Source organism: Pannonibacter sp., assembly GCF_051860505.1.
Classification (GTDB): Bacteria; Pseudomonadota; Alphaproteobacteria; order Rhizobiales; family Stappiaceae; genus Pannonibacter.
Map to the genome: position 1 here is coordinate 1 of NZ_JBHYDX010000014.1, position 56,813 is coordinate 56,813.

Genomic DNA, 56,813 nt, shown 5'->3' on the forward strand with positions numbered 1-56,813 from the left:
AAGGGGCAAAAAACCCCGTTCCAAACTCCCGCGCCCAGCAAAGCCGTTGTTGCGCAACAGGCCCTCGTGGGGAGGGGTGAGGGGTGGGGGGCCATGGCTCCATGCCTCACTCACACAGCAGGCAGCGCAGGGCGGCAGGCGATGGCGTCGGCGATGATCTTCTCGACCTTCGCACGGCGCTCGCCCGACAGCGGCATGCGCGGCATGCGGCAGCGGTCGTTGGAGCCCAGCGCATGGACTTCGGCCAGCTTGATGTTCTGGACGAGATAGGTCGAGACATCCAGGTCGAGCAGCGGGCGGAACCAGCGGTAAATTGCCAGCGCCTCAGCCATACGGCCGGCCTGCATCAGCTTGTAGATCGCCACCGTCTCCTTCGGGAAGGCCACGACGAGGCCAGCAACCCAGCCGGTGCAGCCGACGGCAAGCGCCTCAAAGGCAAGATTGTCGACGCCGGTGAAGACATCGAACCGGTCGCCGAAATGGGTCAGGATCTCGGTGGCCCGGCGGATGTCGTCGGAGGATTCCTTCACCGCCACGAAACGGGCATCCTTGGCCAGTTCTTCCATGATCGGAACCGTGACATCGACCCGATAGGCGACGCGGTTGGAATAGATCATCACGGGCAGGTCGCCTGCTTCCGCCACGGCCTTGAGGGTGGCAACCGTCTCGGCCGGATCGGTGTGATAAATCGTGCTCGGCACCACCATGAAGCCATCGGCGCCGGCCTTGGCGGCCTTGCGCGCCAAATTAGCGGACTCGCGCGTTGCCGCTTCCGCAATGGTCATCAGCACCGGTTTGCCGCCTGCCACGCCCTGCGCGGTCTTGAGCACGGCCAGCCGCTCGTCCTGCGACAACATCGAGCCTTCGCCAAGCGAGCCGCAAACGATGAGACCATCGCAGCCGGCCTCCATCTGCAGCGCAAAGCAGCGCTCCATTTCTGCATGATCAAGCGTGTCGTCAGCGTTGAACTTGGTCGTGACGGCAGGGAAAACACCAGTCCACATGGATCTCTCGTCCTTGTCTTTCATTAAATTTTCAGAGGCGGGGCACTGCAGCGATGGGGCTCACAGCACGGATTTGAGGAAGTCGATGGTCTCGGGCTTCTTCGGGGCGCCGATCACCTCCTCCGGGGCACCGATCTCGTGGATCAGGCCCTTGTGGAAGAAGGCGACGCGGTTCGACACTTCGCGGGCGAAGCGGATTTCATGGGTGACCACGATCATGGTCATGCCCTCGGCGGAGAGCATGCGCATCGTGTCCAGCACTTCGCCGACCAGCTGCGGGTCGAGCGCGGAGGTGACCTCGTCGAACAGCATGTAGTCCGGCGACATGGCGAGCGCCCGGGCAATCGCCATGCGCTGCTGCTGGCCACCGGATAGGCGCGAGGGCATCACCTTGAGCTTGTCGCCGAGCCCGACGTGAACGAGATGCTTCTCTGCGATCTCGCCCGCCTCGCGGGCCGACAGGCCGAGCACCTTGCGCGGTGCGAGGGTCACATTCTCCAGCACGGTGAGATGCGGGAAGGCGTTCCACTGCTGGAACACGATGCCGATCTTGCGCCGCAACTTGTTGAGGTCGGTACCTCGAGCGTGGACATCCACCCCGTCAACGCGGATATGGCCCTTCTGGATCGGCTCCAATCCGTTGATGCACTGAAGCAAGGTCGACTTGCCGGACCCCGACCCGCCGATGATGGAGACGACCTCGCCCTTCTCCACCTGCATGGTGACGCCCTTGATGACCTCGAGCGAACCATAGGACTTGTATACGTTTTCGATCTCGATCATTGGTCTGCCTTCAGGCTGTCATCGGCCCAGCGCCGCTCCAGGAGCGCGCCGAGACGGGAGACGGGGAAGCTGATCACGAAGTAGATCAGGCCGGCAATCGCGAGCACCAAGAGCGGCTCCTGGATGCGGGTGATGACGATCTGGGACGAGCGCAGCAGTTCCGCGATGCCGATCCACATCACCAGCGCGGTGTCCTTCATCACGCCGAGCGTCAGCCCGATCCACGCCGGCAGCGACACGCGCAGGGCAATGGGCGCGACGATGCTGGTCAGGTCCTGCCAGTAGGTCATGCCCAGCGAGCGGGCGGCACGGCGAGTGGTTGCGGGCACCGCCAGGATGCCGCCACGCACGATCTCGGTGCAATAGGCCGCCGTGTAGAGGCCAAGCACCACCGCGCCGACCACAAAGGGCGACCAGGTGAGCCCAAGGATGCTCTTGCCGGAGTTGACCAGCACCAGCTGGATCAACAGGGGCACCGAGCGCAGCACATCGAGCACGGCGCCGATGGGGACATTCATCCACCCGGGCAGCGACGCCCGTGCCCAGCCGAAGACGACACCCAGCACCGTGCCGATGGCAACCGCCACCACCGTCAGCTGAATGGTGAGCCAAGCCCCTTTCAAGAGGAACATCAGGTCGTTGGACGAGAAAGCAGTGTCAAACATGGTCCGCCTCCTCAGGTCCGAAACAGGCGCCAGCCAATGAGCCGGGCCGCGAGGATGGTGAGCTTGGCCATGGCGTAGTAGAGCACGGCGGCCAGGGCGAAGAATTCAAAGGTGCGGAACGTGCGGGCATTGAGTTCCTGCGTCACGCCGGTCAGGTCAGAGGTCATCCCGACGATCACGCCGAGCGACGACATCAGGATCGACCAGACCATCTGGTTCGTCATCGGATAGAAGACGATCCGGAACATCTGCGGCAGCACGACATGCACTGATGTCTGGACCGCGCTGAGGCCGAGCGAGCGGGCCGCCCGGGTCTGGCTCGGCGGGATCGCCTGCAGGCCACCGCGGAACGTCTCGGCGAGATAGCCCGCGTTGTTGAAGGCGATACCGGCCAGAAGCGCCATGAAGGGGTCGAGCCTCAGGCCGAAGGACCCGAGCCCGAAGTAGAAGAAGTAGATCTGGAACAGGGCCGGCGTGTTGCGGGCGGTCTCGACCCAGGCAGCAGCGGCCGTGCGCAAGGTACGGCTGGAGGACAGTCGGCCATAGGCAAGCAGCACTCCGATGGCAACGCCGATCCCCATGGCAAGGCTTGCGACCTGAAGCGTGACCAGCGCTCCGTCCAGCATCTCAGGCAACCGCCGCAGCGCCTGGTTCCAGTGAAATGTGTAATTCATGGCATCCCCCTGAGGGTCCGACTGTCGCCGGACCGATCGACCCCATCAGTCAGGCCATGGCCGGACCGCCGGGTGCGGGCGATGCGGCCTGCCGGTGGGAGGCAGGCCGCAGGGATCAGATGTCTCGCCTCAGCGATAGACGCCCGGAACAGTCAGGTCCGGCACCGGACCACCAACCCACTTGCCCCACAGCTCGGCATAACGGCCGGAGCGGACCTGGCGATTGACGAAGAGATTGAGGTAGTTGATGAGGCCATAGTCCTCGCGCAGGGTGATCAGCGCCGTGAAATCCGTCTCGTATGGTGCTTCATCAACGATCTTGAAGCCGGCATAGTTGCCCGACTTGACCGCATCCGAGGCAACCGTGGAGGTCACGACCGTGGCCTCGATGTGTCCCTGGTCGAGTGCGAGAAACACGTCCGCCTGGTTCTGGTAGGACTGGAACTTGCCGGCCGGATCAGCCCATTTCTTCATGTCCGCTTCCAGAGCCAGCGCCTCGAAGGTGGACGAGGTCGAGCCGACACGGCGGTTCTTCAGGTCAGCGTATGCGTTGATGCCCGATCCCTCTTTCGTCAGCACCACCATGTTGTAGGCGACGTAAGGAATGGAGAAGCCAACGGTCTTGGCGCGCTCCAGCGTGTCGGACGTGGACGCCACGCCGATGTCGGCACGGCCGGAGATCAGCGCCGGAATGCGATCCGGGAACGGCGTTTCGACGATTTCCGCGTCCACCCCAAGCGCCGCAGCAAGATCGCGGCAGTAGTCGACATCGAAGCCGACAGGCTCATTGTTGGCATCCCGCATGCCGATCGGCGGGAAATCCAGCGTAACGGCGCAGCGCAACTTGCCCGAAGCAATGATGTCGTCCAGCCGGTCGGCCTGCGCCGGAACGGCAAGCATGAACAGAGCGGCCCCAGCCGCAAGAGCTTTCAGAATCTGCATCACAAACCCTCTCAGAAGTCTTGTTGAACCGGTCTTTTCGCCGGCATGACGCGACTATGCAGATATTGGATCCAATTTACAATATTAAATTATCAGATAGCGCAAAGGGGAGCGAATATGTTAGGTGAGCGGAGAGGGAGACTGATGCCGTGAAGCTGCAACCCGTTGATATCTCGAAGACCGCTTCGGTCGCCGACATCGTGTTCGAAGCCCTGCGCAAGGCCATCATTGAGGGCGACCTCAAGGATGGCGAACCCTTGCGCCAGGACGAGATCGCGCGCCTGTTCAACACAAGCCGCATCCCGGTGCGCGAGGCGATCACCATGCTGGAGCAGCAGGGACTGGTGACGACACAGCGCTACAAGGGCGCGGTCGTCGCTTCGATTGCCCCGGATGAAGTGGCTGAGATCTTCGATTTCCGGGCGCTGGTCGAGGGCACGGTCATCAAGGCCGCAGTTGAGCGGATGAGTGATGAGTCGCGGCGCCTTGCCCGCCAGTGCCACGAGGCCTTCTCGTCTTCAGCAGATCCAATGGCCTGGGGTGATCTCAACCGCCGGTTCCATTACACGCTGTATCAGGACAGCGCCCTTCCCTACCACCTCGGCATCGTCAACAACGCGCTCGACCGCATCGACCGCTACCTGCGGGCCCAGTTGATGCTGTCAAACGGCCGGGCCCGGGCTCATGACGAGCATCTGGGAATTCTGGAGGCCTGCGAGGCTGGCAAGGCAGACCTCGCCGCCGATCTGACGCGTCGCCACATCCTCGGTGCCAAGACATCGTTGCTGGATCACCTGAAGCGGAAATAGGCCGGGAGTTGCGCTGACACAAAGTGCTGTTGCGTAACAATTGCCATTGATCCTGCACTTCGGTGTTGCTTGGCACCGCAAGGCAGATTAATCGGAACGCCATGGTCAGGATTCGCCGCCCCCATTTGCAGTTCGTCGTGATGGTGCTCGCCGCACTGTCATTCGTGCTGCTGGGCGCTGCGCATCGCATGCCCTCTGGCTTGGCTCAGGCGTCCGCGTATCAGGATGTCGATCTTTCGGCCTATGTATTGCCGGATGGCACACTGCCGGATCTCTGCAATCCGTCGGCAATGGATGAAGACGGCAAGAGCGGCCCGGGCTGCCCGGCCTGCATGCTGGCCAAGACGCTCGGCCTTGCAACTCCGCCTGCCCTGCCAGACCTGACCCCCGGCTTTGCCATCATCGATGCTCCGGTCCACTCGGACCCGAACAGTGATGGCCATTCTCCGCGTGCGCCTCCGGCCCGCGGCCCTCCGCAGCTCCGTATCGCCTGACATCGCACCGCGCCTGACGCCGGAGCGATGACGCCTGTCCTCTGGTGACAGCGCAGATACGGATGCGGACCGCTGATGATCCGTTTCCAAAAAGCCCCTGCAAGGACCGGGATCGCTGATCCCGCGCCGGGAGCCCTGCGCGCACCTCAGGTCAGTCAGCCCTTTCCGCGGCCGTTTTCCAGCCGCGCGGAATGGGCGCCCGGATGCCGGGCTGACTCCGGAGCGCCGTCTTATCTCAGCCCTTGTCCGGCACCGCCAACGCGCGGTGCGCCAGATCAGGAATCCGATCCATGAAGAAGTTCATTGCCGCAGCAGCACTGCTCGCCGTCTCCGCCACCGGCGCCCTTGCCCATGCAACCTTCGAGAACAAGGAAGTCGCCCAGGGCACCACGGCCAAGATGGTGCTGCGCGTGCCGCACGGCTGCGAAGGCGAAGCAACCAATGTCGTCCGCGTCCAGATCCCGGAAGGCATCATCGCCGCCAAGCCGATGCCGAAGGCCGGCTGGAAGCTCGAGACCGTCAAGGGCGCCTATGCCAACACCTATGAAAACCACGGCGCCAAGGTCACCGAAGGCGTGAAGGAAATCATCTGGTCGGGCGGCGAACTGCTGGACGAGCATTACGATGAGTTCATCTTCCGCGGCATGTTCACCAACAAGCTGGAAGCTGACAAGGTGCTCTACATCCCGGCAGTGCAGGAATGCGCCACCAAGGCCGAGCGCTGGATCGAAATCCCGGCTGAGGGCCAGGACGCCCACAAGCTCGACATGCCGGCTCCTGGCGTGAAGGTCATCAAGGGCAAGCCGGCTCACTGAGCCTGCTCCTGAAGGATCGAACAGAGGCTCCCCGGAGAGACCGGGGAGCCTGAGCTTGATGACAAACCTCAACCTCACCGAAGTCATCCCGGCCCAGCGTAGCGCCGAGCCGGGACCGGAGAGTCGAGGCCTCTATATTTCAATGAGTTAACCCCGATGGACCTTGGCTCTCCGGTCCCGGATCTCCGCTTCGCTGCGTCCGGGATGACGATAGAGGGTTTGTCAGCAGTCTGAGGCTCCCCGGAGAGACCGGGGAGCTTCAACCGAATTCCCGTCGCGCAATCCGGACCGTCCTATGCTTGCTCGCCTGTTCCTGCTTATCACCTTTGTCTTCATGCCAGCTGCAGCTCTTGCGCACGCCCAATTGCAGACCGCGAGCCCGCAAGAGGCGAGCCTGGTGTTCGAAATGCCGGCGGAGTTGATGCTGGTCTTCAACGAGCCTGTTTCGCCGCTTCGCATTCTCTGGGTCAGTCCGGATGGACAACAGGCCGATGTCTCAGCGTCAGGCGCCGACACGCGCCTGACGATCCCGGTTCCCATGGCCGCAAGCACGCTTCAGGGCACACATCTCATCAGCTGGCGTGTCGTATCGGCGGATGGACATCCCGTTTCGGGAACCTTGAGTTTTTCCTATGGCCGTGAGAGCGCGCTAGAGCAGTCCACCGCCTCTGGCACCAGTGCCAGCTCCATCGCCGTGGTTGCCGCCCGCGCTGCTCTCAGTCTCACCCTGGCCTTCGGCACCGCAGGCCTGTTTGGCGCGGCCTTGCTGCGGCAGAACAGCCGCGTCGCCTTGATGTTGACCTGGCTGACGCTGCCAGCCGCAGTCGGCCTTGTCGCTGCTTATGGTCTGGATCTGACCGGCGCTCCTGCACGCTCCCTGCTTGACCCGTCCCTGTGGCGATCCGCGCTCTCGACCCCGCTGGCACTGACCACATTCTTTGCAGCAGCCTCGGCTGTGCTGGCAATCGCAAGCGGGCCTTCGTTGCCGGGAACCACGCTGGCGCTGGTCCTGGCCGGGCTGAGCTTTGCCTTGTCCGGTCATGCTGCTGGTGCCGAACCACGTACCCTCATGGCTCCCGCCATGGCCCTTCATGCGACGATTGCCCTGTTCTGGGCCGGAACACTTCCCGTGCTGTTCGTCCGCGCCGTGAACGGCACGCTGTCAGCCGATGAACTTGCCCGCTACTCCCGCTTCGCGCTGCCGCTGGTCATCATGCTGCTTGTGACCGGCGTGGTTCTGGCTGCGGTCCAGCTCGGGAGGCCAGAGGGGCTCTTGGGCTCGAATTACGGAACGCTGTTGATGGTGAAGCTTGGCCTGGTTGCAGGGCTTCTTCTCCTTGCGCTCATCAACCGTATCCTTCTGACGCCCCGCCTCGCCGCGCCATCGACCGCCCATCAAATGGCTGCAAGGCGTCAGCTCCGCCTGACCCTTGCCGCAGAGCTCCTGCTGGTGGCCGTCATTCTCACACTGGTCGCCGGGTTCCGCCTGACGCCACCGCCCCGCGCCTTGCCCCCCGCTGCGCCGACCGAGGTGGCCATGCACCTGCATGGGCCAGCCGCAATGGCAGATGTTCGCCTCGTCCGGCAGGATGACGGGTTGCTTGGGCTGTTTGTCGTGCTGATGGACGCTGACGGCGCGCCGTTGCTTCCAAAGGACTTGACCGGATCCCTCTCCAATCCCGAGGCCGGAATCGTTGGTCTGAAACTGTCGCTCGCCCGGCAGCCTGAAGGAACCTATGTAGCGCAGCCGGTGGCGCTGCCATTGCCTGAGGGCTGGGTGTTGCAACTTGACGTGCTCATCAACGATTTCAAGGTGCAGAAGCTGGTTGAGACTTTGCCAGCCTTGCCGTGACCACAACCAGGCGGATCAACTGTCGCATCAGGCCGATGGAGGCCCATCCGGCTCGGCGAGCGACTTCTTGCGCGCGTTTCGGCCAATTGTGTAGGACGCCGCCCCAAGGACCAGCACGGCTCCGATCACCGTCGTCAGGCTTGGAACCTCTGCATAGATCCACCAGCCGAGGCCAGCCATGATGATCAGCCGCAAATAGTGCAGCGGCGCAATGGCAGCCGTATCGCCAAGGCGAAGGGCAGAGGTAAAGAGCCAGTTGCCGGCCGCAAAGATCAGCGCCATGCCGATCAGAAGCACCGCATCTTCCTGCGTCGGCGTCACCCAGACCATTGCGGCAACCGGACTGACCAGCACGATCACCACCACTGCCTGCCAGAACAGGACCGTTGTGGTCCGGTCATAGGCAGAACCAAGCCGAACAGCAATCATTCCCGCCCCGCCGGCAACCGCACCCACAAGAGCCACCAGGGCATAGGGTTCAAAGCCGCCACCGAAGGGCTTGGTCATGATCACAACCCCGACGAAACCAACCGCCGATGCTGTCCAGCGGCGCCAGCCAACATGCTCCTTCAGCACCAACGCCGCCAATGCAGTGGCAATCAGCACCTCGCTCATCTGGATCGCAGTCGCGTCTGCGAAGGAGATGTAGAGGATCGAGGTCAGGCCGCAGGCCATCGCGATGACGGCCAGGATCCCGCGCATCAAATGCAAACGGAATCCGCGCGGCCGCAAGATGAAAACCCGGTCGCGCCAGAACCACGGCGTCATCAGCAGCATCGCCACCGCCTGCCGGATCAGGATCACTTGCAGCACATGGATCGTATCCCCGACCTCGCGCATCAACACAGCCATCATCGAAAAGACGAGGAAGGCCAGGATCATCAGACCCGAAGCAACGAGGTTTGGGCTCAGACCAGCGAGCCAGCGGCGATCCCCGTTCTCGGACGGGTTCGGAACAACGGTCATTGTATCGCCTCTCGGGGGCTTTGGCAGGGGCAATCGAGCGTCTCGGGCTGTCATCTCCTCGTCACGGGACTGACGAGCCGCTGTCGCAGGGTGGGGATAGAAACCAGCCAGCGAAGACATCCGGATGAGTATCATGCCCCATGTGACATTTACCCTGACAGAGCCCACGATTTCCGCAAGTCACTTGCTGTTTGGCATTCCGTTTGACACGCCGGAACAGACCGTACAGGCCATCCGAGTGAACCGGGGAACGAATCTCGGGCTCATCCGCGCCTGCAACAGCGGCCAAATGGCACTGCTGATTGCACCGGATGAGGGTGCTGCCGAGGTCGAGGTTCAGTTTACCGACGCTGCTTCAGCGTTTCCGCACTGGCTGTTTACATCAACCGGAGGCGCTCATGAAACGCCTTCACCGGAACTGGTTGCCCTGACCCGCGACCTCCTCTCCCCGGCCGCAGCGCAAGGCAGTACGCCGGACACCACACAGGAAGCCGCACAGGAAACCGCACCGGGCGACCGTGTTGCTGCCATCGTCCGCCATGTCGACGAGAGATTCGAATATGGCGTTCGCGACATCGGCCTCGCGGATGATAGCGACACCATGCCCGCCCTTGCCTGCGACACCCATCTGGGCACCTGCGTCGACACCCACAGCTACGCCGTTGCGGCCATGCGCGCTGGCGGAATCGAAGCGGCCTATGTCAGCGGCATCTTCTTTCCCGAGGGCATGGATGTCACCGCGCCGGGGCACTGCTGGTTCGTCGTCAATGCCGCCGATGCGCCGCACCACTGGGACATCTCGCATCACATCAAATATGGCCTCGGACCGACCACGCCCGCCTATAACCCCAAGCCAGGTATCCGCTTCGCCCTCACGGCCGGCCGGGATCTGGTGTTTTCCCTGCCGCAGCAGGATGTAACTGTCAGCATTCTCAAGGGCTTTGTCGAAACCAGCCACCCCGAGGGCCGCTCCCTGCGGACCAGCGCCCGGCTCACCTGAGCACGCCGGGCAGCCACAGGGTGATCTGCGGGAAGAAGACCACCAGCAGCAGCGCCGCAACCTGGATGATGACAAAGGGGATAACGCCACGATAGATCATGCCGATGGTCACACCCTTCGGCGCGATCCCGCGCAGATAGAACAAGGCGTAGCCAAATGGCGGCGTCAGGAACGACGTCTGCAGGTTCACCGCCAGGGCAATGGCGAACCAGATCATCATCTGCTCTTTCGGCAGACCGAAATCGAGACCCATGACGACCGGCGCGACGATCGGCACCACGACCAGCGTGATTTCCACCCAGTCGAGGAAGAACCCAAGCAGGAACACCAGCGCCATGATCACGAACAGCACCACATAGGGGCTGGTGCCGAGGCTGGAGAACATGTCGAGGATCAGCGTGTCGCCGCCCAGCTTGCGGAACACCACGCTGAACACCGTCGCGCCCATCATCACGAAGATGATCATGGCCGTGGTCTTGGTCGTATCGAGCAGAGCTGAACGCAGAACCCCGAGACTGAGACCTCCGGAGGTGATCGCCAGGATCGTGGCACCAACTGCACCGATGGCCGCTGATTCCGTCGGCGTCGCGATGCCTGCGACGATGGTGCCGAGAACCGCAATGATGAGCAGCGCCGGGGCAAGCAGATCCTTGGCCAGCGTGCCAAACGCCTGCCAGAAGGGCCGTGCCTCCCCCACCTCAGCTGCTGGCATACGGTGCGGCTGGAAGATCGCAACCGCCACCAGATAGAGCACATAGAGCAGGCCGAGCAGCAGCCCCGGACCGACCGCGCCCATGAACAGTTCGCCTACAGAAACGCGCAACTGGTCGCCCAGCACGATCAGCATGATGCTCGGCGGGATCAGGATCCCGAGCGTGCCACTGGCCGCAATGAGACCGCAGGAAATCTTCGGGTCGTAGCGGTTGGCGAGCATGGTCGGCAGCGCCATCATCCCCATCAGCACCACCGACGCGCCGATGATGCCGGTGGAGGCCGCCATGACGATGCCGATGATCGCAACGGCAAAGGCATAGCCGCCCGGCACGCCACGAAACACGCCGGCGAGCGATTTCAGGAGCCGCTCGGCAACCCCGGAACGCTCCAGCATCAGCCCCATGAACACAAACAGCGGGATGGCGATCAGCAGCCAATTTGTCAGGATGCCGGAGTAGATCCGCGAGACCGAGGTCGACAGGAACAGCAAGGGGACATTCGCTGCCACCGCAAACAGGATCCCGATCCCGGCAAGGACGAAGGCAACCGGATAGCCGACAAAAATGCCGGCGACGAGACCGACCAGCATGAGCAGCGGCCAGATGACTTCGGAGCTCATTTTGTCTCTCCTGATTGCGCCCGCTGACGCCAGAGCGCCCCGAGTGTGGCAACGATACGCGCCAGGGCCGCTACCCCAAGCAGGAGGAAAGCCAGCGGTATGCAGGCCTTCACGATCCAGTAGTCGCGCAGGCCGCCGTAGGTCGAGGCTTCACCGGCGTTGAACGAAGTCATCGCGAACCGCGTGCCGAACCACACCACCACAGCGCAGAACGGCAACAGAAACAGGATGTCTCCGACAAGATCGACCCACGCCCGTGTCCGGCTGGAAAAGCGCGCGGACAGGAAGTCGACATTCACATGTACCCGGTCCTTGTAAGCCAGAACGCCGCCAAAGAGCACGATCAGGGCAAAGGCGGACCATTGCAGGTCCAGAAGGGTGTTGGACGTGATGCCTGTGCCGAGGAGCGGAAGGTTGGCCTGCCAGCCTGCAAGCCGGTTGAGCCCGAGCTGGGCAGCAAGCACACCAAGGCAGACGAACAGGATAAGCGGCAGCAACAGCCAGCCGATGACGCGTCCCGGCCAGACGGCAACGGCGGTCATGGCCTGCAACAGGCGTGACATGGCAAAGGTCCCGGCGGGAGAGGAAAAGGGCGGCACCATCAGTGCCGCCCGGTTTATCGACCGGCCAATCTTAGCGCGGAAGAGCCTGCAGGTCATTCCACTCGCCGACGCGAGCGATATAGGCGGTCAGGGAATCGTGGGCTTCCTTGAAGATCGGATCCTTCGCCGCTTCTTCGGTCAGCACCTCGTTTGCCGCCGCCTTCAGATCGATGAGAACCTGGTCGGGGAAGCGTTTCACCGTTACCCCTGCCTCACGGATCGTGGCGATGGCGTCGGCCTGGGCATGGATCTGGTTGCCGAGGTTATAGGCGATGTTCGCCTTGCAGGCCTCGATCATGATCTTCTGCTGATCGCCGGTGAACCCGTTCCAGACATCCTTGTTGATGATGATGGAATCCCAGCTCGACGGCTGGTGCCAGCCCGGGAAGTAGTAAGTCTTGGTCACCTTCTGGAAGCCGAGCCCGACATCCAGCTGCGGTGCGGAGAATTCGGTCGCGTCGATACGACCGGTTTCCAGCGACACATAGATCTCGCCGACAGGCACCAGCTGCGTGTTGGCACCGAGCTTCGCCAGCGTCTTGCCGCCGAGGCCGGCGATGCGCATATTGAGGCCCTTGAAATCCTCGACCGAGTTGATTTCCTTGTTGAACCAACCGCCGGCCTCGCCCACCACCAGGTGGCAGGGGATGATCTGGACACCATGCGGATCATAGGCCTTCTGGATAATCTCAAGGCCGCCGCCCTCGAACATCCAGCCGAGCGAGACTTCCGGGCTCGGACCAAACGGCATAGACCCGACAAGGTTTGCGACCGGGATGGTGCTGGCCCAGTAGCCGATCCAGTCGAAACCCATCGGGATGGCGCCCGAGCTGACCGCGCCGAAAACCTCGAAGGGCGGCACGAAGTCGCCCGCGCCATGCACCTTGATGTCGATCTCGCCATTGGTCATCAGCTTGACGCGCTCAGCCCACAACTGCGGGCTCGGCCCGATCGACGGCACGTTGAGGCCGAACACGCTCTGCAGATCGAAACTCGCAGCCTGGGCTGCACCGGTTGTCAAGGCAACGCCAGCCATCAGGGCTGCTGCAAATACTGACTTCATTTCTGTCCTCCTCCCAAACTGGAACCGTCGTTGCGGCTCCATCTCTGTCCCGGACACGCCAACAACGCGCGTCCGGTCATTAGATATTTTCTAATAGATTTGTCATAGATGAATCACGACCAGCTTTCAATGTCCCTTTCCGAGCTTTGTCCCCCAGCCGTTCTTCAAGAGATCAAGCGACACAACCAGACCTATACTTGCCAGAGCGATGCCACTCCACTGTGTGACAGACGGCCAGCTTCCGGTCAGCGGGATAGCCAGAAGCACAGCCAGCGGCGGCACGAGTGCGGGAAAGATGGCCGATCTCCCTGCCCCGAGCAGAGCAACGGAGCGCGTGTAGGCGAGGATCGCCAGACAGCCCCCAAGAACCCCCTGGAACACGCCCTGCCAAAGCCAGGCGGATACAGGCGGGGTCTCCTCCGCCAGCAACAGCCAGAAAGGCAGCAGCACGATCAGGGCGGAAAGGATCGTCACCACGCCTGTGGCGCGCACCGGATCAAGCTGCCAGCGAGCCGACAGATAGGTGAAGATCCCCCACAACATCCCCGAGCCGATGAAACACAGGTCCCCAAGCCACACCTCGACGCCAGGGGTCTTGGAGGCCGGCTGTTCCAGTGCCATGGCAACCAGACCTCCTGACACCAGCAGCAAGCCAAGCAACCGCGCCATCGGCATCGGGCGCCTGTCAAGGATCACCGACAGGGCATTGGCCGTCAGCATTGTCATGCCGGGACCAATGACCACCGCGTGGGCCAGCGGCGCAATGCCGTAGCCGGTGTTGATCAGGAGCGTGAAGGGCGGGCCGATGCAGATCGTCAGCGCGACCAGCCTGACCAGCGGCAAACGCCCCGTTGCTCCCGCCGCCCCACCGGTAAGCCGCCCGCGTCCAAGCATCAGCAAGGGCAAAAACAGAACCGAAGCCACGACAAAGCGAAGCGTCATCAGATCCAGGCTGGAGAACCCCCAACTGCGGCCAAGGTCCGTCCCTGTGTTGTAGAACGCCCAGAAAACGGAAGCCGCCAGGCCGAACCCTGCACCCGCGAGAACGGCACCGGGTTCAGGGCCAGAGGCCCTGCCAATGCCGCTCGCCACCCTCACGAGTTGGCCCCCGACATATGCCGTGCCGCGATGTAGCCGAAGGTGATGGCCGGTCCCAGTGTGATGCCGCCGCCAGGATAGTTTCCGCCCATGATGCTCGCCGCATCATTGCCGGCCGCATAGAGCCCAGGGATCGGCCGCCGCTCTTCGTCGAGGACGCGGGCATTCTCGTCCGTCCGAAGTCCGGCGAAGGTGCCAAGGTCACCGATCACCAGTTTGACGGCATAGAACGGCCCCTTGGCAACAGGCGCGACACAGGGGTTCGGGCCGTGCTCGGGATCCCCAAGGGACCGGTTGTAGGCGGTCGAGCCCTTGTTGAAGGCAGGGTCGCAGCCATGCACCGCGTGCTTGTTGAACTCGCGAACCGTTTCTTCCAGCTGCGCCGGATTGGCGCCGATCTGCTCTGCCAGTTCGGGCAGCGTCTTGCCACAAAACAGGTAGCCAGACTTGATGTGTTGCTTGAACGGCACCGGCGACGGCTTGGCGTAGCCAAGGCCGTATTTTCGGAACGTGCGGTGGTCAGCGATGAAATAGGCACAGATCTCGCCGCCCTCCTCCCGGCAGCGGTCATACATCGCCTGGCAGAAGTCGTGGTAGCTGTCGGCCTCGTTGACAAAACGCCGCCCCGAGCGCGTCACGGCAATGATGCCGGGCTTCGAGCGGTCGACGAAATGTGGGAACACGCCCAGCGTGCCATCCGGCTTCGGCGGGCGCGACACAGGCACCCAGGCTGCCGGATGCGGCAAGCTGTCGTCGACGCTCGCGCCGACCGCCTCCCCCAGTCGCAGGCCATCCCCAGTGTTGCCCGGGGGGGCCGGTGAGACATGCTCGTTTCCGGTCGGCGCGTGGCGGAACAGGGCCTTGCGCCGGGTCACGTCCTGCGGGAACCCGCCGCAGGCGAGCACTACCCCGCGGCTTGCCTGCACGGTCACTTCGCCGGTCTCGGTCTCGACCACGGCCCCGGTCACACGGCCGCTGTCATCATGCGTGAGGCGCTTGACGGCCGCGCGCGTCCAGATCGGCACACCCTTGTCGAAGCAGGACTTCGCCAACCGCCCCACCAATGCGTTGCCATTCATCAACCGCATCGCCCGACCATGGAACAATTTGTCCCGCAGGAACTTGGCAAAGAGCTTGCCGACAAAAAAGGCGGAAACGGGAGAGCGCGTCACATTGAAGAAATGCAGCAGCTCTTTGCCCGAACCGATCATCATGCCGAGGAAGGTGATCTCGGCCAGCGGCGGCCGCAACCTTTTGATCTCTTTGCCAAGCTCTCGTCCATCAAAGGGCCGCGCCACGATGGAACGCCCGCCAGCCATGCCGCCAGGCGCATCGGGGTGATAATCGGCGAAGGTCGGCCCGAGGTCGAACTGCAACTCGGTGTTCTGCTCGAAGAAGTCGACCGCCTTCGGCCCGAAGTCCAGAAATGCGTCGATCCGCGCGGCATCAAAATGCTTACCCGTCTCATGCTGCAGGTAGGTCCGCGCGCGGGCGGCGCTATCTTCGACGCCGACGCGCCGGGCCGGGCCATTGCCGGGAATCCACATCCAGCCGCCAGAGCGCGCGGTCGTGCCGCCGAACACCGGCTCTTTCTCGACAACGAGAACCTTGAGATTGCGATGCGCTGCCGCAACTGCGGCCGAAAGGCCGCCTGCTCCTGACCCCACCACAAGCACATCACAGACGTAGGTCTTGTCCTGCATGATAACTTTCTTCCTGTCTGACATTCAGGCGCAGAGGTAACCGCCGTCCACCGGCAGGACGGCGCCGGTCACGTAGCTGGCGAGATCGGAGGCGAGGAACAGCACCGGACCGGACAGTTCCTCCGGCAGTCCAACACGGCCCATCGGCGTATGCGCCATGAAACGATCAATGGACGCGGGATTGGCCCGGGTTGCTTCTGTCATCGGCGTCGCGATGACACCCGGCGCGATCGCATTGACGCGCACGCCATGCGGCGCAAGATCATGCGCCAGGGCCTTGGTGAACTGGGCGACTGCCCCCTTGCTGGCCGCATAGGCCCCAAGGCCGGGCCCCGCCGAAAAGGCCATGATTGAAGCGAGATTGACGACCGATCCGCGTGTCTGCGTCAGGTCAGACAGGAACGCGCGCACCATGTTGCGTGTTCCTTCGACATTGACGCGGAAGACCTGCTCCCAACCCGCTTCGAAACCGTCCTCAAACACGCTCTGGCGGCGAATGACGCCCGCGTTGTTGACCAGCACCGCGACCGGTCCGAGCCGACTGCGAACATCGGCTGCAAACGCTGTGACCGTTGCGATGTCACCCACATCCACTGCGGCCGCGTGAACGACCGCGCCGCGCTTCGCCAGGTCCGCAGCTACGTTCAAAACGGCCATCTCATTGATATCGCAAAGGGCCAGAACAGCCCCGACATTCGCAAGGCCTTCGGCGATGGCCTTGCCATTGCCCTGCCCGGCGCCCGTGACCACACAGACACGTCCTTCGATCCCGCGCATATCGCCTCCCTAAAATTTATTATTGGCAAATAACTTTGCATATAACAAATTATCGCGCAAGGCCATCAGCGCTTGTCGGCGGCTCAATCACATTCGGCGACAAACGCGCCCGCTGCCATCGACGAGGCGAGGGCAGCGGGCAAAGCTGTCTGGAGCCAAAAATGAACTGAGGCGTGACGTCAGGCGCGCAGTGGCGCCAGTGTTTGGCCGGCAAAGCCAAGCCCCCGGGAAACGCGCAAGGCCGTTTCCTGCAGCAAACGCAGATGCGGACTGTCGGACGAGGTATCGAGAGACTGGGCGGCGCCGATCAAGGTGATTGCCATCTGGATCTGCCCGGCATGGTCAAGCACCGGTGACGACAGCGCATTGATGCCTGGCACGGGTGTCGGAAAAACGGTTGCGAAACCCGCCTGGCGGATCCCAGCCAGTTCCGCCTGCGACAGGTCCATCAGCCGCCCGACCCGGCCGCTGCCAGGCTTTTCCTCGCGCTCCCGCCGGATCGCCTGCGTGACCAGGCTTTGCGGCAAGTAGGCCGCAAAGATCCGCCCGCTGGCTGTTCCTGTCAGCGAATAGACCGTGCCCGCACGGGTGTTGATATGGACCTGATCCGGGCCTTCCAGCACCTGGATGACGGTTGCTCCAAACCCGCCCCAGACAACAATCGCCACAGCCAGCTGGGTTTCCTCGGAGAGTTCCAGCGCGGCCGCCTGCCCCAGCCGGATCGGATCAACGCTGCGCATCCGCGTGATGCCGAAGTCCAGTGCCGCCGGTCCCAGCCGATAGCGCGCCGACCCCGGTTCCTGCTCGACAAGGCCGATCGCGCCAAGGCTGATGAGATAGGCATGCGCCTGCGCCGGAGAGAGACTGGCAAGCCTTGCAAGGTCACGCAGCATCAAGGGCTCGTCATGACCGGCCAGGATTTCCAGCAGCCCGGCTCCGACCTCGACCGAATTGACGCCCCGCCCCTTGTCCGTCACGACCGCCGCCTCCGCAGTGTCCCAGGCGAGTCGTCCTTTGCCCCTGCAAGTTCATCGGCGGCCAGTGCTGCTTCTGCTTCCACGCAAATAACCAGAAGCCGCCCCCGTGCGGCCTTGCCGGCATCCTCTTCACGCGCCAGCCTGGCGCTTGAGGCCACCAGCGTCAGGGCAGCGAACAACTCTCCGGATGCAGCGCGCACCGGCGCCGCTATAGCGCTGACACCGGGAACAGGTTCATCGTTGACGGCCGCATAGCCGCAGCGTTGAACACCCTCATCCGCCGAGCCGGCCTCGGAAAAAGCCGCGAAGACCCGCCCCGTTGCGGTATCGCCCGGGGCATAGACGGTGCCCATGCGGATGTTGACGTTGAGGGTTTCACCACCGTCAAAGCGATGAATGACCGTAGCCCCCTGCGGCCCTGCAACTGTCACTGTCACCATCAGGCCGAGTTCCGTTCCAAGCCGCGTGGCCGCTGCGATCACCTCGCGATAGGCCGGAACCGTGCGCAGCCGCGCCATAGCGAGACGAACCGCGAACGGCCCCATCAGGTACCGGCCGGTCTCGGGGCTCTGTTCGACAAACCCGGCCCGCTTCAGGCTGGCCAGATAGGCGTGCGCCTGGGCAGGTGCCAGGTCAGCCTCGGCTGCCAGATCCTTCAGCATCATCGGTCTTGCATGCCGCATCAAGGCACTGAGGAGCCGTCCGCCGATTTCCACCGACTGGATGCCCCGCCGTTTTTCACTCACCCGGTCTCCCCCCGTTCCCGCAAATACCTAAGCCGCCCCATCCGCAAAGGCAATGAGTGCCCAACAGGTTGCAATGCCACCCCGCGATTTCTTTTGCATCGCACCATAGAGCTTCCCTGCGAATGACTTGACAAAATAGCTGGATCATAATTAGTTCGATCATAGAACGAATAAATAATCCAACGGCGGAACAGGCTGAACCCTTGAGCGAAAACCCGAGCATTTCCCGGCAGTTTTCATTGTGCATGGTCATGGAGACCATCGTGCACTGCGGGCCGATCTCGCGCGCCAGCATCGCCAAGCAGACGGGCCTGTCCAAGCAGACAATCTCCGAAATCGCCCGTCAGCTTGAGGAAGACGGCTGGATCCGCGAAACCGGCCGCACCAGCGGCCATGTCGGGCGCACCGCCATCACCTACGAGATCGTGCCCGATGCCGCCTGCATCGCCACCATCGATCTCGGTGGCCGCAAGCTGCGTGCCGCGATCGCAGACCTTGCCTGCAATGTGCTGGCCGAAGTCACGGAACCGACCGACACGCGGGGCGGCCGTTTTGTCGTCGAGCAGATCGCCCGGCTTGCCCGCAGGGCGGCCGAGCACAACGACATTGCCTTTGACAAGGTTCGCCTTGCCATCATTGGCGTTCCCGGCGCCCCGGACCGCACCACGGGCCGGGTGCTGATGGCCCCGAACATTCCCGGCCTTGATGCATTCGATGTCCGCGCCGCACTTGCCGAGTTGCTTGGCACCGAAGTCATTCTCGAAAACGACGTCAACCTCGCAGTCATCGGCGAACACTGGGCCGGAAGTGCAACGGGAACGGACGACCTCGCCTATGTCGCCATCGGCACCGGTATCGGTGCTGGCGTCATGGTTGGCGGCGAACTCGTTCGCGGTGCAGCCAATGCAGCCGGTGAACTGGGTTTCCTGCCACTGGGCGCCGATCCGTTTGAACCAGCCTCGCTGAAGGTCGGTGCATTGGAACGGGCAACGGCAACCGCCGGCATCCGGGCGCGCTATAGCACTCTCACGGGGAAGGACGCCGATGTGCCTGCGATCTTCGCGGCAGCTGCGGTCGGAGAGGCGGAGGCCAGTCAGGTGCTGGATGAAACCGCCCGCCATCTTGCCCTGACCATCGCTGTCCTGAGCGCGGTAACCAACCCGGGACGTATCATCCTTGGCGGCTCCATCGGCAGCCGCATGGAACTGGTCGAGCGGATCCGCGCGCTGCTGCCGCTCTGCAGTCCGACGCAGGTCGAGATTGGCGTTTCTGCGCTTGGCTCGCGTGTCACGCTGATCGGCGGGGCAGCCATTGGCCTCGCCCACCTTCATGCCGCACTGTTTTCCGGCGGCGTTCCGGGAGCACAGATCAACCTGCCGCCCGCGAAGGTCGCCACAACCGGGCTTGTGCCTGCACCAGCAGCCGGCTTTGGGAGCTGAAAAGATGACAGACACATCCGCCCTCGCTGATCGCCTGCGCGCCTTGCTTGATACAGACCATGCCATTGCCCTTCTGCGTGGCGCGGTCGCACGCAACTCGATCACCGGCAATGAGGCCAACATGGTCGCGTTCCTCGAGCCCGAAATGCAGCGGCTGGGACTGGCACCACAAACCGCAGACTTCCAGCCCGGCCGCCCGAACATCTGGGGTGAGCGGAAGGGCACGGGCAATGGGCCGCGCCTCCTGTTCATGGGACACACCGACACTGTGCATGTGAAGGGCTGGGCCGAGAAATGGGCCGGCACGGAGCGGGAGAACCCCTTCGGCGGCGCGCTGGTGGACGGCGAGATCTGGGGCCGGGGCACCGGCGACCTCAAGGCCGGCATCTGCACCAGCCTGGCGGCGCTCGATCTGCTTGATCGAGCCGGGATCCGCCTTGCCGGCGACGTTGCCTACGCCTTTGTCGGCGATGAGGAAAGCGGTGAGGAAGGTACCGGCGTCAGCGCCGGCGTCGAGGCCTACACACATCTGGTCGAGACGGACAAGATCGCCCGCCCGGATTTCGCGGTCTATGTCGAACCAACGCAGCTCAAAGTCTTTACGGCGCAGATGGGTTTTTTCATCGCCGACCTGACGCTCACCGGGAAGTCGGCCTATTTCGGCGTGCCGGAACAGGGCATCGACGCCCTGAAGGCCGCGCACAAGCTACAGGCGGCGCTGTTTGCCCATTCGGACACGATTGCCGCAAGGGCTGACCATCCCCTCGTCGGCCGCGCCTTCCTGCTCGTCACGCATCTGGAAGCCGGCGGCTACATCGCCGTGCCCGGCGAATGTCGCCTGTCGCTGATCCGCAAGCTGCTGCCGGGTGAAAGCCTTGATGCGGCGGTGACAGAATTTGAGACCGTCGCCCGCGACAGCCTCGCGGGAACAGGCGTCAGCCTCGACATCCGCTATCCGGCAGGACGCGACCATCGCTTCGGCGGTTCTCCGGCCGAAATCGATCCGGCACATCCGGCGGCCAGCCTGATGTCTGCGGCTGTGAAAGCGGCCGACGCGGACAAAGGTGCCGTGGCCGGAGCGCCCTACTGGTCGGAATCGCCCTTCCTGATCAACCGTCTTGCCTGCCCGGCGATCTATTGCGCCCCGGGCGACATCAGCAACTGCCACACCCTCGAGGAACGGGTGAACGTGGCGGACTACCTCAGCGGCATCGTCGCCTTTGCCAGCTTCATTGCCGCCTATTGCGGTGTTCAGGGCACCTGACACCACACCAGGCCGTATAGGCCCAGTCGTACAGTAACGGGAGGAACTGACATGACATTGACCAAGCTTCTCGGCGCGCTCTCCATCGCCGCCGTTCTTGCATCCACACCGGCCCTTGCCCAGACCACGGGGCCGAAAGGCGAAACAGCCGTCGCCACCAGCACGGTCACCGTCAGCGACGCCCAGGCGGCGAAGCTGAAGACAGGCGGCCACAAGGCAGCCCTGCTGTGGCACGACCAGTCCGATTTCGTGAACGCCGTCACCGCCGGTGCCTCGGACGAATTCGCCCGCCTCGGCATCGAGGTCGTCGCCACCACCAGCGCCGGATTTGACGCGGCCAAACAGCGCTCAGACATCGAGACCGCGCTCGCCAAGAAGCCGAACATCGTGCTCGCCCTGCCGCTGGATCCGGTCACCTCGGCCGCCGCTTTCAAGGAAGCCAAGGAAACCGGCGTGAAGCTCGTCTTCCTGTCGAACCTGCCGAAGGACTATGTCCATCCGACGGATTATGCGGCCATCGTCACCGATGACCTGTTCCAGATGGGCAAGCAGGCCGCCGACGCGCTGGCCAAGTCCATGGGCGGCAAAGGCACCGTCGGCTGGATCTATCATGATGCCGACTATTACGTGACCAACCAGCGCGACAACGCCTTCAAGTCGACCATCGAGAAGGACTATCCGGACATCAAGATCGTCGCCGAGGAAGGCATCTCCGATCCGGCCCGCGCCGAGGAGATCGCTAATGCGATGCTGCTGAAGAACCCGGATCTCGGTGGCATCTATGTCACCTGGGCCGGCCCGGCCGAAGGCGTGCTCGCCGCACTGCGTGGCAATGGCAACAAGTCAACCAAGATCGTCACCCTTGACCTGTCCGAGCCAATTGCCCTCGACATGGTGAAGGGCGGCAATGTCGCAGCCATCGTCGCCGACGAGGCCTATGAGCTCGGCCGCGCCATGGCTGCCACCGGCGCGCTGGCGCTCCTTGGCGAGCCGACCCCGGCTTTCATCGTCGCTCCGGCCGTCACGGCGACAGCTGATACGGTCGCTGAGGCCTGGCAGCAGTCGCTGCGCAAGGATGCGCCCAAGAGCGTGCTGACTGCCAAGTAAACGAAAGACGACGCCCGGCCACGTTCGCGCGGCCGGGCCCCTCCCCGTCCCTGACAGCAGGTCTTCAACGGGCCCGGCGACGCCGGTCCGGAAACGGAACAACCATGTCCCCCAATACGTCCCTGAAGCCGGTCGCCCGGGTGCCGCTCCTGTCGCGACTGGAGCCGCAGCAATACGTGCTCTACCTCGGCTTTGCCGCCATCTTCCTGTTCTTCGCTGTCACCCTTGCCGATGACGGCTTCCTGACGACGCGCAATCTCTCCAACATCGTGCTGCAGACGGCGCCGGCCACGGTCATGGCCATTGGCCTCGTCTTCGTGCTTTCCGCTGGCGAGATCGACCTGTCCTTCGGCTCAATCGTCGCCGTCGCCGCCCTCTCAGCTGCCGTCGTCATGCAGGAACACTCGCTGTTCCTCGGCGTTCTTGCAGGGCTCGGTGCAGGACTTGCCATCGGATGGCTCAATGGCATGCTGGTCGCCTATCTCGGCCTGCCGTCATTTCTGGTGACGCTCGCCACGATGGGCCTCTTTGCCGGGATCGCACGCTCCATGACGAACCTGCGGTCGATCCCCGTGGTCAATGACGTCTTCACCGGCATCTTCGGCTCGGGCAGCCTGTTCGGAATTCCGTCCCTGATCCTGTGGACGCTTGGCGCCGTCATCGTTGGTCACGTCGTATACCGCCAGACCCGCTTCGGCGCGCATGTGGTCGCCACCGGCGACAACGCCCGCGCAGCTCAGGTCTCCGGCATCAAGGTGCCGCGCCTGCGCCTCACCGTGCTGATGCTGAGCGGCCTGTGCGCTGGTCTCGCCGGCCTGCTCTACGCCGGCCGTCTCCAGGCCGCCAAATACACGCTCGGCGAAAGCGACCTGATGACCGTGATTGCCGCAGTCATCGTCGGCGGCACGGCGCTGAACGGCGGCAAGGGCACGGTTGTCGGCGCACTCGTCGGCTCATTGCTGATGGGCATGCTCAACAACGGCCTCATCCTCATGGGCCTGTCCGTGTCCGACCAGATGATCGTGCGCGGTCTCATCATCCTCGTTGCCGTCGCCATCTCGCTGCGCGACACCACCCGATAGGGGAACCCGGATCATGTTTCTCGACCTCTTGCGCCGCCGCAACCCGGCCTTCGTCGAAGCGGCCATGGCCCTGCACCGGGCCGGACAGATCCCTGCCAATGCCTATGTGCTCGACCTCGACACGGTGGAAGACAACGCCCGCCTGTTCAAGGCAGAAGCTGACCGCCATGGCCTGAAGGTCTTCGCCATGACCAAGCAGGTTGGTCGCAACACGGGCTTCTCGCGCGCCGTCCTGCGCGGCGGCATCGACCGGGCGGTCGCTGTCGACATGGCCTGTGCGATTGCCTGCCACAAGGCCGGCCTGAAGACCGGTCACCTCGGTCATCTCGTCCAGGTGCCACGCTTCGAGGCCGCCATGGCCGCCCGCGACCTGCAGCCGGACTACTGGACCGTGTTTTCCGATGACAAGGCGGCGGAAGCAGCCGCAGCCGCCAAGGCTGCCGGACGCATCCAGAACCTGATGGCGCGCGTCCATACCGCCGGTGACACCTTCTACAAAGGGCATGAAGGCGGCTTCCCGGCCGAGGATATTGCCGCTGTGGCCGACCGGCTCGACGCACTGGACGGCGCCCGCTTCGCCGGCCTCACCTCCTTCCCGGCGCTGCTCTATGACAACGCCACGCGCACGGTGAACCCGACCCACAATCTCACGACCCTCGCCCGCGCCGCCGACGCCCTGCGCAAGGGCGGCCGCGCCGAAGTGGAGATCAACGCGCCCGGCACCACCTCTTCCGCCGTGCTGCACCACCTTGCCAGTGCCGGCGCAACCCAGTGCGAACCCGGCAACGGATTGCACGGCACCACGCCGCTGCACGCCATGCAAGACCTGCCGGAACGGCCGGCCGTGCTCTACCTCACCGAGGTCTCGCACCTGCACCAGGGCCGCGCCTACTGCTTCGGCGGCGGTCTCTACATCGACCCGGTGTTCCCGGATTATGGGCTCAAGGCCCTCGTCTCCGCCGAACCGACTGTGGCCGACGCTGCACTGCGCCCTGTCGAAATCCCGCCGCCGTCGGCCATCGACTATTACGGCATGATCGACTGTGCCGGGCATCCGGCCGCCAAGACCGGCGACACCGTCGTCTTCGGCTTCCGCGGCCAGGCCTTCGTCAAGCGCGGCTACATCGTCGGCGTTCGCGGCATTGCCTCAGGCACGCCTCAGGTCGAGACCATCGACAACATCTTCGGTCAGGCCGAGCCCTGGCCCAACCTGAGCTGAGCGCCATGACAAGCAAGACCGAGACTTCCCTCACCCATGGCCGGCCGATGCTGGAGCTGACCAACATCCACAAGGCCTTTGGCGGCGTCGTCGCCATCGAAGACTTTTCCCTGACCGTCCGCGCCGGCGAGATCGTGGCTCTTGTCGGCGACAATGGTGCCGGCAAGTCGACGCTGATCAAGATCATCTCCGGCGTCCATGCCCCTACCTCCGGCTCCATGGCCCTGGACGGTGCTCCGGTGCAGTTTTCCGACGCAAGTTCAGCACGGGCGAGCGGCATCGAGGTGGTCTATCAGGATCTGGCGCTGGCCGATCATCAGCCGGTCTACATGAACCTGTTCCTCGGCCGCGAGAAGACCAAGCCCCCCTTCGGCCTCCTCGACCGCAAGGCGATGATGCAGGAAACCCAGGCTCTGGTGGACGAGCTTGATGTGCGCATCCCCTCCGCACGCGCCACCATCAAGGATCTCTCCGGCGGCCAGCGCCAGGGCATCGCCATCGCAAGGGCCACCCACTGGGCGAAGAAGCTGGTGCTGCTCGACGAGCCGACGGCAGCGCTTGGCGTTGCCGAAACCGCAAAGGTGGAGAAGATCGTCGAGGCCCTGCGCGCCCGGGACCTCGCGATCCTGATCATCAGCCACAGCCTCGATCAGGTCTTCCGCCTGTCCGACCGCATCTGCGTGCTGCGCCGGGGCAAGCAGATCGGCGTGCGCGAGACGGCGAAGACCAACAAGAACGAGATCGTCTCAATGATCACCGGCGTTCACTGAGCAACCGCACAGGGGGGCGCAACGCCGCTGTTGCGCCCTCCCTTCTGCAAGGTCTCGACCTCGCCACCGTCATCCCGGCCCAGCGAAGCGCCGAGCCGGGACCGGAGAGCCGAAGTCGCAAAATTTCAGCGAGTTAACACCGATAGACCGAGACTCTCCGGTCCCGGATCTTCGCTTCGCTGCGTCCAGGAAGACGATGGAGGGCTTGTCAGCGGTCTGACGGCCCCATCGGTGTTGCGCCCTTCTTCGCTAGCGGGTCAGCCGCAGGTAGAGCTTGGGCAGCCGGTCGGGCAGCGCGGTCACGCGGTCGATCTGGATCACGTTCTGGCGTCCGAAGATCCGCGACAGATAGGTATCTCCCGTCCGGTCCAGCCCGACGCAGAACACGTCGATCCCGGCACCCGCCGCTTCCTGCACCGCCTTGCGCGCATCCTCCACCAGATGCTTCGGATCGCTGACGTCGATGTCCGACGGTTCGCCGTCGGTAATGATCAGCACCAGCCGGCGATGCGTCGCCATCGGCTGGATGTCGCGCGTGGCCATGCGCAGGGCCCCGCCCATGCGGGTCGACAGGCCCGGCCTCAGCCCCGCCAGCCGCGCCTTGGCCCGCGTGTCGAAGGCCTCGCCGAACCGCTTGATGCGGTGATAGCGCAGGTCCTCCCGGCCATCGGAGTGGAAGGCTGACAGGGCGAAGGGATCGCCGGCCTCGGCCATCGCAGCGGCCAGATGGGCTGCCGCCTCGCGAAGGATGGAGAATACCGAGACCGGCGAACCGTCGATCGTGTCCTTGGTGGATTCGGAGATATCCAGGAGCACGAGAACCGAAAGATCACGGGAATTGAGCGTGCGGGTCTCATAGACCCGCGTGTCGGGGGCGTGCCCCCCGGCCAGATCGATTCGCGCCCGAAGTGCGGCCTCCAGATCGAGCCGGTCGCCTTCGGCCTGACGGCGCAGCCGCACCGGCTGGCCCGCACGCGCCTGCCGGATCAGCGCACTGGTCCGCCGCAACAGATCGGGACGTTCGGACAGGAGCCGGTCGATGATCGCTGCCGGGGCCAACCGCGGCGGATGCTCCATCACCTGCACCCAGTCCGGCCGGTGCCGGTGACTGACCGGATCCCATTCCGGAAGCCGGCACAGCGGGAACGCCGCCTCCGGATCGGCTTCGGTCAGCCGCACCGGACTTACCTCATCTCCCCCTTCTTCGGTCCTGCGGCGGTCAGGCTCCTCGGTCTGCGTTTCCCGCTGCTCGATGCGCACGGAAATGGAAATCTCGTCCGGAGTCCCCTGTTCCTGGTCCGGCAGGTCAAACTGCCACAGACCCAGATTGTCATCGCGGTAGAGCGGCTGCACCGCATAGGTCTTGGAATTGAACTGCAGCCGCATCTGGCCAAGATCATTGCCGAGCCCGCTGCCGATCCGCCGGAGCACATCCGGGTCGTCCCAGCTGTCCCGCGCCTCGCGGAAGGCCGCGCGCCCCTTCTGCACGAAGGGATCGGGATCCTCGTGGTCGGGGTCCGCCAGGACTCGCGCCAGCCGCGCCAGCAGGGCTTCCGCCGTCCCGCCTTCGGCCGGCGCGGTATGGAACGGCAGCCATAGCCGGTTGAGCCCAGGGTACTGGTCAAGCGCCAGATGCTCGGCCCGCGCGTCCTCCAGCAGCGAGATCAGCGCGATCTGCAACGGCTTCAGCGCCCTGGCCGGACGCGGCCGCCCGGAATGGGCCAGATGCGCGCCGATGTGCAGCGCCGCGACCTTCATCAGCGTGACGGACGCCTCCCCCCGCACACCGCGATAAGCATCGGGCAGGAACAGGATGCGGCCATCGAAGCTGGACCGGCGGGCAGTCTGGGCACTGCCCGCCGGTGAAGGGCGGATCACGGGCTCGACCGACCAGAGCGCCGTGAACAGACCCTTGAGACGTGGCTCCAGCCGGGCGAGCGGCACATCGGCCGCCTCGCGCAGGAGGAGCGTTTCGGCACGCGGATCGCGGAAGGAAAACAGGGCCTGGCGCAGGTCTTCCCGGCCTGCCGCCAGGTCGATCAGCGCCCCGGCAAAGCCGGCAAGACCGCGTGCGCCCAGCCGGCCGAGCAGATGATCGGTCTCACCTGCCAGCGCGGCGAGGCTCTCCGGCGCGCGCTCGGCCACATCGGCGACCACCGCGAGCCAGACCGCGAGATCATCGCCATCGCTCAGCCAGCGCAGCGCGCGCGGCACCGCAGTCAGGACCAGCGTCGCATCGCCGCCACGCCCGCGTTGGCCGAGGTCGCCAGCCAGCTCCAGGAGCCGGATGAGCGGCTCCGCGCCGGCCCGGTCGAGCAGCGCCGGCGCTGCCGTCGCAAGCGCCCGCCGCTGCAGGCTCGCAGGCTGGAACCGGTCGCAGAAGGTGGCGGCCGCCCGCTCCAGCGCGGCCCGATCCTCCGCCGGCACGCGCACCGTCAATCCGGGCAGCAGCCGGTCCGCCGCGGATCCGGCAGACGCCGCAAGGGTCAGCGGGTCCGGCCTGTCCGCCTCTGCCAGTTGGGTCATCCCGGCCACCTTCTTACTGGCACGCCGCAATGGCGTCCGTCAGGCTGGCCCGCAGGTCCGGGTCGTCGGTGATCGGCAGGACCAGCGCCATCTGGCAGGCGGCGGTGAGCGAGATGCCGCGCACCATCAGGCGACCGGCCTGGATCAGCATGCGCGTCGAGGCGCCTTCATCAAGGCCATGGCCCTTCAGGTTGCGCGAGCGGTCGGCGACCTTCACCAGAAGCGTGGCCGTTACCTCGTCAATGCCGGCCTCGCGTGCCACGATCCGGGCCTCGCGCGCGGCATCAGGATAGGTGAAGTCGAGCCCGACAAAGCGCTGCTTGGTGGATTCCTTCAGGTCCTTCAGCACGCTCTGGTAGCCCGGGTTGTAGGAGATCACCAGTTGGAAGTCGGGATGGGCCCGCACCAGCTCGTTCTTCTTGTCGAGTGGCAGGATGCGCCGGTCGTCGGTGAGCGGATGGATGACGACGGTCGTGTCCTGCCGCGCCTCGACGATCTCGTCGAGATAGCAGATCGCGCCGTGGCGCACCGCCAGCGTCAGCGGGCCGTCGTGCCAGACGGTGCCGTCCGCATCGAGCAGGAATCGACCGACCAGGTCGGAAGCGGTCATGTCCTCGTGGCAGGCGACGGTCACCAGCGGCCGGCCGAGCCGCCAGGCCATGTGCTCGATGAACCGCGTCTTGCCGCAGCCAGTCGGCCCCTTGATCATCACCGGCTGGCGCAGGGCATGGGCGGCGGTGAAGAGGTCGATCTCGTCCGCCTGCGGGGCGTAGAAGGGTTCGTCGGCAAGGAAATACGGCGCAAGGACCATTGTCTGGCTCACTCTGTATGCAATCTTGAAAAAAGAGGCCGGCGGCGGATGGGTCGCCGCCGGCAAGTCCCATCAGCGGTGGACAGGGGTCTTTTCGTTCGGGATGCCGTCAATCGGGCACTCGGCCGTTCCGGCAGTGGACCGGGTCATGGCCTCGACCATCTCGCGGGTGCCTTCCGGATCACTGATCCACTTCTGGTAGAAGTCATAGGGGCAGGCCGCGACGCCCTTGGAGCTTTCACCGGAGTTGATCATGCCGGTGTAGCCACGGTGGACGAGCTTGTAGAGGTGGTTCTGCGACTGCATGTTGCGCCGCGCGTCGCGGATCATCGAGACGGAGAGCTGCGCATACTGGATGCCGTAATCCTCCTCGCCACACTCGCCAAGCGTACGGCCATCAAAGCCGACGATGGCGGAGTGGCCGAAGTAGGAATAGACGCCGTCGAAACCGGCCGCATTGGCCACCGCCACATAGACGTTGTTGGCGAAGGCCATGGCCTTGGAGATGATGATCTGCTGCTCCTTGGCCGGGTACATGTAGCCTTGGCAGCGGACGATCAGCTCGGCGCCCTTCATGGCACAGTCGCGCCAGATTTCCGGGTAGTTGCCGTCATCGCAGATGATCAGCGAGATCTTCATGCCCTTCGGGCCTTCCGACACGTAGGTGCAGTTGCCCGGATACCAGCCCTCGATCGGCACCCACGGCATGATCTTGCGGTACTTCTGGACGATCTCGCCCTTGTTGTTCATCAGGATCAGCGTGTTGTAGGGCGCCTTGTTCGGGTGCTCCTCGTGCCGCTCGCCGGTCAGCGAGAACACGCCCCAGACATTAGCCTTGCGGCAAGCCTCCGCGAAGATGGCGGTTTCCTCGCCCGGCACCTGCGAGGCGGTCTCGTACATCTCCTTGCTGTCATACATGATGCCGTGGGTCGAGTATTCCGGGAAGATCACGAGATCCATGCCCGGCAGCCCGATTTTCATCCCTTCGACCATCGCCGCGATCTTGCGGGCGTTTTCGAGCACTTCCGCCTTGGTATGCAGGCGGGGCATCTTATAGTTGACCACCGCCACGCCGACGGTGTCGTTGCTGCTGGAAATATCGCCGTGATGCATGCTGGTTCCTCCGGTGGGTGAATGCGGGACCCTCGCGTGTCGTTGAAATCAGGCCTGTTCGCCTCACACCGCCATGTGGCGGTGGATGAGGTCGTCGGTCAGCCCTGCGATGGGTCCGGAAGCGACCACGCGTCCCTTTTCGAGGATCGCGAAGTCGGTGCTGGCGCGCCGTGCGAACGGGATGTTCTGTTCCACGAGCACGATGGTGATGCCGAAGCGCCGGTTCAGCGACAGGATCGCCTCCTCGATCAGTTCGACGATGTTGGGCTGGATGCCCTCCGCCGGCTCATCCAGCAGGATGATGCGCGGGTCGGTCATCAGCGCCCGGGCGATGGCCAGCTGCTGCTGCTGGCCGCCCGAAAGGTTGCCTCCGGCGCGGCTGCGAAACTCGCGCAGGATCGGGAACATGTCGAAGACATGCGCCTCCAGTTCCTTGCCGCGGTCGCTGGTGCGGGCAAAGCCGCCGAGCTGCAGGTTCTCGTAGACAGTGAAGCGCGGCAGGATGCCTCGTCCCTGCGGCACGTAGCCGATGCCGGCGCGTGCCCGTTCATGCGTCGCCATCCGGTTGATGTCCTGACCATCAAGGCGGATCTCCCCCTCGGTCCGGTCGAGGAGGCCAAGCATGGCGCGCATCAGCGTCGTCTTGCCGACGCCGTTGCGGCCGAGCACCGACAGAAAGGCACCTGTGCCCACGCTCAGGTCGATACCCTGCAACGCGCGCGAGTTGCCGTAGAAACCATCAAGTTTGCTGATCTCAAGCACTGTGGCCCCCCATCGAACCGAGGTAGACTTCGCGCACGCGCTCGTTGGCGCTGATCTCGTCTGCCGTGCCTTCGGCCAGCAGCGAGCCCTGATGCATCACCGAGAGGACGTCGCCGATGTCGCGCACGAAGCCCATGTCGTGCTCGACCACGATGATCGTGTGCTTGCCTTTGAGGCGGTTGCAGATGTCGGCAGTCTTGCGCGTTTCCTGCGCCGTCATGCCGGCGGTCGGCTCATCGAGCAGGATCAATTCGCTGTCCTGGGCGAGCAGCAGGGCGATCTCGAGCCACTGCGTCTGGCCATGCGAGAGATTGGCTGCCGGTTCATCGAGCTGGTCGGCAAGCCCCACGAACTCCGCCAGATGTTCCAGCCCGTCGCCGGAGTTCCCTCGCCGGAAGAGATTGGCGAAAACACCGGGCTGACGGCACAGCGCGACTTCCAGATTTTCGCGCACCGACAGCTGGCGGAACACGCTGGGGACCTGAAACTTGCGACCAACGCCGGCCCGCGCGATCTCGAAGTCTTCCATTGTGGTCAGATTTTTGTCGCCCAGCCGGATCTCGCCGCTGAGCGCCCGGGTCTTGCCACAGATGAGGTCGAGCGCAGTGGTCTTGCCGGCGCCATTGGGGCCGATCAGGCAACGCAGTTCGCCCTTGTTGACACTGAGGTTGAGATTGTTGACCGCGCGAAAGCCGTTGAAGCTGACGCAGAGATCGACAAGTTGCAGATGCACGGCGCTCATGACTTGTCTCCTGTCTTGGAGGCGGACACCTCCGCGAGCGCAGGACGCAGGGCAGCGCCCTCGCTGCGCCGAGATGACTGCGCGAGGCGATTGCGAATGAGGGTGACAAGACCAGCGAGGCCATTGGGCAGGAACAGAACAACCAGGACGAAGGTCACACCCATCACCAGCGTCCAGCTTTCGAGGAAGGCTTCGCTTTCGGACAAGGCGCCCTGCATGCCGGCAATCAGGATTGCGCCGAGGAGGGCTCCGAGGAGGCTCTGGCGACCGCCGACAGCACACCAGATGACGATGGACAGCGACAGCGGCACATCGAGGAAGGTCGGCGAGGCGAACTCCATCACCACCGTATAGAGCATGCCCGCCAGACCGGCGACGGCCGCCGAAACGGACATGGCGAGGATCTTGAACACTGCCACGTCGTAGCCGAAGAAGCGCACGCGCCGTTCGTCATCGCGGATGGCCTGGAAGATCAGCCCGGCCTTGCTGCGGGTCACAGCCAGACAGGCAAACAGCGACACCGTCAGGCAGGTGGCAACGAGGTAATAGGTCGAGGCTGAATAGGCATCAAACACAAGGCCGAACAGCTCCAGCTGGGCCAGGTCCGTGATGCCGTTGAAGCCGCCCGTGTAGCTCTGCAGGTCGATGATCAGCAGGTTGCCAACGACCAGCGCGGCCAGGGTGATGATGGCAACAAAGACGCCCGTGACCCGGCCGCGAAACATGAACCAGCCGAGCAGCGCTGCGATCAGCACCGGAACGAGGATCCCGGCGATGATCGCAAATGGCATCGACTGGAACGGGACCCACGCAAGCGGCAGGCGTTCCACGTTGTTCCAGACCATGAAGTCCGGCAGGCCTTCAGAGCCAGTGTGCACCGGAACCGTGCGCAGCTTCAGCGCCATGGCCATGCAATAGGAACCAAGACCAAAGCTCAGAGCCTGGCCGAGGTTAAGGATGCCGGCATAGCCCCAGGACAGGGCCAGCGCCATGGCCACCATGCCCAGCACCAGATAACGGGCGATGCGGTTCAGCAGGAAGTCATCGTCGATGCCGAGCGGCACCAGGAAGATCAGCAGGCAGACGGCGGCATAGGTGGCAATCTGCAGGCGGCCGATGAGGACGGAGTCCGATCGTCCTGGGGAAGAAAGAGACGCACGTGTCATGGGATCAGCTCCGGACCTTGGTGACGAACAGGCCCTGCGGGCGGAAACGGATGAGGACGATGATCGCAAGCAGCACCAATGCCTTGGCGATCGTGTCGTTCGACACATAGGCGAGCGAGCCGGACATCTGGCCAAGCAGCGCAGCACTGGCGACCGTGCCGAACAGGCTCTGTACGCCGCCGAGGACGACAACGAAGAAGGCGTCGACCACATAGGCTGCACCCATTTCCGGGCTCACGCTTTTCAGCGGCGCGACCAGCGCACCAGCGAGACCGGCAAGGCCCGCGCCATAGGCAAAGGTCAGGCTGTAGACCTTGTCGGCGTTGACGCCGAAGCACATGGCGGTGTTGCGATCCTGCACGACAGCGCGCAGCCGCGTGCCGAAGGAGGTGCGGAACATCAGTGCCCAGGTCGAGGCAAACAGCGCGGCGACGAACAGGAAGACAAAGACGCGGTAGGACGAAACGCTGACGCCGAGGATCGACACTGTCCCGGAAAAAACCTCCGGCATGCCGACGTAGCGCAATTCGCCGCCAACCGTCAGGCGGATCATTTGCTGCAGCACCACGCCGATGCCCCAGGTTGCCAGCAGCGTGTCGAGCGGCCGGGCGTACAGAAACCGGATCACCCCGCGCTCGGTCGCCCAGCCGAAGGCGCCGACCCCGACAAAGATGAACACGAGGCTGGACAGGAGATCCAGCCCGAACACGCTGTTGAGCGCCCAGGCGCCATAGGCCCCCAGCATGACGAACTCACCATGGGCCATATTGATGACGCCCATGGAGCCGTAGATGATCGCGAGACCCAGCGCGACGAGCAGCAGGATGGACCCGATGCTGAGGCCGGTGATGACTTGTTGAAGAATGAAATCCACGGGCGTGCTCCCTCGCCAGCCGCATTGCCTCTCGAACGCCCCGCCTCATTCCCCGGCACGGAAGAGCGCCGGGGAAACAGGGGCTTGTCTCTCGCCGGAGAACCTTCGCTCAGCTTTCCTTGAGGCCATCGGCCGTGCAGGCCTGGCCCGGATAGGCAGCGTAGGGGTTCGGCGCGATCCATTCGGGGAAGCTCTCCAGCACCTCGAACTGGCCATCCGACTTCGCCATGGCGATCTTCGGCCAGAGGTAGGTGTGCAGGTTCTCCGGCTCGATGCGGATGCGGCCCTGCGGCGCGATCAGTTCCTGGCCCTTGACGGCCTCGCGGATCGTCGGCGGGTCGATCTCGCTGCCCGCCAGCTTTTCGACAGCCTGCTTGAACAGGTAGACCTGGAAGTAGGACGGCTCGGACACGAAATGGGTGACCTTGTCGTCGCCCCAGCGGCGCTTGTAGGCCGCCACGAATTTCTCGTTCTCCGGCGACTGGTGCACCATGAAGTAAGGCGCGGAGGTGAAATGTCCGGCTGCCGCTTCACCGCCCATGGCCGCGACTTCGTTTTCGGACGTTGTCAGGCTGGCCATCGGCATCTTTTCCGGGTCGAGACCGGCCGCGCGGTACTGGCGGTGCAGGGCCACCACGGAATCGCCGACAACGGTCGAGAAGATGACGTTCGGCTGCGTGCTCTGGATCTTGTTGATCACCGAAGAGAATTCGGAATGGCCGAGCGGCACGTATTCCTCGTTCACCACCTCACCGCCGAGCTTCTCGAGCAGCTTCTTGCAGTAATTGTTCTCTTCCTTCGGATAGATATAGTTCGAACCGATCAGATAGAACTTCTTGCCGAATTTCTGCACCAGCCAGGGGATGAACTCGTCCTGCTGCTGGTTCGGCACGGCGCCGGTGTAGATCACGTTCTTCGAGCATTCACGGCCTTCGTAGAGGGTCGGATACCAGTAGAGATTGTCACGCCTCTCAAAGACCGGCAGCACGGCCTTGCGGCTGGCCGAGGTGTAGGAGCCGAACACCGACACGCACTTGTCGCCAACGACAAGCTTGCGCGCCTTTTCGGCGAAAGTGGCCGGATCGGACGCCGGATCCTCGACGATCGGCACGATCTTCATGCCGTTGATGCCGCCGGCGGCATTGATCTCCTCGATCGCCAGCAGCGTCGCCTTGTTCAGAGACTCCTCGATGATGCCCGTCGTCCCCGTCAGCGAGAACAGGACACCCACCTTGATCTCGCCATTGGCGGCGCGCGCCAGTGACATGTTCTTGTTCCAGATGTGCGGGAACCCGGTTGCGGCAAAGGCGCCGGTGGCGGCAATGCCTTTCAGGAAACTGCGTCTTCTCATGGTCATGCAACCCTCCGGTCGGAAATGCGAAAAGCCCCGCGCTGACCGCCTTGCAGGCGGACGGCGTCGAGGCTCCCTTGCCATCGCTTTTTTGTGGGCGGACAACGCCGCGGACATGCAGGACCGAATTCTGACGACACAGGTTCGCCAAAATAAAAAACCCCGCGAACTGACCTTGAGAGTCAATTGCGGGGCACTTATGCCTGCATTTCGGGACGGCCTCGTTGCCATCTGCCGAGCGTTTGTTACGCTCGATTAAATGTTACCCAAGCAATTCCTGTGAGTCAACGATTGCGTTGGCGATTGCTCCGATAGAAACACGTTTTGACATCGCCTGACGCCGCAGGAACTGATAGGCGTCTTCTTCGCTCATGCCTTTGCGATGCATGATGATCGATTTGGCCCTTTCGACGCTGCGCATGTTCCGCAGGTTCTCGTCCAGCTTGTCGATCCGTCCCCGCAGCCGCTGTTCATAGCGGAAATGATCGCGCGCCAACGCCAGCGTGCATTGCAGGGTCAGGGGATCGACCGGCAGGACGAGGACGCCATGGGCCGCGGTATCGCGCAGGAGCTCAGGCCGGAACGGCGCATTCTTTGGCAGGAGCGCGACAAGCGCGGATTCCGGCTCTCCAGGCAACCAGGGCACACGCGTCGGCAGATCCTCCACCAGATCGCACAGCAGCATGTCGTATCCGGTCGGCAAGGTCGCCGGAACCGGCCAGACATGTTGCGGCCGGGCCCGCAGCTTCTGCAATTCGCGGATCAGGGCATCGCCTTCGGCGGTTCGCTCTGTGATGACGCCGATGCTGACATCGGCAAAGGGAAAGGTCGTCTGTCCGGGACGGGCGACCGGACGTCCCTGGGGCGCAGGGGCCACAGACCGTGAGGACAATGACAAGAGGCTGCGGCGTCCGCGTCCATCCCCGTCTGTCAGGCTTGGCCCCCTGTCGAAGCCGTTTGTCGGTCTCATGCTCATCAGATCCGCTCTTCCGGTTCAAGCATAGGCAAGGTTCCGTGCGTAGCCGATCAGATAGGGATCGGCCTTCACCCGGCTTGGCGATTCATAGACAAGATCAAACTGGCCCTGCCGGTTCGCCTTGCCGATCCGGGTCCACAGATCCGTGTGACCACAGACGGGATTGACGGAAATATTGCCCTGCGGCGCGTCATATTCCGAACCCATCACAGTGTTGCGCAGGATCTCGGTATCAAGGGAGTTGGTCTCGGCCAGTGTCTTGGCGAAGACGTGCACCTGAAAATAGGCCGCCTCCAGGCACATGTTGGTCGACTGATCCTCGCCATAGCGCTTCTTGTAGAGCTGGACGAAAGATGAATTGCGGGCCCCGTCGATCCCCTGGAAATAGGGAGCCGCCGTGACATGGCCTTCTCCGACGTCGAAGCCCATGGCCTGGATCTCCGCTTCCGTCGTCGTCAGGCTGGCGATGGGCATGACTTTCGGATCAAAGCCCATGTCGTGATAGGTCTGGTACAGGAAAATCGTGCTGTCGCCGACGACGGTCGAGAAGATGACATCCGGCTGGGCGGCCTTTACCTCGCGCAGCAGCGGCTGGAATTCTGACCGGTCTGCCGACAGGCGGACATAGCGCTCGCCAACCACTTCACCGCCGCTGTTGGCGACCAGCTCGCGCATGATACGGTTGCTTTCGCGCGGATAGACATAATCCGAGCCGATGAAGAAGAAGCGCCGGCCATACATCTCCATCAGCAGCCGGCACAGCTCAACGCTGTTCTGATTGGGCGCGGCGCCCGTGTAGATCACGTTCGGCGAGAACTCGAAGCCCTCGTACAGTGTCGGATACCACAAGAGGCCATTCAGCCGCTCGACCACCGGAAGCACCGCCCGGCGGCTGGAGGACGTGTAGCACCCGAACATGGTGGTGACGCCGTCCTCGATCATCAGCTTCTTGGCGCAACGGCCAAAGGCACGGGCTTCCGAGCCCGGATCATAGATCACCGGTTCGATCGGACGGCCATTGATGCCGCCAGCTGCGTTGATTTCGTCGATGGCCGTCAGCGTGCCGCGCAGCTGCGTTTCCTCGATGACGGCCATGAAGCCGCTTTGGGAAAACAGCACCCCGACGCGCCATGGGGCGGACGTCTGTTCAGATCCTCTCACCTTAATCCCCTCGTCTGCTGGTCCTGCCTCGGTTCACCCAAGTCATCCATGCCCGCAGTGCAAGTCGTAGGCCAGTCTATCGCCGGCCTTTGCCCCACCTCATCGACATTTCGCCCGATCCTCTGACAGGATGACAACCGGAACGAAAGACGCGCGACCAGCAGGAATAGTCCTGCCAGCATGCGACCTTGCGCAGGCGTCAATGGCGGATCAGGTCCGCCGGATCAGCAATGTCTGAGACGTTACGCGCACTCTATTCCCCTCAATGCCCTTTTTGGGCACCCGTTTTCGGGCCTTTATTAGTCCAGCTTCCGCAAATTGGCAGGCGAACCAGCTCCACCCGCCAATTCATTAACATGCTCACGAATTGAGCAGTTCTTTCAGCTTTTCGTCAAGGAACTTTACATCGACCGGGCTTGTGCCCGGCCCGCCAGCGAAGTGACCCCAGACAGATTCAAATACGATCAACTTGGCATTGGGCATGTGCGCCACCTCGAACTCGCTGTCCTCCGGCGGAAAGTACAGGTCGGTCCGGCTTGGCATGACATACGCCTTGGCCTTGATTGCCCCGAGCGCCTTGCGGAAATCGCCATTGTAGAGCTCGTTGTCGCTGATGTCGCCGTTCTGCCAGGTCCACAGCATGGTGAGCAGGTTGTTGGCGTCCTTCGGCAGGAAGAACCCTTCCCAGAACGCGACAAGGAAATCCTCCAGCGAGGAATAGCCCAGCGCCTGAAGATCCAGTTCCTGGCGATAGAAGGCCTGGGAGAAGCCCCAACCGGCATAGACGCGGGCCATGGCGCGCAGGCCCTTCTCCGGCTTCTTGTCGCCGTACCAGCCGTTGTTGAAGGCCGCATCTGCGGTGAGTGCTGCCTTGACGCCTTCCAGGAACACGAAATTGTGCCGAGAGCATTTGGCCGAGCCACAGAAAGGCGCGATCCGCTCCACCATGTCGGGATACATCGCCCCCCAGTGGAACGTCTGCAGTGCCCCCATCGACCAGCCGGTCACCAGCGGCAGCTTGGTGATGCCGAAATGCCCGGTCACCAGCTGGTGCTGGGCACGCACGTTGTCATAGGCGGTGATCTGCGGAAAGCGCGAGGCGTTGTAGGGCTCCGGCGTGTTGCTTGGCGAGGATGACAGGCCATTGCCCAGCATGTTGGGAATGATGATGAAATACTTGTCCGGATCGAGCGCCATGCCCTTGCCGATCAGCCATTCGTTGTCGGGATGTTGGCCCGAATACCAGGTCGGATAGACGATGGCATTGTCCTTGGCCGGCGACAGCGTGCCGAAGGTCTTGTAGGCGAGCTTGGCACCCCGCAAGGTCGCCCCCCGCTGCAGGCGGAAGTCTCCCAGATCATACAGCTTATAGTCGACGCTCATGAAACTCAGTCCCCTTTGGTCTTTCTTGATCTGGCCACCGGGGCCACCTGCGAGGGCGCCCCGGCAGCAAACTCATTGGGCCTAGGCCGTCTGCGAAACCCGTGCCTGAGCAATCACCGCATAAGCGATGCCACCTGCCAGGCCGGCACAGATGGCCGTGGACAGATACGGTGCGTAAAACTCGACAACGAAGGCGACCAGCGAGCCGATGATCCAGGCGAGGAACGCCTGACCGCGCCAGTCCTGGTCGATCACCGCCGGGCGGCGAAGGACATACTGGTCAACGATGATGATGGCACCGATCGGCGGCACCAGAATGCCGAGCAGCGACAGCCATTCAATGAAGAAGGCCCAGACGTTGCCGGCTGCGACCACAATGCCGATGGCGCCGAGAACCACCGCCATGATGCGCATGTGGCTCGACAGGATGCGCGACCAGCCGGTTGCCGCATTGTAGAGGCAGTGGGCGCAGACCGAGCCGAGGTTGCAGTAGAGGAACAGGAACGCCAGCACGCTCAGGAAGCCGATCTGCTTGGCGTTCATGTAGCCGAACATATTGTCGGCCCCGAACGGATTGGCATCCGGCACGGCGAGCGCGGCCGTCGTCACGCCGCCCACCAGCATCGCCGCAAGGTTGGCGAAGGGGAAGGCGCTGAAGGTCGCCACCAGCGAACTCTTGCTATCGGCCGCCCAGCGGTTGAAGTCGGCCGTCACCGTGCCCGCATCGATGAACAGCGCGATCACCACCGTCAGGCCGACGCCCATCGACATGGTCGCCACGCCATTGTTGCCGGCATAGGCATAGATCGCATCCCAGCTCGTCGTCGCTGCGGCGTCGAACATGACATAAAGGCCAAGAATGATAAAGGCAGGCACCGACACAAGGCCGATGGCATGCAATCCGCGCACGCCGACGAAAGTGATGCCGATGTAGAGCACGCCGGCCAGCACGGTCATCATCACGTAATTGAGGTCATAGGCGGTGCTGATCAGCGCGCCGGTGATCCCGGTCTGCACCGCATACCAGCCGAGCAGCAAGGTCGACAGCAAGCCCGAAGCCAGCACATAGCCCTTGCGGCCGAAGACGACGCTGGCCATCAGTGCAAAGTTGAAGCCGGTCTTGGTCCCGAGCAGCCCCAGCAACCCGACATAGACCAGCATGATGAGATTGCCGACGATCATCGCCGTCAAAGCATTGGCAAAGCCCATGCCCAGCACCAGCAATGAGCCGGTCATGGCCCCGGTGATGATCATCGGAAAGCCGATCCACACCGTGGTGATCGAGAACATGCTGCGCCGCGCCGCCATGGGCACTGCAGTGTGTTCGTATTCCGCTCCAAGCACGTGGTCGACTTCGCTTTCCACGGCTTCCACATTCTGCGTCAGTTTTGACATGCGACTCCCCTCTCCTGTTCGTCACAAGCCATATTGCGGCGAGGTCAGCCGGGCTCGTTCGGGCACGACTTCCTCGCCCCCGGCACCGGTTCTTCAGACCCAGAAACGCAAAAAGGCCTCCGCATGGCTCCGCTAAGGGAGACATGAGGAGGCCTTTTTGCCTGCGTTTTTCGTCCGGCGCCGGTGCCGGGGCCTGGTACTTACCCAGGCAAGCATCAACGATAATGTGCGGCCGTCCCGGTGTCAATTGCGGGGATTACCGCTATTTCGCCTTCGCAGCTGCCGCAAGGAACTGCGTAGAAACACGGTTGCCCACGACGCAAAACCACAGCACCCTGTCGGCCGGACGAGACAGGGTCTGCTATAACAGATCCTGCATCCTAACCAACGCGCCGAATGGCGCTGTTCTTGAGGAAAACAGGGAGGACTATCCATGCGCTTCATGTCGCGCGCACTTGCCGTTGCCGCCGTTGCCGCCACTGCGCTCACCGGTGCCATGGCCCCGGCCAAAGCTGAATTCATCAACATCCTGACCGGTGGTACATCGGGCGTGTATTATCCGCTTGGTGTTGCGCTCTCCAAGATCTACGGCGAAAAGATCGAGGGCGCGCGTCCTCAGGTTCAGGCCACCAAGGCCTCGGTCGAAAACCTCAACCTGCTGCAGCAGGGCAAGGGCGAACTGGCTTTCGCACTGGGCGACAGCGTCAAGCTGGCCTGGGAAGGCAATGCCGATGCGGGCTTCAAGGCTCCGCTCGACAAGCTGCGCGGCATTGCCGCCGTCTACCCGAACTACATCCAGATCGTCGCGTCCAAGGACAGTGGCATCACCACGCTTGAACAGCTCAAAGGCAAGTCGCTCTCCGTCGGCGCCGCAAAGTCGGGCACCGAACTGAATGCCCGTGCCATCTTCCAGGCTGCTGGCCTGATGTACACGGACCTTGCCAAGACCGAGTACCTGCCCTTCGCCGAATCCGTCGAACTGATGAAGAACCGCCAGTTGGACGCAACGCTGCAGTCGGCCGGCCTCGGCGTTGCCTCGATCAAGGACCTGGCAACCTCCGTCCCGATCAATGTCGTCGCCGTGCCTGAAGACATCGTCGCAAACCTCGGCGCGCCTTATGTTGCCGCAACCATTCCGGCCGGCACCTACCAGGGCCAGGAAGGCGACGTGTCGTCGGTGGCTGTTATCAACTTCCTCGTCACCCATGACGGTGTTTCGGAAGAAACCGCCTACCAGATGACCAAGCAGCTGTTCGAGAACCTGCCGGACATGGTCGCGGCGCATGCTGCCGCCAAGGCGATCAACCTGGAAAAGGCTCAGGATGGCATGCCGATCCCGCTGCATCCGGGCGCCGAGCGCTACTACAAGGAAAAGGGCCTGATGTAATCGGGCCTGTTGGACCAGGTGAAACCTTGGCACTCCCTTCCTCTGGCAGACGCCGGGGGAAGGGAATTGTCGTTGATGCCTCAGGCCAGACAAGACCTCTGAACTCGATCCTCCCAGACCCCATTCACGGACACCAGCGTGACCAGCAAGACCGACACCGCGCCAGCCGCGCATGACCCGCATTCCATAGGCTTTCCGAAGACGACAGAAGGCCGGTTGCTGTTCTGGATCGCCGTCGCCTTCTCGGCCTTCCAGATTGCCACTGCCGCCCATGTCATCGACATGCCGAGCCAGGTTGTCCGGGCGATCCATGTCGGCTTTCTGGGTGTTCTGGCCTTTCCGCTGATCGCTGCGGCCCGTCATGCCGCTCCCGCTTTCAGGGGCATTGCATGGCTTCTGGCTGCCGCCAGCGTCAGTGTGGCTGCCTATCAGTGGATCGACTATACGGATTTGCTCATTCGTGCAGGCGATCCCTTGCCGCGCGATATCGTATTCGGTGTAATTGCCATCGCCATCGTGTTCGCGGCAGCCTGGGTGATGATGGGCGCGGCCTTGCCGTTCATCGCAGGTCTGTTTCTGGCCTATTGTCTCTTCGGTGAATATCTGCCGGCCCCGCTCGACCACCGCGGCTATGACTTCGCTCAGGTCATCGAGCATATGGCCTATGGCACGGAAGGCATCTACGGCATTCCGGTCTATGTCAGCTCCAGCTTCATCTTCCTGTTCATCCTGTTCGGCTCGTTCCTTGAGCGCGCCGGCATGATCAAGCTCTTCACCGATGTCAGCCTCGGACTGGTTGGCCATGCCACGGGCGGCGCTGCCAAGGTATCCGTCATTTCCTCCGGCCTGATGGGCACGATTTCAGGGTCCGGCGTTGCCAATGTCGTGACCACCGGGCAGTTCACGATTCCCCTCATGAAAAGCTTCGGCTACCGGCCGGCCTTCGCTGGCGGCGTCGAGGCCACCTCATCCATGGGTGGCCAGATCATGCCGCCGGTGATGGGCGCGGTCGCCTTCATCATGGCCGAGACACTTGGCGTGGAATATTTCGAGGTCGTCAAGGCCGCGCTCATTCCGGCCATCCTGTACTTCGCCTCGGCCTTCTGGATGGTGCATCTGGAGGCGGGCAAGCGAAACCTGCGCGGCATGGCCAAGTCAGAGTTGCCCTCTGTCTCCAAGGCCCTCAAGCAGGGCTGGTATCTGATCCTTCCCCTGGCCGTCCTGGTCTATCTTCTGTTCGGCGGCTTCACCCCGCTGTACGCCGGCACCATCGGCCTTGGCCTCACGGTCCTGCTGATCCTTGGCGGTTCTGTCGCGCTCGGCCTGCCCTCCCAGGTCATCCGGATCCTCTTCTGGATCGGCCTCGGCCTTGTCGCAGCCGCCTTCTTCCAGTTTGGCATCAAGGTCATTCTGGCTGCCGTTGTGATCCTCGTTGCCATTTGTGCCTTCTCGCGCGGCGGCCGCCAGACGCTGGCCGACTGCCGCGACAGCCTTGCAGATGGTGCCCGCTCCGCGCTTCCGGTCGGGGTCGCCTGCGCCCTTGTCGGCATCATCATCGGCACCATGACGCTGACAGGCGCCGCCAACACCTTCGGCCAGTTCATCGTCAGTGTCGGCCAGAACAGCCTGTTCCTGTCGTTGCTCTTGACCATGGTCACCTGCATCGTGCTCGGAATGGGCATCCCGACCATCCCGAACTACATCATCACCTCGTCCATTGCCGGGCCCGCGCTTCTGGAACTCGGCGTACCGCTGATCGTCAGCCACATGTTCGTGTTCTACTTCGGCATTCTCGCCGACCTGACACCGCCCGTGGCCCTTGCCTGCTTTGCTGCCAGCCCGATCGCCAAGGAAAGCGGCCTGAAGATCTCCTTCGAAGCGATCAAGGTGGCTGCGGCCGGCTTCGTCATCCCCTTCATGGCCGTCTACACGCCGGCCCTGATGCTGCAGGATGGCGGCGCACTGGCAAGCGCCATCGGCTACGGACCGGCCGTCGCCTATGTCGTGGTGAAAGTAGCTTTCGCCATCAGCCTGTGGGGGGCTGCCGTAATCGGCTGGTTGGGCGTTCCGCTGGCTCTGTGGCAGCGCGCCCTTGCCATGGCGGCGGCGTTTACACTCATCGCCGCCCTGCCGATCACGGATGAGATCGGCTTCGCCCTGGGCTTTGCCTTTGCCGCTATCGTCTGGTTTGCCAACCGCAAGGCGGGCAAAACGGCATGAGCGCCTGCCTGATGGCGGGCACGCTGGTGCTCGCCATCTCCGGCTCTTTCACGCTAAGTTGGACCCATTCGGTCGAAAAGACCGGCTGGGAGGAAACCTGGGACATGACCCCGGCGGGCCTTGTTGTCCGCGAGGCCCGTGTCCGGGGTTCCGGTGCGGGCATGGAACCGGGCGACGGCGCACGGCTCATCGACGGCTGGTGGGTCTGGACCCCGTCCCTGCCGCCGCAGACCGCATTGAACCTTGCCGCATCCGGCGCAACCGGCAGCGACTGGCACCTCTGTGCCGATGGCACCTGCCACGACCTTGGCACCACAGCCTCAGACGCGATCCACATCAGGCCTTGCCCGTGAAGCGGATCATTCGCCCGCGCGCTTACGTCACCAGATCGCGCTGGTAGATCCAGTCGTGGTCAGGATGGTTCTTGAAGCGCCACTTGCGCAAGGGACCCGCCATCACGTTGAGATAGTACATCTCGTAGCCATAGGGCGCGCCGCAGGGGTGGTGACCCTTGGGCACCAGCACCACGTCATGGTTGCTTACAGCCATGGTCTCGTCGAGCGCGCCGTCTTCCGTAAACACCCGCTGGATGCCGAAGCCCTGCGCCGGGTTGAGCCGGTGATAATAGGTCTCTTCCAGATAGGTCATGTCGGGGAAATTGTCCTCGTCATGCCGGTGCGGCGGATAGGACGACCAATGGCCGGACGGCGTGAACACTTCCGTCACCAGCAGGCTGCCGGCCACATCCCGCCCTTCCATGGCGATGTTGTGGATGTAGCGGGTGTTGGTTCCCTGCCCGCGGCTTTCCAGCGTCAGCCCCTCGGGGCCGAGCAACTGCACCGGATGGGTGGACTGCCCCGGCGCGATGCAGACCGCCAGCGTCAGCGCCGTTGTTGCCCGAACCTGCCATTCCGACTTGTCGGGCACGTAGATGCAGGCCGGCGGCAGTTTCTCGAACACGTCGAGCCGCAGGCCAAGCTCGCCGAAGGACTGGCCCCCGGCGCTCACCTCAGCCCTGCCCTCGACCAGGACAAGGATCGCCTCGCGGCCTCCGGTCGCCTCGCGCACCTCCTCGCCCGGCTCCAGGCGGTAAAGGTCGAAGCCGACATAACCCCAGTTTGCAGCCTCGGGCGTGATGGCGTGGACCTTGCCACGGATGCCGGTCGGCCGGCGCAACAGGTTGGTCATGACTTGTCTCCCGTGTCTTCCGTCTTGGGCTTGTAGTTCGCCACCAGCATCCAGGCCGCATAGGCGGCAACAGCAACGAAGAACACCGCCCAGCCCGTCGCACCGGTCCAGGCCTCCACGCCGGCCCAGGCCAGCGTCACCCCGACAATCGCAAGGCGCCGCCACAGCGGCCGGTAGAAGGGATGATCCGGGTCGATGATCTTCATCAGGGTCTCTTTGTTGGACGGGAACACGTCGACAGAGTGCTCCAGCTATAGCAACACGCGAGGCCGCACGCTTCACATTTCCCCTTGAAACGACCCAGGGCCCATGAGCCGTTTGAAGCACTGCGACCTCGATCAAGGTACCAGCTTGACTGTCTTGCTTGGCCTGTCAGCTCCCCTCCCCCTCGTGGGGAGGGGTTGGGGGTGGGGGGAAACCTCTCCAACGAGCGGAAAGGCAATTGGATGCAAGCGGTCGTTCCCCTTGATCAGGCTCTCCAGGATGAAGAGCAATCATTGCGCGATGAGCTCGCTCAAAGCCCCCCACCCCTTACCCCTCCCCACGAGGGGGAGGGGGGCTGAGGCGCTTCGGCTCATCCACGCGCAAGGCTCACGTGCGGCGATCCAGCCCCACGTCCTTGGCCAGCGCCTTCAGCGCCTTCAGCCCCATGCTCTGGTACTCGAAGGGGATGCGGACACTCGGGTCCTGCTCAGCCTCGATCACCAGCCAGCCTTCATAGCCATGCGCCGCCGCCGTGGCCAGAACCGGGCGGAAGTCGACGCCGCCCTCCGGGTCACCCGGCACGGTGAAGACGCCACGCCGCACGCCCTCGAGGAACGACAGCCCCTTCTCGCGCACCTGGCGCATGATCGCCGGGCGCACGTTCTTGGCGTGGAGGTGCCGGACGCGGGCCATGTGGCGCTCGGCCACCGCCGCCGGATTGCCGCCGCCGAAGTAGCAGTGACCGGTGTCGAACAAGAGCTTCGTGGCCGGGCCCGTGGCTCCCATGAACAGGTCGATTTCCGCCTCGCTCTCCACCACTGTGCCCATGTGGTGGTGATAGACCAGCGTGACACCTTGCTCGGCCGCGAAGGCGGCAAGCGCCTCGACACCATGGCCGAAATCGGCCCACTCGGAGGCCGCCAGCACCGGTTTGTCGTTCACCGGCACGGCGTCATTGCCATGGATGGCGTTGGAGGTTTCGCAGGTGATGATCACCTTCGATCCGACGGCCTTCAGGAGATCGAGGAACGGCTGCATGGCCGCCTTCTCGTCCGCGATGGAGTTGGTCAGCAGATTGAGCGAGTGCCAGCCGGAGATGTATTTCAGGCCGCGTCCGCCCAGTTCCTTCGCAATACCCTCCAGCGTCACGGGCAGCTTGTGGCCCTTCTCGATGCCGTCGAAGCCGATCTTCGCGGTTTCATCCAGGCACTGCTCGAGCGAGATATGCGCGCCGAGCGTCTGGTCGTCGTCGTTGGACCAGGCGATGGGATTGGTGCCGTAAAGGATCATGGCTCAGTGTCTTTCCTGCAGCTTGCGTTCGTAATTCTCGCGGGCCGCCCGCACCTCGGCGCGGGGGGAAACTTCCGGAACCGCCACATCCCACCAGTGGCCGCCATGCGGGGTGGACGGATAGGGGTCGGTGTCGATCACGACCACGAAGGGGCCGGTCGCCGTCTTTGCCGCGGCGAGTGCGGCCTCCAGCTCCGCGATGGAGCCGGCCTTCACTGCCTTCGCCCCCATCGCACCGGCATGGGCGACGAAGTCAATATGGCTCGGATTGGCGTGGATCGTGTGGTCGAGCAGATTGTTGAACTCGGCACCCCCGGTGCCCATCTGCAGCCGGTTGATGCAGCCGTAGCCCCGGTTGTCGGTGATCACGACGGTGATCTTCTGGCCGAGCATGACGGCGCTGGCCAGCTCCGAGTTCATCATCATGTAGCTGCCATCGCCGACCATGCAGATCACGTCCCGGTCGGGCTCGGCCATCTTGATGCCCAGCGCGCCGGCGATCTCGTAGCCCATGCAGGAGAAGCCGTATTCCATGTGATAGGACATGGGACGCGAGGCCTTCCACAGCTTGTGCAACTCGCCCGGCATGGTCCCGGCCGCACACATCACCACCGTGTCGGGCCCGGCCGCCCGCTGCACGGCACCGATCACCTGTTGATCGGTCGGCAGGCCGTTGGCCTCGCCCACTGGGGCAGCTGTCAGCGGATCGACCTTGGCAAACCATGCCTGCTTCAGGCTTTCGGAAATCTCCGGGCCCTGATGCTGGCCGAGACCGGCGCTCAGTTCCTCAAGACAGACGCGGGCATCACACTGCAGCGGCACCGCGCCATGCTTCATCGCGTCATAGGCCGCCACGTTGATCGACACCAGTTTGCGCACCGGATTGCGGAACAGGCCCCACGATCCGGTGGTGAAGTCCTGGAACCTCGTGCCGACGCCGATCACCAGATCAGCTTCGTCCGCGACACTGTTGGCGCTTTCGGCCCCAGTTACGCCGACGGGACCGAGGTTCATCGGATGATCCCACGGCAGGGCCGACTTGCCGGCCTGACTTTCGACCACGGGAATGCGATGGCGGGCGGCAAAGCGGGCCAGAGCCTCAGCGGCGCCGGAGTAATGCGCGCCGCCGCCGGCCACGATGACGGGCCGCTTGGCCGCGCAGATCAGGCCGATGACCTCGACCAGTTCGCTTTCGTCCGGGCGGATCCGGCGCTGGCGCCAGATGCGCGGCGCGAAAAATTCCTCCGGCCAGTCATAGGCTTCCGCCTGCACGTCCTGGCAGAAGGCGAGCGTCACCGGGCCGCAGTCGGCCGGGTCGGTCATCACCGCCATGGCGCGCGGCAGCGCGGTCAGAAGCTGTTCCGGCCGGGTGATGCGGTCGAAATAGCGCGACACCGGGCGGAAGCAGTCATTGGCGCTGACGGTGCCATCGCCGAAATCCTCGATCTGCTGCAGCACCGGGTCCGGGCCCCGGTTGGCGAACACGTCACCGGGCACGAACAGCACCGGCAGGCGGTTGACGTGGGCAAGTGCTGCCGCCGTCACCATGTTGGTCGCACCGGGCCCGATGGAGGAGGTCACCGCCATGGCCCGGCGGCGGCCGAGCTGCTTGGCGTAGGCGATGGCGGCATGGGCCATGCCCTGCTCGTTGTGCCCGCGATACGTCGACAGCTCGCTGCGGATGCCGTGCAGCGCCTCGCCGATCCCGGCCACGTTGCCGTGCCCGAAAATGGCCCAGACGCCGGCGATGAAGGGCACGCCGTCTTCGGTCATCTGCCGGGTCAGCCAGCGGACCATCGCCTGCGCGGCGGTCAGTCGGATCTTGCTCATGCTGCCACTCCCTGCGCTGCCCGCGCCTTGTCCCAGGCGGCCGACAGCTTCGCGAAATTCGCCGCCATCAGCGCGACGGCACTCTTGTCGTCGATGGCGCCTGTCAGCCAGGCCCGCGCGGCCTCGCTGTAGATGGTGCGTCCAACCGCAAAGCCCTTGACGAGGTCATGCCGCGCGGCCTCCTCGAAGCAGGCCATCAGCTCGGCCTCCGGCGCGTCGAGCCCCAGCACCACGATGCCGCGCACATGCGGATCATGGCCCTTGATCATGGCGCAGGTCTTGGCCCACGCTTCAGCCGAGCGCATCGGCTCGAGCTTCCACCAGTCCGGATAAATCCCCAGCCGGTAAAACCGGTCGATGATCTCTGCGGTCGTGTCGTCGTCCACCGGCGCGACCTTGGAGGGAATGACTTCCAGCAGGAACTCCAGTCGGTTGCGGCGGGCGGCCGCATAAAGCCGCTGGATCACGGCCTCCTGCTCGGCCCACATCGCAGCATCATCCTGCGGATGGCAGAAGCACAGCACCTTGACCACGTGATCGAGCGGCCATTCATCGAGCCCACCGAGATCCGCACCAAGATCAGGCTCCAGCGTCAACGGCCGCGACCCCGGCCATTCCACCGGACGGCCAATCCAGAGCCCCCTGCCGGTCGCCTTGTGCAGCGCCGAGCGGCCGAGCCGGCCATCGCACAAAAGGCCATAGCCCTTGCGTCCGCTGGCCACCCGCTCGACGGCATCCAGACACAGCTCCTTGAAGGCACCGATCTTCTCAGCCGTTGCCCCTGGCAGGTCTTCCATTTGCTTGCGATGATCAAAGGCAAAGACATGCATCTCGCTCCAGTCACCGCTGCGGGTCGTCGACCAGTGGATCTGCTCCAACTCCGCGTCCTTGCGCAGCGCGGGCGTGACGACGCCGCGCTTCAGGAAGAACTGCAGCTCCTCCCAGGAGGGATAGGCCGGCGTGCAGCCATGCCGCGACACGGCAAAGGCGCCGCAGGCATTGGCATAGGTGAGCGCCCGCACCCAGCTCTCGCCGTCAAGCCAGCCCTTCAAGAGGCCCGACATGAAGCCGTCGCCGGCTCCCAGCACGTTGAAGACCTCGATCGGGAACCCCGGACCGGTCTCCCCATCATCAAGACTGTCGGGAATGGCGCCGGTGAAGGCCACCGCCCCCATCGGCCCGCGCTTGCAGACGAGCGTCGCCCGGCTCAGCTCCCGGACCCGGCGCAGCGCCGCCACGATGTCCGTGGTGCCGCCGGCAATGTGGAACTCTTCTTCCGTCCCGACGATCAGGTCGAACAGCGGCAGATGCTGCTGCAGCCGCGCGGTCACTTGCTTCGACGCGATGAAGCGGTTCTCGCCGTCGCCGTGGCCAGACAGCCCCCACAGGTTGGGACGATAGTCGATGTCGAGCGCGGTCTGGCCGCCGGTTTCCCGCGCGATGCGCAGGGCCTTCAGCACCGCCGCCTCGGTGCGCGGATGCGACAGGTGCGTTCCCGTCGCCACCACGGCGCGTGCGCTGGCGATGAAGGCCGGATCGATGTCCGCCTCGCACAGTGCCATGTCGGCGCAGTTCTCGCGGTAGAAGATGAGCGGGAACTGCTTGTCGTCACGGATGCCGAGGATCACGAGGGCGGTGAGACGCTCCGGGTCGGTCTTGACCCCGGTTACGTCAACCCCCTCGCGAACCAGTTGCTCGCGGATGAAGCGGCCCATGTGCTCATCGCCGACGCGGGTGATCAGCGCCGACTTGAGGCCCAGGCGGGCGCTGCCGGCCGCCATGTTGGTTGGAGAGCCGCCAATGTATTTCTGGAAGCTCCCCATGTCCTCAAGCCGGCCGCCAATCTGCGAGCCATAGAGATCGACCGACGAACGGCCGATGGTGATGAGATCGAGGGTCTTGCTCATCCGCCTCAAGTCCTCAGCCTGTTACTTCGCTCAAGCTGACCGCCCGGCCTTCGGCCACGGACTTCAGCGCAGCTTCCGCGAGGGCGAGCGCCTTCAGCCCATCCTCGCCTGTGGTCGGCGGAACCGACTTCTCACCCACGGCCTTGATGAAGGCGGCAATCTCTGCCGCATAGGCCGCCGTGTAGCGGGTCATGAAGAAGTCCATCAGCGGCGGCTTGTGATAGCCGCTGGCGTTGGCGATCTCGATGTTCGCCTCACGCAGGTTCTCTGCCGCCACCAGTCCTTCCGACCCCAGCACCTCGATGCGCTGGTCATAGCCATAAACCGCGCGGCGGGTGTTGGTGATGATCGCCTGACGACCCGAGGCCGTGCGTAGGATAATGTTGACGCTGTCGTAGTCGCCGCGCTTGCCGATTTCGGCATCGACGAGGACAGAGGCCGAGGCCATCACCGTCTCCACTTCCTCGCCCAAGAGCCACCGGGCCACGTCGAAGTCGTGGATCGTCATGTCGCGGAAGATGCCGCCCGAGCGGGAGATGTACTCGTAAGGCGGGGGCGAGGGATCACGCGAGGTGATCGTCACCATTTCGACCTTGCCGATCTTGCCAGCATCAATCGCGCCCTTGAGCGCTGCAAAATGCGGGTCGAAGCGGCGGTTGAAGCCGACCATCAGCGTCGCACCGGTCTCCTTCACCACCTTGAGGCAGTTCTTCACCCGGGTGACATCCAGATCCACCGGCTTCTCGCAGAAGATGGCCTTGCCGGCGCGGGCAAAGCGCTCGATCAGATCGGCGTGGGTGTCGGTCGGGGTGCAGATGACGACGGCATCGACGTCGCCAGCGGCCTCGATCTCGTCGATCGTACGGATGGCACAGGAGTGAGTAGCTGCAAGGCTTTCGGCAGCAGCGGCAATCGGATCGGCAACGGCGACAAGCACCGCTCCTTCGGTCGACGCAATTGCCTTGGTGTGTACCCGGCCGATGCGGCCGGCGCCCAGGACTGCAAATCGCATGGTCATGTCAGTTGTTTCCCAAGATTGAGATCAGTTTCGTCGCAACTCAGATCGTTCCGCCGAGCGAGCCTTCCAGCTCCGCCAGTTCCTTGCCGCCGGCCATCAGGTCCTGCAATTCTTCCGGCTTGATTTCCCCGCGCTTTGCCGTGCCGAGCGTCTTGCCACGGTTGAGCACCGTAAACCGGTCGCCCACCGCCATGGCATGGCGCACATTGTGGGTGATGAAGACGACACCGATACCACGCTTGCGCACCTTGTCGATGGTGGCGAGCACGTTGGAGGTCTGGCGCACGCCGAGCGCCGAGGTCGGCTCGTCGAGGATCAGCACCTTTGCCCCGAAATAGACCGCGCGGGCAATCGCCACCGTCTGCCGTTCGCCGCCAGACAGCGTCCCGACTGCCTGGCCGGGTTCGCGCAGATGGATCCCCATCGAGGCCATCTCGTCCAGCGTGACCTTGTTGGCCTTGTCGAAGTCGATGAACTTGAACGGTCCAAAGCGCTTCTCCGGCTCGCGGCCCATCCAGAAATTGCGCGTCACAGACATCAGCGGGATCATCGCCAGATCCTGGTACACGGTCGCAATCCCGGCGCCCATGGCATCCCGAGGGCTGTCGAAGGTGACCGGCTTGCCGTCAATCAGGATCTCGCCGGAGGACGGCTTGTGCACGCCCGACATGGTCTTGATGAAGGTGGACTTGCCGGCCCCGTTGTCACCGAGGAGGCAATGGCATTCCCCGGCCTTGACCTCGAAGCTGACACCAGCAAGCGCGATCACCGGCCCGAAGTGTTTCTGAATGTTCTTGAGTTCGATGAGCGGGGCGGACATCAGCGTTCTCCCGTGATCATGCGACGGATGTAGGTGTTGAGGATCACGGCCAGGATCAGGATCGTACCCAGGAAGACCCGGAACAGGGAGCTTTCGGCACCCGAGAAGAACAGCCCCTGCTGCACCACACCGAAAATGATCGCACCAAGCGCAGCACCGATCACCGAACCATAACCACCGGTCAGCAGCGCCCCGCCGATCACCACGCAGATGATCGCTTCGAATTCCTTGAGCAGACCACGGTCGGCTGCGGCCGAGCCGAACTCGATCACCTGACAGGTGGCAAAGACGCAGGCGCAGAAGGCGGTGAACATGAACATCAGAACCTTCACCCGCGCCACCGGCACGCCGACATAGCGGGCCGCCTGGGCATCACCGCCTGCGGCGAAGATCCAGTTGCCGAATTTCGTCCGGGTCAGGACAACATGTCCGAACGCGACGAGCAGCAATGCCCAGACCACAAGCATCGGAACGCCCTCAACCACGGGCTGACCAGCGCGGGTGCCGGCCACAAACGTCTCGATCAGACCCATGTCAGCAAACCAGGCAAACAGGTCCTTCAGCACAACGCCGCCGAACAGGAAGGCAAGCCAGTCGTTCTGGGCAACGTCCTTGACGCCGCCAATGATGGTCTGGCGCGTGGTCAGGATCGACAGCCAGATGGTCAGGCCGCGAAGAATATAGAGGAACGCGAGGGTGACGATGAAGGATGGCAGGCCCGTCTTGATCACCAACATGCCGTTGACCCATCCCAGCGCCATGCAGATGGCAAAGGCAGCCAGGATTGCGGCCCAGACAGGCCAGCCCATCTGTACACTGAGAATGGCGATGACAACGCCCGCAAAGCCGATCATGGAGCCGACTGAAAGGTCGAACTCACCCGCGATCATCAGCAGGCAAGCGCCGACGGCGATGATGGCGAACTGGGCGGAGACGACGGTCCAGTTGCGAATGCCTTCCGGCGAAAACATGCCGGAATCGCCGGCAATCAGCAGGAAGAACAGGAAGACCAGAAGGGTGCCGGTGGTGGCGCCCAGTTCGGGCCGGATCATGGCACGGCGCAGGGCCGAGACCTGCTTGATGCGCTCGTCCGTCATGGATGCCTCGATTGTCAGGAAGTCGCTCAAAAAGGAGCCGGGGCAGCAGGCCGCCCCGGCAGGCGGACGTCTCGTCTGGGAGGAGACTTAGCGGTACTGACCAGCCAGCTTTTCGACCAGTTCGATGTTGTCCTTGGTCACGAAGCCCGGGCCGGAGTTGACCGGATTACTCGGCATCACGCCGTAACGGGCCAGGTTGGTCAGGAACACGACCGGCAGGTAGCCCTGCAGGTACGGCTGCTGGTCGATGGCGAAGTCGATCTTGCCTGCCTTGATGCCAGCGGCAATCTCGCCGGAGAGGTCAAACGTGCCAAACATCATGCTGCCAGCCTTGCCGGACTGCTCAAGCGCCGCCAGCGTCGGGTGGGCCGAGGTCGGACCAAGCGCCAGGATGGCGTTGGTGTCCGGATTGGTCTGCAGATAGGCCGAGACCTTGTTCTGGATTTCGGCCGGGTCCTGGCCCGCGTCAATCATCTGGTTGCCCAGCTCGACGCCAAGCGCAGCGGCAAAGCCCTGGCAGCGCTCAACCGAGGCCGGGTTGGTGATGTAGTGGTTGACGCAAAGAAACTTCTTTGCGCCGGCAGCGCCCAGACGCTCGCCGGCACCGAAACCGGCGTCATACTCCGGCTGACCCACATGGGTGAGTGCGCCGAGCTTCTTGGACTGCTCAACCGTGCCGGAGTTAATGGTGATGACCGGAATGCCGCGCGCGACGGCTTCGGTGATCGGACCAGAGAGAACGTCGTAGTCGGCAATGGTCACGATAATGCCATCCGGCCGCGAGGCAGCGGCCTGCTCGACGATACGGGCCATGTCAGCGAGGTCACCGGTCGGCGGGTTGCGGTACTCGACCGACACCTTCATCTGGTCGCCGGCAACGGCAATGGCGTTCTTGATCGTGTTCCACCAGCTGTCGCTGTCTGGAGCATGACTGATCAGGACAAACTTCTCGCCTTCTGCAGACGCAGGCGCGGCAAAGCCGGCAACAGCAAACACGGCCGCAGCAATGGCGGTCAGGGTCTTTCTCATGAATTCCTCCCAAAACGGTTCACCCGGCGGCTCCCTCCGTCCGGGCCGCGCGGCGTCTGGGCAAACCCACCGCCAATCGCGATGGAATATTCATTCTATTTTTCGATTCAATGCAACAACTTTTTTATGGCTCAATTCTACGTCCCGCACCAACAGCCACCGCCAGCGCGATGGCAAGCGACAGCGTGGCCGAGAGCGCACGGAAGGAACCGAAGTCCACTTCAGAGACGGAAAGCACCGTGGCATCAAGCTTTTGCAGCGGGCTCATCACCGTGTCGGTAATGGCAATGACCGGCAGATCAAGGCCCCGCGCCACCTCCGCCAGTTCCACTGTCTCCGCACTGTAGGGCGCAAAAGTGATCGCAATCAATGCATCCCCAGGCCGCAGCGCATGGCGGCGATCGAGCTTGCCAACAGCGTCATGCAGCAAAGCCGGCACGTTCATCTTCTCGAAGGCATAGGCGAGATATGCGGCCACCGGAAAGGTGCGGCGCAGGCCGATGATATGGACCATCTGTGCCTCACTGAGGAGTTTGACGGCGCGGTCCAAATTTCGGCTATCAACAGTATTTGCCAGATTTTCCAGAGACATACGCCCTGCATCAATGAATTCCGCGAGAAGCGCTGACGGGCTGCCAGCCCCGCTTTCACGCAGGTTCTTCAGCCGTGTCGCATAATCCGGCCAGCCTTGCGAATAAGCCTCGCGAAATAATCGCTGCATCTCCGTGTAACCGGAAAAGCCGAGGATCTTGCAAAAACGCATCAAGGCCGAGGGCTGCACTCCGGCCGCCTGCGCCATATCGGCAACCGTCGAAACGGCGATCCGATCCGTGTTGGCAGAGAGATACTCTGCACATTGCCGCAGCCGCTTGGGCAAGGTCTCCGACGCCTCGAGAAGGCGGGCATGGAAAGCCTCGATGGTCCGGGGAGCCTGTCGTTGCGACATCGCGATTCCTTGCAGGGCACTGTTCTCTCTTGACAAAACAAGATAGCCCCGCGATGACAGAATTGGAACAAAAATTCCATTTCACATCGGGAGGATGGTGAATGACCCTGGGGATAGGTCTGATCGGCACAGGCTTCATGGGCAAAGCCCATGCGCTTGCCTGGCGCAATGCCCGCGCGGTGCTGGGAACCATTCCCGACGTGCGCCTTGAACTGCTCTGCGACACGCCGGCCGACAAGGCGGCAAGCTTTGCCAGCCAGTTCGGTTTCGCCCGATGGGCAGATGACTGGCAAGCGCTGGTCAGCGATCCAAGAGTAGACATCGTTTCCATCACGACGCCGAACCGCTTCCACAAGGAAATGGCCCTGGCCGCGCTGGCCGCCGGCAAGCACGTCTGGTGCGAGAAGCCGATGGGCCTGACGCTGTCAGATGGCGAGGAGATGGCGGCGGCGGCAGCAGCCAGCGGCAAGACCACGATGGTCGGCTACAACTACATTCGCAATCCGGCCTTCCGCCACGCGCAGAAGCTGGTGGAGGCCGGGCGGATCGGCCGCCTCGTGCATGTTCGCGGCATCGTTGACGAAGACTATCAGGCCGATCCCGATCTCGCCTGGACCTGGCGCGCCCATCTCGACGAAGCCGGTCTCGGCACCCTTGGTGACCTCGGCTGTCATCTCGTCTCGATGCTGATGGGCCTCTGCGGCCCGATCGAAAGCCTTGTTGCCGACATGCAGACGGTCCACACCACCCGTCCCCTGGCCGACGGATCGGGTCGCGGCGCGGTCGAAAACGAGGACACGGCCACGGCTCTTCTGCGCTTTGCCAGCGGCGTGCATGGTTCCCTGTCCACCTCACGCTCCGCCTGGGGCCGCAAGAACCGTCTTGGCTTCGAGCTGCATGGCACGAAAGGCATGATCACCTTCGACCAGGAACGCATGAACGAGCTGCAGCTCTATGTGAACGAGGGACCGAAGGCCGAGCAGGGCTTCCGAACCATCCTGTCTGGCCCGGAGCACGGCGTCTATGGCGCGTTCTGCCCCGCTCCCGGCCATCAGGTCGGCTTCAATGACCTCAAGATCATCGAGGCGGCGGAATTTCTCACAGCCATCACAACCGGCACCCGGCCGCACCCGGATTTCGCGGCGGCGCTGGAATTCGAAAAGGTCATCCACGGCATCGCCGAAAGCGCACGCACGGGTCGTCGTATCCGCCTTGCCTGAGATCCTGCCCGCGTCGATCTCGTCGGGGCCGGCGCGGCGCAAACTGTCTGCTGCGTCCGGTGCTAACCGGTGTGCCGCGCGGCTTTGAGCCGAGCGGCGCGCCCGCCCCGTCGCCCCTGTGCAGCGGCGGCGGCCGTTGCCACCCGGGCCAAATCTGTCACCTGCACAAGCGCCGGGACCAGCACCGGGCCGAACCGCTTGCGTTCTGGCTCAGGCACGTCATGGCCTTGCTCCAGCCTTGCAACAGCTGGATACGCGCTCAGGGCAAAGCCGACGAGATCATCGATCCGCTCGCGCCCTTCCAGTCCGCCAAAGACATAGGCAAGCCCGTCTCGGACAGTGAAAGCCATCAGGCATCCGTCGTTGGATCCATCCGATTGCGGGCAGCCGCTGCGCACCCGTCCAGTCAGGTGCGTGTCTGCCAGATCAAAGGCTTCAGCCACATCACCGGCCAATGCAATCTGCCGCGCAAGCAGACGCGCCATGATGCAGGGACGTCCCGTTCGCCTGCACAGTGTCGAAAAACCATCGGCACTGCCAGGCGCGGATGTTGGTGATTGCGAGACGCTATCAGGATGAGAGGAAATGCAGTCCACCGTGTCGCCCTCCGCGAACGGACGCGGGGTGGTCGGGGCCGCAAAGCTGGATGCGGCCGGATCTGGGTCCGGAAACTGCGCGTGCCATCTTGCCTCCTGCCGGGGCACCCCGCCCGGGTTGGTTCAAGGGATGATGGCAGGTCTCCTGACTTGCGGGTCACAGCGCCCCTGTCCCTTCCCGGCCAGCCCGGCCAGTGGTTTCGACAGGTATGCTCTCCGCCTACAGTTGCGGGGGCAGTCCCGGATTTGGCTCGTTTCAACAACGGCGCCGCACCGGATTCCCTTTTCATCGTCCCGACGCCTTTGCACGTCGGAACGAACCATCGCCCTCACGCTAGTTCACGTCGAAGCGCAAGGCAACCGCTGCCAAAGGCGGATGCACAGCAGCCGTTGATCAGCGGAACAACAACACAGGCACCTTGCAGGCGCGCAGCATCTGGGTTGTCGTCGACCCGATCAGCAGCGTCCGGATCCGGGAATGGCCATAAGCCCCCATGACCAGGAGATCGACAGCCTCACGTTCGATGGCCTCGGCAATCACCGTCTCCGGGGCGCCGTCACGAACTTCGGCTGTCACGGTAAAGCCGGCGCCCTCAAGCTGTGCCTGTGCCCCGTCC

At 63.6% G+C, this 56,813-nt stretch carries 53 protein-coding genes and 1 riboswitch (1 of these 54 running past the window's edge); of the genes, 15 read left to right on the forward strand and 38 right to left on the reverse strand.

What is annotated here, in order from left to right; genetic code table 11:
* Window positions 1–110: 110 nt before the first annotated feature.
* The 5 genes from ACTIFE_RS11235 to ACTIFE_RS11255 form a co-directional block, all read right to left on the reverse strand.
* Window positions 111–1,004, reverse strand: coding sequence for a dihydrodipicolinate synthase family protein (locus tag ACTIFE_RS11235; protein ID WP_439529243.1), 894 nt, complete (start codon window positions 1,002–1,004; stop codon window positions 111–113).
* 60 nt (window positions 1,005–1,064) lie between these two features.
* The gene (locus tag ACTIFE_RS11240; protein WP_439529244.1) at window positions 1,065–1,787 is read right to left on the reverse strand and encodes an amino acid ABC transporter ATP-binding protein; all 723 of its coding nucleotides are present in this window, start codon (window positions 1,785–1,787) and stop codon (window positions 1,065–1,067) included.
* Window positions 1,784–2,452 (reverse strand): amino acid ABC transporter permease, encoded by a 669-nt coding sequence (locus ACTIFE_RS11245; protein ID WP_439529245.1) that lies wholly within the window; start codon window positions 2,450–2,452, stop codon window positions 1,784–1,786. The genes ACTIFE_RS11240 and ACTIFE_RS11245 overlap by 4 nt, the downstream gene beginning before the upstream one ends.
* Window positions 2,453–2,463: 11 nt before the next feature.
* A complete protein-coding gene (locus ACTIFE_RS11250) occupies window positions 2,464–3,126 on the reverse strand; it encodes an amino acid ABC transporter permease (RefSeq protein WP_439529246.1) in 663 nt (220 codons plus the stop codon).
* Window positions 3,127–3,255: 129 nt separating this feature from the next.
* Window positions 3,256–4,068, reverse strand: a complete 813-nt coding sequence (locus ACTIFE_RS11255; protein WP_439529247.1) for an ABC transporter substrate-binding protein — start codon at window positions 4,066–4,068, stop codon at window positions 3,256–3,258.
* Between the two features lie 149 nt (window positions 4,069–4,217).
* Between ACTIFE_RS11255 and ACTIFE_RS11260 the strand changes: the two genes are divergently transcribed.
* From ACTIFE_RS11260 to ACTIFE_RS11275, 4 genes are all read left to right on the forward strand, one after another.
* Entirely contained in the window at window positions 4,218–4,877 is a 660-nt protein-coding gene (locus tag ACTIFE_RS11260; protein ID WP_439529248.1) for a GntR family transcriptional regulator, read from the forward strand.
* Window positions 4,878–4,978: 101 nt separating this feature from the next.
* A complete protein-coding gene (locus ACTIFE_RS11265) occupies window positions 4,979–5,371 on the forward strand; it encodes a hypothetical protein (protein WP_439529249.1) in 393 nt (130 codons plus the stop codon).
* Window positions 5,372–5,661: 290 nt separating this feature from the next.
* On the forward strand, window positions 5,662–6,186 hold the full coding sequence (locus tag ACTIFE_RS11270) for a YcnI family copper-binding membrane protein (protein WP_439529250.1): 525 nt from the start codon (window positions 5,662–5,664) through the stop codon (window positions 6,184–6,186).
* A 295-nt stretch (window positions 6,187–6,481) separates the two neighbouring features.
* Window positions 6,482–8,038 (forward strand): copper resistance CopC/CopD family protein, encoded by a 1,557-nt coding sequence (locus ACTIFE_RS11275; protein WP_439529251.1) that lies wholly within the window; start codon window positions 6,482–6,484, stop codon window positions 8,036–8,038.
* Between the two features lie 27 nt (window positions 8,039–8,065).
* On the opposite strand, the gene ACTIFE_RS11280 is transcribed toward ACTIFE_RS11275, so the two are convergent.
* Entirely contained in the window at window positions 8,066–9,004 is a 939-nt protein-coding gene (locus ACTIFE_RS11280) for a DMT family transporter (RefSeq protein WP_439529252.1), read from the reverse strand.
* A 133-nt stretch (window positions 9,005–9,137) separates the two neighbouring features.
* Between ACTIFE_RS11280 and ACTIFE_RS11285 the strand changes: the two genes are divergently transcribed.
* Complete coding sequence (locus ACTIFE_RS11285; protein ID WP_439529253.1) at window positions 9,138–10,004, forward strand: transglutaminase-like domain-containing protein; 867 nt, start codon at window positions 9,138–9,140, stop codon at window positions 10,002–10,004.
* Here ACTIFE_RS11285 and ACTIFE_RS11290 read toward each other — a convergent pair.
* From ACTIFE_RS11290 to ACTIFE_RS11325, 8 genes are all read right to left on the reverse strand, one after another.
* Entirely contained in the window at window positions 9,997–11,337 is a 1,341-nt protein-coding gene (locus ACTIFE_RS11290; protein ID WP_439529254.1) for a TRAP transporter large permease, read from the reverse strand. The genes ACTIFE_RS11285 and ACTIFE_RS11290 overlap by 8 nt on opposite strands.
* Entirely contained in the window at window positions 11,334–11,900 is a 567-nt protein-coding gene (locus ACTIFE_RS11295) for a TRAP transporter small permease subunit (RefSeq protein WP_439529255.1), read from the reverse strand. The genes ACTIFE_RS11290 and ACTIFE_RS11295 overlap by 4 nt, the downstream gene beginning before the upstream one ends.
* Window positions 11,901–11,970: 70 nt before the next feature.
* Window positions 11,971–13,002, reverse strand: a complete 1,032-nt coding sequence (locus tag ACTIFE_RS11300) for a TRAP transporter substrate-binding protein (RefSeq protein WP_439529256.1) — start codon at window positions 13,000–13,002, stop codon at window positions 11,971–11,973.
* Between the two features lie 126 nt (window positions 13,003–13,128).
* Complete coding sequence (locus tag ACTIFE_RS11305) at window positions 13,129–13,944, reverse strand: DMT family transporter (protein WP_439529257.1); 816 nt, start codon at window positions 13,942–13,944, stop codon at window positions 13,129–13,131.
* Between the two features lie 152 nt (window positions 13,945–14,096).
* On the reverse strand, window positions 14,097–15,803 hold the full coding sequence (locus ACTIFE_RS11310) for an FAD-dependent oxidoreductase (protein ID WP_439529258.1): 1,707 nt from the start codon (window positions 15,801–15,803) through the stop codon (window positions 14,097–14,099).
* Window positions 15,804–15,827: 24 nt separating this feature from the next.
* Window positions 15,828–16,580, reverse strand: a complete 753-nt coding sequence (locus ACTIFE_RS11315; RefSeq protein WP_439529259.1) for an SDR family NAD(P)-dependent oxidoreductase — start codon at window positions 16,578–16,580, stop codon at window positions 15,828–15,830.
* A 179-nt stretch (window positions 16,581–16,759) separates the two neighbouring features.
* Window positions 16,760–17,557 carry an IclR family transcriptional regulator gene (locus ACTIFE_RS11320; protein WP_439529260.1) on the reverse strand — a complete coding sequence of 266 codons (798 nt, stop codon included), beginning with the start codon at window positions 17,555–17,557 and terminating at the stop codon, window positions 16,760–16,762.
* Window positions 17,554–18,303: an IclR family transcriptional regulator gene (locus ACTIFE_RS11325; protein WP_439529261.1), complete on the reverse strand. Its 750-nt coding sequence runs from the start codon at window positions 18,301–18,303 to the stop codon at window positions 17,554–17,556. Before ACTIFE_RS11325 ends, ACTIFE_RS11320 begins: the two co-directional genes overlap by 4 nt.
* A gap of 245 nt (window positions 18,304–18,548) precedes the next feature.
* Here ACTIFE_RS11325 and ACTIFE_RS11330 point away from each other — a divergent pair, with 245 nt between their 5' ends.
* The 6 genes from ACTIFE_RS11330 to ACTIFE_RS11355 all read left to right on the forward strand — a co-directional run bounded on the left by ACTIFE_RS11330 (window position 18,549) and on the right by ACTIFE_RS11355 (window position 25,184).
* Window positions 18,549–19,742 carry an ROK family transcriptional regulator gene (locus tag ACTIFE_RS11330; RefSeq protein WP_439529262.1) on the forward strand — a complete coding sequence of 398 codons (1,194 nt, stop codon included), beginning with the start codon at window positions 18,549–18,551 and terminating at the stop codon, window positions 19,740–19,742.
* 4 nt (window positions 19,743–19,746) lie between these two features.
* Window positions 19,747–21,006, forward strand: coding sequence for a M20 family metallopeptidase (locus tag ACTIFE_RS11335; RefSeq protein WP_439529263.1), 1,260 nt, complete (start codon window positions 19,747–19,749; stop codon window positions 21,004–21,006).
* A 51-nt stretch (window positions 21,007–21,057) separates the two neighbouring features.
* Entirely contained in the window at window positions 21,058–22,113 is a 1,056-nt protein-coding gene (locus ACTIFE_RS11340) for a substrate-binding domain-containing protein (RefSeq protein ID WP_439529264.1), read from the forward strand.
* A 104-nt stretch (window positions 22,114–22,217) separates the two neighbouring features.
* Window positions 22,218–23,195, forward strand: coding sequence for an ABC transporter permease (locus tag ACTIFE_RS11345; RefSeq protein WP_439529265.1), 978 nt, complete (start codon window positions 22,218–22,220; stop codon window positions 23,193–23,195).
* Between the two features lie 13 nt (window positions 23,196–23,208).
* Window positions 23,209–24,414: an alanine racemase gene (locus ACTIFE_RS11350; protein WP_439529266.1), complete on the forward strand. Its 1,206-nt coding sequence runs from the start codon at window positions 23,209–23,211 to the stop codon at window positions 24,412–24,414.
* Window positions 24,415–24,419: 5 nt separating this feature from the next.
* Window positions 24,420–25,184, forward strand: coding sequence for an ATP-binding cassette domain-containing protein (locus tag ACTIFE_RS11355; RefSeq protein ID WP_439529267.1), 765 nt, complete (start codon window positions 24,420–24,422; stop codon window positions 25,182–25,184).
* A 249-nt stretch (window positions 25,185–25,433) separates the two neighbouring features.
* Here the strand turns inward: ACTIFE_RS11355 and ACTIFE_RS11360 are convergent, their stop codons facing one another.
* The 12 genes from ACTIFE_RS11360 to ACTIFE_RS11415 form a co-directional block, all read right to left on the reverse strand.
* Window positions 25,434–27,710: a VWA domain-containing protein gene (locus ACTIFE_RS11360; RefSeq protein WP_439529268.1), complete on the reverse strand. Its 2,277-nt coding sequence runs from the start codon at window positions 27,708–27,710 to the stop codon at window positions 25,434–25,436.
* Between the two features lie 13 nt (window positions 27,711–27,723).
* Window positions 27,724–28,521, reverse strand: a complete 798-nt coding sequence (locus ACTIFE_RS11365; RefSeq protein WP_439529344.1) for a CbbQ/NirQ/NorQ/GpvN family protein — start codon at window positions 28,519–28,521, stop codon at window positions 27,724–27,726.
* Between the two features lie 72 nt (window positions 28,522–28,593).
* The gene (locus ACTIFE_RS11370) at window positions 28,594–29,634 is read right to left on the reverse strand and encodes an aliphatic amidase (protein WP_439529269.1); all 1,041 of its coding nucleotides are present in this window, start codon (window positions 29,632–29,634) and stop codon (window positions 28,594–28,596) included.
* Window positions 29,635–29,697: 63 nt separating this feature from the next.
* A complete protein-coding gene (gene urtE, locus ACTIFE_RS11375; protein ID WP_439529270.1) occupies window positions 29,698–30,396 on the reverse strand; it encodes an urea ABC transporter ATP-binding subunit UrtE in 699 nt (232 codons plus the stop codon).
* Entirely contained in the window at window positions 30,389–31,138 is a 750-nt protein-coding gene (gene urtD / locus ACTIFE_RS11380; protein ID WP_439529271.1) for an urea ABC transporter ATP-binding protein UrtD, read from the reverse strand. Before urtD ends, urtE begins: the two co-directional genes overlap by 8 nt.
* On the reverse strand, window positions 31,135–32,304 hold the full coding sequence (gene urtC / locus ACTIFE_RS11385) for an urea ABC transporter permease subunit UrtC (protein WP_439529272.1): 1,170 nt from the start codon (window positions 32,302–32,304) through the stop codon (window positions 31,135–31,137). Before urtC ends, urtD begins: the two co-directional genes overlap by 4 nt.
* 4 nt (window positions 32,305–32,308) lie before the next feature.
* A complete protein-coding gene (gene urtB, locus ACTIFE_RS11390; RefSeq protein WP_439529273.1) occupies window positions 32,309–33,178 on the reverse strand; it encodes an urea ABC transporter permease subunit UrtB in 870 nt (289 codons plus the stop codon).
* A 109-nt stretch (window positions 33,179–33,287) separates the two neighbouring features.
* Entirely contained in the window at window positions 33,288–34,535 is a 1,248-nt protein-coding gene (locus ACTIFE_RS11395; RefSeq protein WP_439529274.1) for a transporter substrate-binding domain-containing protein, read from the reverse strand.
* 256 nt (window positions 34,536–34,791) lie between these two features.
* Window positions 34,792–35,505 carry an ANTAR domain-containing response regulator gene (locus tag ACTIFE_RS11400; protein WP_439529275.1) on the reverse strand — a complete coding sequence of 238 codons (714 nt, stop codon included), beginning with the start codon at window positions 35,503–35,505 and terminating at the stop codon, window positions 34,792–34,794.
* An 18-nt stretch (window positions 35,506–35,523) separates the two neighbouring features.
* Window positions 35,524–36,666, reverse strand: coding sequence for a transporter substrate-binding domain-containing protein (locus tag ACTIFE_RS11405; protein WP_439529276.1), 1,143 nt, complete (start codon window positions 36,664–36,666; stop codon window positions 35,524–35,526).
* A gap of 360 nt (window positions 36,667–37,026) precedes the next feature.
* A complete protein-coding gene (locus ACTIFE_RS11410; protein ID WP_439529277.1) occupies window positions 37,027–38,049 on the reverse strand; it encodes an alpha/beta fold hydrolase in 1,023 nt (340 codons plus the stop codon).
* 81 nt (window positions 38,050–38,130) lie between these two features.
* The gene (locus tag ACTIFE_RS11415; RefSeq protein ID WP_439529278.1) at window positions 38,131–39,444 is read right to left on the reverse strand and encodes a purine-cytosine permease family protein; all 1,314 of its coding nucleotides are present in this window, start codon (window positions 39,442–39,444) and stop codon (window positions 38,131–38,133) included.
* Between the two features lie 433 nt (window positions 39,445–39,877).
* Here ACTIFE_RS11415 and ACTIFE_RS11420 point away from each other — a divergent pair, with 433 nt between their 5' ends.
* From ACTIFE_RS11420 to ACTIFE_RS11430, 3 genes are all read left to right on the forward strand, one after another.
* Window positions 39,878–40,831: a TAXI family TRAP transporter solute-binding subunit gene (locus ACTIFE_RS11420; RefSeq protein ID WP_439529279.1), complete on the forward strand. Its 954-nt coding sequence runs from the start codon at window positions 39,878–39,880 to the stop codon at window positions 40,829–40,831.
* A 138-nt stretch (window positions 40,832–40,969) separates the two neighbouring features.
* Entirely contained in the window at window positions 40,970–43,051 is a 2,082-nt protein-coding gene (locus tag ACTIFE_RS11425) for a TRAP transporter permease (RefSeq protein ID WP_439529280.1), read from the forward strand.
* Window positions 43,048–43,404 (forward strand): DUF1850 domain-containing protein, encoded by a 357-nt coding sequence (locus tag ACTIFE_RS11430; protein WP_439529281.1) that lies wholly within the window; start codon window positions 43,048–43,050, stop codon window positions 43,402–43,404. The genes ACTIFE_RS11425 and ACTIFE_RS11430 overlap by 4 nt, the downstream gene beginning before the upstream one ends.
* A 22-nt stretch (window positions 43,405–43,426) precedes the next feature.
* Here ACTIFE_RS11430 and iolB read toward each other — a convergent pair whose 3' ends face one another.
* The 10 genes from iolB to ACTIFE_RS11480 all read right to left on the reverse strand — a co-directional run bounded on the left by iolB (window position 43,427) and on the right by ACTIFE_RS11480 (window position 54,380).
* Complete coding sequence (gene iolB / locus ACTIFE_RS11435; RefSeq protein ID WP_439529282.1) at window positions 43,427–44,239, reverse strand: 5-deoxy-glucuronate isomerase; 813 nt, start codon at window positions 44,237–44,239, stop codon at window positions 43,427–43,429.
* Complete coding sequence (locus ACTIFE_RS11440; RefSeq protein ID WP_439529283.1) at window positions 44,236–44,445, reverse strand: hypothetical protein; 210 nt, start codon at window positions 44,443–44,445, stop codon at window positions 44,236–44,238. The genes iolB and ACTIFE_RS11440 overlap by 4 nt, the downstream gene beginning before the upstream one ends.
* Before the next feature lie 385 nt (window positions 44,446–44,830).
* On the reverse strand, window positions 44,831–45,733 hold the full coding sequence (iolE, locus tag ACTIFE_RS11445) for a myo-inosose-2 dehydratase (RefSeq protein WP_439529284.1): 903 nt from the start codon (window positions 45,731–45,733) through the stop codon (window positions 44,831–44,833).
* A gap of 3 nt (window positions 45,734–45,736) precedes the next feature.
* Entirely contained in the window at window positions 45,737–47,563 is a 1,827-nt protein-coding gene (iolD, locus tag ACTIFE_RS11450; protein WP_439529285.1) for a 3D-(3,5/4)-trihydroxycyclohexane-1,2-dione acylhydrolase (decyclizing), read from the reverse strand.
* The gene (locus tag ACTIFE_RS11455) at window positions 47,560–49,470 is read right to left on the reverse strand and encodes a bifunctional 5-dehydro-2-deoxygluconokinase/5-dehydro-2-deoxyphosphogluconate aldolase (protein ID WP_439529286.1); all 1,911 of its coding nucleotides are present in this window, start codon (window positions 49,468–49,470) and stop codon (window positions 47,560–47,562) included. The genes iolD and ACTIFE_RS11455 overlap by 4 nt, the downstream gene beginning before the upstream one ends.
* Before the next feature lie 13 nt (window positions 49,471–49,483).
* Window positions 49,484–50,488: an inositol 2-dehydrogenase gene (gene iolG / locus ACTIFE_RS11460; protein WP_439529287.1), complete on the reverse strand. Its 1,005-nt coding sequence runs from the start codon at window positions 50,486–50,488 to the stop codon at window positions 49,484–49,486.
* A gap of 40 nt (window positions 50,489–50,528) precedes the next feature.
* Window positions 50,529–51,308: an ATP-binding cassette domain-containing protein gene (locus ACTIFE_RS11465; protein WP_439529288.1), complete on the reverse strand. Its 780-nt coding sequence runs from the start codon at window positions 51,306–51,308 to the stop codon at window positions 50,529–50,531.
* The gene (locus tag ACTIFE_RS11470) at window positions 51,308–52,405 is read right to left on the reverse strand and encodes an ABC transporter permease (protein ID WP_439529289.1); all 1,098 of its coding nucleotides are present in this window, start codon (window positions 52,403–52,405) and stop codon (window positions 51,308–51,310) included. Before ACTIFE_RS11470 ends, ACTIFE_RS11465 begins: the two co-directional genes overlap by 1 nt.
* Window positions 52,406–52,492: 87 nt before the next feature.
* Window positions 52,493–53,434 (reverse strand): sugar ABC transporter substrate-binding protein, encoded by a 942-nt coding sequence (locus ACTIFE_RS11475; protein ID WP_439529290.1) that lies wholly within the window; start codon window positions 53,432–53,434, stop codon window positions 52,493–52,495.
* 124 nt (window positions 53,435–53,558) lie between these two features.
* Entirely contained in the window at window positions 53,559–54,380 is an 822-nt protein-coding gene (locus tag ACTIFE_RS11480; RefSeq protein ID WP_439529291.1) for a MurR/RpiR family transcriptional regulator, read from the reverse strand.
* 101 nt (window positions 54,381–54,481) lie between these two features.
* Between ACTIFE_RS11480 and ACTIFE_RS11485 the strand changes: the two genes are divergently transcribed.
* Window positions 54,482–55,600, forward strand: a complete 1,119-nt coding sequence (locus ACTIFE_RS11485; protein WP_439529292.1) for a Gfo/Idh/MocA family protein — start codon at window positions 54,482–54,484, stop codon at window positions 55,598–55,600.
* Window positions 55,601–55,662: 62 nt separating this feature from the next.
* Here the strand turns inward: ACTIFE_RS11485 and ACTIFE_RS11490 are convergent, their stop codons facing one another.
* Both ACTIFE_RS11490 and ACTIFE_RS11495 read right to left on the reverse strand, forming a co-directional pair.
* Entirely contained in the window at window positions 55,663–56,085 is a 423-nt protein-coding gene (locus tag ACTIFE_RS11490; protein ID WP_439529293.1) for a hypothetical protein, read from the reverse strand.
* A gap of 229 nt (window positions 56,086–56,314) precedes the next feature.
* A riboswitch (cobalamin riboswitch) is annotated at window positions 56,315–56,536 on the reverse strand.
* 54 nt (window positions 56,537–56,590) lie between these two features.
* Window positions 56,591–56,813, reverse strand: partial view of a universal stress protein gene (locus ACTIFE_RS11495; protein ID WP_439529294.1) — the 3' end only. 626 nt of this gene lie beyond the right edge of the window; 223 of the gene's 849 nt are visible here — the last part of the coding sequence; the start codon falls outside the window, past its right edge; the stop codon is at window positions 56,591–56,593.

Excerpts from the sequence above, each read along its gene's own strand:
- ACTIFE_RS11235 (WP_439529243.1), bottom strand. The coding sequence starts at position 1,004 with ATGTGGACTGGTGTTTTCCCTGCCGTCACGACCAAGTTCAACGCTGAC.
- ACTIFE_RS11240 (WP_439529244.1), bottom strand. The coding sequence starts at position 1,787 with ATGATCGAGATCGAAAACGTATACAAGTCCTATGGTTCGCTCGAGGTC.
- ACTIFE_RS11245 (WP_439529245.1), bottom strand. The coding sequence starts at position 2,452 with ATGTTTGACACTGCTTTCTCGTCCAACGACCTGATGTTCCTCTTGAAA.
- ACTIFE_RS11250 (WP_439529246.1), bottom strand. The coding sequence starts at position 3,126 with ATGAATTACACATTTCACTGGAACCAGGCGCTGCGGCGGTTGCCTGAG.
- ACTIFE_RS11255 (WP_439529247.1), bottom strand. The coding sequence starts at position 4,068 with ATGCAGATTCTGAAAGCTCTTGCGGCTGGGGCCGCTCTGTTCATGCTT.
- ACTIFE_RS11265 (WP_439529249.1), top strand. The coding sequence starts at position 4,979 with ATGGTCAGGATTCGCCGCCCCCATTTGCAGTTCGTCGTGATGGTGCTC.
- ACTIFE_RS11270 (WP_439529250.1), top strand. The coding sequence starts at position 5,662 with ATGAAGAAGTTCATTGCCGCAGCAGCACTGCTCGCCGTCTCCGCCACC.
- ACTIFE_RS11275 (WP_439529251.1), top strand. The coding sequence starts at position 6,482 with ATGCTTGCTCGCCTGTTCCTGCTTATCACCTTTGTCTTCATGCCAGCT.
- ACTIFE_RS11280 (WP_439529252.1), bottom strand. The coding sequence starts at position 9,004 with ATGACCGTTGTTCCGAACCCGTCCGAGAACGGGGATCGCCGCTGGCTC.
- ACTIFE_RS11285 (WP_439529253.1), top strand. The coding sequence starts at position 9,138 with ATGCCCCATGTGACATTTACCCTGACAGAGCCCACGATTTCCGCAAGT.
- ACTIFE_RS11290 (WP_439529254.1), bottom strand. The coding sequence starts at position 11,337 with ATGAGCTCCGAAGTCATCTGGCCGCTGCTCATGCTGGTCGGTCTCGTC.
- ACTIFE_RS11295 (WP_439529255.1), bottom strand. The coding sequence starts at position 11,900 with ATGTCACGCCTGTTGCAGGCCATGACCGCCGTTGCCGTCTGGCCGGGA.
- ACTIFE_RS11300 (WP_439529256.1), bottom strand. The coding sequence starts at position 13,002 with ATGAAGTCAGTATTTGCAGCAGCCCTGATGGCTGGCGTTGCCTTGACA.
- ACTIFE_RS11305 (WP_439529257.1), bottom strand. The coding sequence starts at position 13,944 with ATGACGCTTCGCTTTGTCGTGGCTTCGGTTCTGTTTTTGCCCTTGCTG.
- ACTIFE_RS11310 (WP_439529258.1), bottom strand. The coding sequence starts at position 15,803 with ATGCAGGACAAGACCTACGTCTGTGATGTGCTTGTGGTGGGGTCAGGA.
- ACTIFE_RS11315 (WP_439529259.1), bottom strand. The coding sequence starts at position 16,580 with ATGCGCGGGATCGAAGGACGTGTCTGTGTGGTCACGGGCGCCGGGCAG.
- ACTIFE_RS11330 (WP_439529262.1), top strand. The coding sequence starts at position 18,549 with ATGGTCATGGAGACCATCGTGCACTGCGGGCCGATCTCGCGCGCCAGC.
- ACTIFE_RS11335 (WP_439529263.1), top strand. The coding sequence starts at position 19,747 with ATGACAGACACATCCGCCCTCGCTGATCGCCTGCGCGCCTTGCTTGAT.
- ACTIFE_RS11340 (WP_439529264.1), top strand. The coding sequence starts at position 21,058 with ATGACATTGACCAAGCTTCTCGGCGCGCTCTCCATCGCCGCCGTTCTT.
- ACTIFE_RS11345 (WP_439529265.1), top strand. The coding sequence starts at position 22,218 with ATGTCCCCCAATACGTCCCTGAAGCCGGTCGCCCGGGTGCCGCTCCTG.
- ACTIFE_RS11350 (WP_439529266.1), top strand. The coding sequence starts at position 23,209 with ATGTTTCTCGACCTCTTGCGCCGCCGCAACCCGGCCTTCGTCGAAGCG.
- ACTIFE_RS11355 (WP_439529267.1), top strand. The coding sequence starts at position 24,420 with ATGACAAGCAAGACCGAGACTTCCCTCACCCATGGCCGGCCGATGCTG.
- ACTIFE_RS11360 (WP_439529268.1), bottom strand. The coding sequence starts at position 27,710 with ATGACCCAACTGGCAGAGGCGGACAGGCCGGACCCGCTGACCCTTGCG.
- ACTIFE_RS11365 (WP_439529344.1), bottom strand. The coding sequence starts at position 28,521 with ATGGTCCTTGCGCCGTATTTCCTTGCCGACGAACCCTTCTACGCCCCG.
- ACTIFE_RS11370 (WP_439529269.1), bottom strand. The coding sequence starts at position 29,634 with ATGCATCACGGCGATATTTCCAGCAGCAACGACACCGTCGGCGTGGCG.
- urtD (WP_439529271.1), bottom strand. The coding sequence starts at position 31,138 with ATGAGCGCCGTGCATCTGCAACTTGTCGATCTCTGCGTCAGCTTCAAC.
- urtC (WP_439529272.1), bottom strand. The coding sequence starts at position 32,304 with ATGACACGTGCGTCTCTTTCTTCCCCAGGACGATCGGACTCCGTCCTC.
- ACTIFE_RS11395 (WP_439529274.1), bottom strand. The coding sequence starts at position 34,535 with ATGACCATGAGAAGACGCAGTTTCCTGAAAGGCATTGCCGCCACCGGC.
- ACTIFE_RS11400 (WP_439529275.1), bottom strand. The coding sequence starts at position 35,505 with ATGAGCATGAGACCGACAAACGGCTTCGACAGGGGGCCAAGCCTGACA.
- ACTIFE_RS11410 (WP_439529277.1), bottom strand. The coding sequence starts at position 38,049 with ATGAGCGTCGACTATAAGCTGTATGATCTGGGAGACTTCCGCCTGCAG.
- ACTIFE_RS11415 (WP_439529278.1), bottom strand. The coding sequence starts at position 39,444 with ATGTCAAAACTGACGCAGAATGTGGAAGCCGTGGAAAGCGAAGTCGAC.
- ACTIFE_RS11420 (WP_439529279.1), top strand. The coding sequence starts at position 39,878 with ATGCGCTTCATGTCGCGCGCACTTGCCGTTGCCGCCGTTGCCGCCACT.
- ACTIFE_RS11430 (WP_439529281.1), top strand. The coding sequence starts at position 43,048 with ATGAGCGCCTGCCTGATGGCGGGCACGCTGGTGCTCGCCATCTCCGGC.
- iolB (WP_439529282.1), bottom strand. The coding sequence starts at position 44,239 with ATGACCAACCTGTTGCGCCGGCCGACCGGCATCCGTGGCAAGGTCCAC.
- ACTIFE_RS11440 (WP_439529283.1), bottom strand. The coding sequence starts at position 44,445 with ATGAAGATCATCGACCCGGATCATCCCTTCTACCGGCCGCTGTGGCGG.
- iolE (WP_439529284.1), bottom strand. The coding sequence starts at position 45,733 with ATGATCCTTTACGGCACCAATCCCATCGCCTGGTCCAACGACGACGAC.
- iolD (WP_439529285.1), bottom strand. The coding sequence starts at position 47,563 with ATGAGCAAGATCCGACTGACCGCCGCGCAGGCGATGGTCCGCTGGCTG.
- ACTIFE_RS11455 (WP_439529286.1), bottom strand. The coding sequence starts at position 49,470 with ATGAGCAAGACCCTCGATCTCATCACCATCGGCCGTTCGTCGGTCGAT.
- iolG (WP_439529287.1), bottom strand. The coding sequence starts at position 50,488 with ATGACCATGCGATTTGCAGTCCTGGGCGCCGGCCGCATCGGCCGGGTA.
- ACTIFE_RS11465 (WP_439529288.1), bottom strand. The coding sequence starts at position 51,308 with ATGTCCGCCCCGCTCATCGAACTCAAGAACATTCAGAAACACTTCGGG.
- ACTIFE_RS11470 (WP_439529289.1), bottom strand. The coding sequence starts at position 52,405 with ATGACGGACGAGCGCATCAAGCAGGTCTCGGCCCTGCGCCGTGCCATG.
- ACTIFE_RS11475 (WP_439529290.1), bottom strand. The coding sequence starts at position 53,434 with ATGAGAAAGACCCTGACCGCCATTGCTGCGGCCGTGTTTGCTGTTGCC.
- ACTIFE_RS11480 (WP_439529291.1), bottom strand. The coding sequence starts at position 54,380 with ATGTCGCAACGACAGGCTCCCCGGACCATCGAGGCTTTCCATGCCCGC.
- ACTIFE_RS11485 (WP_439529292.1), top strand. The coding sequence starts at position 54,482 with ATGACCCTGGGGATAGGTCTGATCGGCACAGGCTTCATGGGCAAAGCC.
- ACTIFE_RS11490 (WP_439529293.1), bottom strand. The coding sequence starts at position 56,085 with ATGGCGCGTCTGCTTGCGCGGCAGATTGCATTGGCCGGTGATGTGGCT.